The sequence below is a fragment of the Calothrix sp. FACHB-168 genome, assembly GCF_963889195.1.
GTDB lineage: Bacteria > Cyanobacteriota > Cyanobacteriia > Cyanobacteriales > Nostocaceae > Aulosira > Aulosira anomala_A.
The window spans coordinates 115,344-173,014 of record NZ_CAWPNJ010000010.1; the positions used below are offsets into that span (position 1 = coordinate 115,344).

Here is a 57,671-nt window from a genome sequence, read left to right on the forward strand (position 1 = left end):
CATTTAGAAGTAGAATTTGACTGGATTATTACCGCAGAGCAGGTAAAAAGCTATAAACCATCGCTGAATAATTTTACAGTGGCGATGGAGAGAATTAATCTACCTCAAGAACAAATATTACATGTAGCTGGCAGTATTTATCATGATATTGTGCCAGCAAAATCTTTAGGAATATCAACAGTTTGGGTAAATCGCAGAGCAGGGAAAGAAGGCGCTGGTGCTAGTTTACCAGTAGTTGCTCAGGCTGATTTAGAAGTCCCAGATTTGCAGACTCTCGCCATTTTAAGTACAGGTTCTGAGGATTAATTACTACTGTGGTTAAAATCTTCATGTCTGATTGGGAATACTCAATCAAGGCGTGTGAGGATGAAAAATGGCAGAAGAACGGGCGTATTGGTTAGCTTGGGCGGAAATTTCCGGGATTGGCCCTGTATTGCTCAGGCGCTTGCAACAGCATTTTGGTACGCTGGCGACAGCTTGGAAAGCTACTGCTGCGGAATTGGCTCAGGTAGAGGGTTTTGGGGCGCAGACATTAGAAAAGGTAGTAAAACAGCGATCGCGTCTCAATCCAGAGCAATTACTCCTCAAGCACCAAGCAGAAAACCCCCATTTTTGGACACCAGCAGACGCAGATTATCCCCGCTTGCTGTTAGAAACACCCAGTCCCCCTGCAAGTTTGTACTATCGCGGGGAAGTAGAATTACAAGAAAATCTGGGAAACACACCTTTAGTCGGAATTGTCGGGACTCGTCAACCTTCAGATTATGGTATCCGTTGGACTCGCCAAATTAGCACAGCTTTAGCCAAAAACGGCTTCACAGTAGTTTCGGGAATGGCTGAGGGAATTGACACCGAAAGTCACCTAGCGACGATGAAAGCAGGTGGAAGAACGATCGCAGTTTTAGGTACAGGTGTCGATATCATCTATCCACCGAAAAATCGAGATTTGTACAAACAGATTTTGACTTCAGGATTAGTAGTGAGTGAATATCCCGCCAAAACTCCACCAGATCGCAGTCATTTTCCTCGCCGCAATCGCATTATTGCAGGTTTGAGTCGGGCGATTTTAGTCATAGAAGCACCTTTAAAATCAGGCGCGCTAATTACTGCTACCTACGCTAATGATTTTGGTAGAGATGTTTATGCATTACCTGGGAGATTAGACGATTTACCATCTCAAGGCTGTTTAAAATTAATTAATCAAGGCGCTTCCATAATTCTTAAAGAACTTGATGAACTGTTAAAAATGCTGGGAGCAATACCAAAATTAGATGCAGTTACAGAATCATCAGCACCTCAACAATTAACTTTGCCAAATTTAGCGCCAGAATTGCAACAGGTAATAGATACTTTAGCCTGTGATGCCTTACCTTTTGATTTTATTGTGCAAAAAACTGGCTTGAATACAGGCTCAGTTTCTAGCGCTTTACTACAGTTAGAATTAATGGGTTTAGTTACCCAGCTTCCAGGAATGCGATATCAAAAAACATAATATCTCCCTGAACAAGCGATCGCTTTTATTGTAGAGTAGGGAATCTTTCTTGAAGCGAGAGATGCGATCGCGTTGCAGTACAATAGAGTTACTATGCCTGCTAAAGATATCTATCACGATACAGTCAAAAATGCTTTGATAAAAGATGGCTGGACAATTACCCACGATCCATTACGAATTCGTCTAGCACGCGGTAAAAATCTCTTTGTTGATTTAGGTGCAAAACGATTACTAGCCGCAGAAAGAGGATTTGAAAGGATAGCGGTTGAAGTAAAAAGTTTCAGCCGTCCTTCAGATATGAAAGATTTGGAAGAAGCGGTTAGTCAATTTGTTCTTTACTCTCGTTTGTTAACACGCTACTATCCCGAATATATCCTCTATCTGGCAGTCAGTGAAGATACCCGCAAGAGAGTTTTTGAAGAAGAAGCAGGTCAAACTTTAATAGAAGATGGCATTATACGTTTAGTTACCTTCGATACATTAAAGGAGGAAATTATCCGATGGATTCACTAAAAGCTCAGTACAGAAATATTATTGAAAAAGTTCTGCAAGATTATGCTGATTTTTTAGGTAGTGATGAGGATGTTGAAATAGAATTAGTTTTCGATAGAGAGCGCGATCGCTATCTTTTAGTAGAAGCTGGCTGGCAAAATGGTTATCGTATATACGGAAATTTGCTACACATCAACATGGTTGATTGTAAACTTTGGATTCAGCATGATGGTACAGAAGATGGTGTTGCTGTAGATTTAGTGGCGGCGGGAATTCCTAAAGAGCAGATTGTGTTAGGTTTTAGAAACCTGGAACAAAGGAAACTTACAGAGTTTGCAGTTTCGTAAGTCAAATAAATATTAATTCGTAATTCATCATTAACAATTCAATAATTAATCCTGAATGATGCATCAATTAATTTTAGGTACAAGCCCCTTAATTTATGATTCACTCCTGGGGATTTATCTCTGGGGTGATAATTACGAATTACGAATTATTGTGACAAGTGTCTGCTAATAGCGTTTGAGTTTGATTATGCGATCGCAATTTAACTACAAAATTTAACGTTCGCCATACTCCATTCCATTAGCGTCAGCATAGCGATACATAAATCGCATAAATCTTTCCCAACTATCGTCTTGCTCAATTTCAAATTTACATTCAACTTTCTTGAGTTCATCGCCTTCATCACCACCAAAAATGAAGCGTGTAGAAGAAGGTGTCACATTAATTTCGCCTTCTTCATCAGTTAATCGTAAGGAATTTAAAGACGGTTTAGTAAAGCTATTCAACCCTTCTAACGCTTGCAACTTTTCAAAGAACATCACAACAATGCGTTTCCCGGTGCGGACTTCCCGCCGCAAACTGACATTACTTAGTTCTTCACTAAGTCCAGCAAAAAATTCGATTGTGGGTGTAGTTGGTTCCATGTTAAATGAAGGATGAAAGGTAAGGTATTGAAAATAAAATGGAAAATCAAGCTTTCCATTCTCATTTTCAACCTTGAGGGTAATTACTTATCCTTTTTTTCATACTTCATTATCTTGTTGGTCAATGGTCAATGGTCAACAGTCAATGGTCAACAGTCAATAGTCAACAGTCAATAGTCAACAGTCAATAGTCAACAGTCAATAGTCAACATTACCTGGGTGGATAATATGTGGGGTTCATCATTGGCGATGATGGGTAAACAGTGTTAGGCATAGGGTTAACCATACCGTTAGGATAAGGAGTCATCACTGGGGGTGGGTAACTATTCATGGGTACAGTCGGAGCCATCATCGGTGACTGATAACCTGTTACCGGCATAGTATTTACCGGCATAGTATTTGTGGGTATATTGTTTGCAGGTATGGGTGCTGTGTTATTTGGTACTGCGCTATTGGGTGCGAGATTATTTTGGCTAAATTGTTGATAAGCTGTGCGAGAAATTGCACTAATTAATTTTTGCGCACGGGAGTCGTTGTTAGGTCTTTGGATCATCACTGCGGCTATGTAGCGTTTGCCTGTTGGGATATCAACTAAACCCGCATCTGCTAGCATTGTGCCGATGTCGCCTGTTTTGTGAGCAATGGTAGCACCTGCTCCTAAACCCGATGGTAATAACTCATCTCTTTGGGTTTGGCGCATAATATCCAGCAAGCGATCGCGCGATCGCATACTCACCAAATTCCCTTGATGTACCATCGCCATTAATGTGGCTAATTCCTTGGGACTAGTTGTATTTGTCCCTTGTAAATCTGGAAGTGGATTGCGAATAGCTGTAGTTATCAAACCCCAACTGCGGAACCGTTGATTCAGCGATTCTATACCTCCCAGTCGCGCAATCAGTATATTTGTAGCTGTATTGTCGCTGATGGTAATCATCTTGCTGACGACTTCTAAAGCATTAAATTTAGTTCCGGCTGGCTTGTATTGCATATTACCAGAACCACCTGCGATCATTTGTTGCTGCATGGTCAGCATTTCATCAAGGCGGATTTTTCCTGCATCCAAATCTTGGAAAAAAGCTACTAAAATGGGAATTTTAATGGTACTAGCTGCGGGAAAGCTAGCATTACTATTGATATCTACATAAATACCTGTATCCAAGTCTACTAACATCACTCCCGGTGTGAGATTTGGATTGGCTACTATAAGATTTTGTACGGCGCTTTTTAACTGGAAATTTTCCTGAGATAAATTTAATCCTGCTGGCGTTCCCCCATTGGGATTATTTTGGTTTTGGGATTGTCCGACATTGGTATTAGCTGGTGCTGATGGATTAGGAGCCATGCGCGTAGCGGGGTCTAACACCGATAGCAGCGTCCCCATAATTGCGCCGATACCAACTCCCACAATTAACAAGCGCATGGTGTACAACAAAGTTCTGGCCATTGGCTTTAAACGTGTTTTACGCGATCGCACTGTAGTTCTACTACCTCTAGGCGATCGCGGATCTACCCGTACTGTCTTCATCTTCACAGTACCAGATTGTACTTGAGGAGCTGCTACCCTTGTTCTCGGTATGGGTTTGACCGCCGCCGGCATTACCAGTCCAGTTTTTGACGCATTTTTTGACCTGGATACCCCAGTCGCCATTGAGGAAGAATTAACAGGCTTGGTTATATATGTAATTTGCGCTTCTTTCGCAACGCCACGCTTTTGATTAGGCGCTTTGGCTTTCTTTGCTTCCTCTTTTTGCACTTTACGCCTTGGACGTTGGCTGCGGTTTCCGGTTGGACGCCGCGAGAAAGCTCTGAGTTTGTCACTTGATTCTGACACCGCTACTCCTTGTGACCCACTTGATGGTTTTCCTGCTGACTCCCGACCCAAAACTCACTCCTCAAGTACTTTAATACTTTTATATTGAATTCACTTTTTGCCAGTAAGTAGCATTTTTGTGTTTAGTTTAAGCTATATTATCTATTTTGGGAGGGTGAATGGGTACATATTAACGTAAGTTCCTTTCCTTAATTGCGCAATATCAGGGACACAAGTAACAACAACTCAATTATTATTGCCCAATGCCCCATGCCCCATGCCCTATGCCCTATGCCCCATACCAATTATTGACGATTATTAAGAATCGCCCATTCTATCTGCCGCAAAATACCTCTTAACATTGCTACTTCAGTTGTTTGCAGCTGTGTACGGTTATATAATTGGCGAAATTTTTCCATCCTGCTAGTTGCTGTATGCGGATAAAGATAACCAATTTTGAGCAGTAAAGATTCTAATTGTTGATAATAGGCTTCTAGCATCTCCCAAGATGCGAGTTCTGGGGATGTTGTAGACTCATTTACTGGTTGCGCTGTTAATTGTGCTAATTCATAACAGCAAATACCCACAGCCGTTGCTAAATTCAAAGATTGATAACTTTCATGGGTGGGAATCTGCACGAACTTCTGTGCATAATTTAATTCTTCGTTGCTTAATCCTCTGTCTTCTCTGCCAAAAATTAAGGCTACTGGTTTTTCTGGTTCTTCGAGCAACCAAGGTAAAGCTGTGCGCGGGTTTTCTAAAGGAATTTCCCAACTGCTAACTCTACCAGTGGTGGCTATGATCCTGACACATCCTTGCAAAGCCTCCGGTAATGTCTGCACAACTACCGCAGATTCTAAAATTTCCTTAGCATGAACCGCCATTTTCATCGCATCTGGCGACAGGCGATCGCATTGGGGATTGACGATAACTAGCTGATTCAGTCCAAAATTTTTCATTACCCGCGCGATCGCACCCAGGTTTAAGGGGCCAGCTGGCTCGACTAATACAATTCTTAATCCAGCTAATCCCATGTTTGTACCTCCCGCCATCTGCGCTGAATCTACTTGCACAATAGTTCAGAAGTTACCGCCAAGACAAGGGAAAGGCAAGACCTAGAGGAATAACACTTTTTTACAACATACCCGACTTTTCAAACATACTCTAACATTGTGGGATAACGCAGTAATTCTGCGGATTCATTTACAATTAAAGAATATAAACCCAAAAATCATTATGAATTCCTTCTTATCTTCAACATCGCAAACTAGCCAAGATGCTAACGAAGTCCTGGTCAATGTTATTGTTAAACAACAAGCTGATGGTAGAACAGTGGCTAGCGTTCCAGGGTTACCAGAATTACAAGTAGAAGCAAGCGATCGCACGACAGCCCTATATGAACTTCAGCAACGCTTAGAAACTCATCTAGCTGGGGCAGAAATTGTATCTTTACCTGTCAAATTACCATCTAGCGCTCGGAAAAATCCCTGGTTAGCAATGGCTGGAGTTTTTAAAGACGATCCACAATTTGAGCAGGTGCTAACAGCTATAGAAAACTATCGTCAGGAACTAGATCAATCTACAGATGATAATTTTCCGCAAGCATAAAAGCATATTTTTTTAGGTAAAAGTCAGATGGCAAAATGGGTACTTGATACCGATCATGTTTCGCTACTCCAAAGAGGTCATCCAGTAGTAGTGAATAAAGTATCTACCGTCAATCCTGCGGAAATCGCAGTTACAATAATAACTATTGTTGAGCAAATGTACGGTCGTTTAGATGTAATTAACCGAGCAAAATCAAAACAAGAATTAGTTACAGCTTATACTTTATTAAAAGAAACATTTAATTTGCTAAGTCAAGCTAATATTCTTGATTTTAATGAAGCCGCATTTGATATCTATAACGATTTATTAAAGCAAAAAATTCGTGTAGGTACACAAGATTTAAGAATTGCGTCTATTGCACTTGCTTTTAACTGTACATTGGTAACGCGCAATCTTAAAGATTTTCAGAAAATTCCTAATTTACAAATTGTCAATTGGTCGATTATATAAGGCAATTAAATTAATGTTCTGGCTCAAAAGCACGCCTCAAGGAGTACAATATCCGAGATTTGATTAACAATGCTGCACCCCATGCCGATCAGAAGAACCAGAAAGTTACGGTTGCTGAAAGTAATCAAAAATTTCGTAATTTTACTATTAGTCTTGGTACTATTATTACTAGGATTTATTACTTATAATGTACGTCAATCCTTTCCTGTAGAAAATGGCGCGATCGCACTTACGGGACTAAAAGCGGAGGTAACTGTCCAGCGCGATCGCTGGGGTGTTCCCCACATTTACGCAGCCAATTCTCACGATCTATTTATGGCGCAAGGATACATCCACGCCCAAGACCGATTTTGGCAAATGGATTTTTGGCGACATATAGGTTCCGGGCGGCTTGCAGAAATGTTTGGTTCTTCCCAAATCGCCACAGATAAGTATTTGCGGACAATGGGTTGGGCGAGGATTGCGCAGCAAGAAATCACACAAGTTAATGCAGAGATGAAGGGATATCTGCAAGCCTATGCAGATGGGGTTAACGCTTATTTAGCAGACCATCAAGGCAGCAAACTCAGTCTCGAATATGCAGTGTTGAAATTCCTGAATCCTGGGTATAAACCAGAACCTTGGCAAATGCTCCATTCTCTCACTTGGGGTAAAGTCATGGCTTACGATTTGGGGAGAAATTTTGAGCGGGAAATTGAACGCACTATTTTGCTGAAAACCTTAAATTTGGCGCAAGTAGAAGAACTTTTCCCACCATATCCCCAAGATTTACCCGTGATTTTACCTGAGGAGCAAAAAAAGCAAACAGGAGAGGAGAACAATTTTGACGAGACAGAATTGATAGCCTCAAGTATTGCCCAAGTAACAGCAGAAATTACCCCAGCTTTGCAATCCCTGACTCAGCCAATGTTAGCTGTAGAGGAATTAATCGGTTCGCGGGGAATTGGCATAGGTTCAAATAATTGGGTAATCTCAGGAAAACTGACAGCTACAGGTAAGCCCATTTTAGCCAATGACCCGCACCTAGCAGTGCAAATGCCTTCGATTTGGTATGAGGTGGGGTTGCATTGTACAACCAAGACTGCGGAATGTCCTTATAACGTCACCGGCTTTTCTTTTGCGGGGATGCTAGGAATAATTATCGGTCATAGCGATCGCATTGCTTGGGGTGTCACCAATGTTGAACCAGATGTAATGGATTTATACATTGAGAAAATCAACCCCAATAACCCCAACCAATATGAGGTAAATGGTAAATGGGTAGATATGCAACTAGTCAAAGAGACAATTAAAGTTGCCGGAAGTCAGCCAATCGAGCAAACAGTACGCTACACCAGACATGGCCCCATTCTCTCGGATGTTTCACCCAAGTTACAGCAATTACCAGGAAATCAGTCCATAGAAATTCCGCAACAATATGCTGTAGCTTTGCGCTGGACAGGTTTAGAACCATCAACATTAGGATCTGCGATTCCCTTGCTCAATCGGGCGCAAAATTGGCAAGATTTCCGCACAGCCGCGAAAAACTATGATGTACCTGCCCAGAATCTAGTTTATGCTGATATTGATGGCAATATAGGCTATCAAATGCCGGGTAAATTCCCCATCCGCGCTAAGGGTAACGGGCGTTATCCCGTTCCTGGGTGGACAGATGAATATGAATGGCTAGGCTATATTGATTTTGAGCAGTTACCTAAAAGTTTTAACCCGCCTCAAGGTTACATTGCTAGCGCTAACAATTTAGTCCAAACTAAATATCCTTATTTAATTACTACTGACTGGGTTTATGGCTATCGCGCCCAGCGAATTGTGGAAATGATTACTCAGGCGAGTCAACCTTTATCGCTGTTAGATGTAGAGTTAATTCAGGGCGATAACCGCAATTTGAATGCCCAAAATTTAGTCCCACTACTGAAAAATATTTCTCTAAATCAACCACATTTAGAAACAGCAAGACAATTACTCGTTAATTGGGATCTGCAATTAGAAATGTCATCCCCTGCGGCTGCTTTGTTTGAGGTATTCTGGAAACATTTACTAGCAGATACCTTTCACGATCAGTTACCTCAAGATTATTTTCCCGATGGAGGCGATCGCTGGTATGAAGTCATCAAAAATATAATTAAACAGCCAAATAGTAACTGGTGGGACAATCGCAACACCCCACAAGTAGAAAATCGCGACAACATTCTGCAACAAGCGTTTACCGCAGCTGTATATGAATTAGAACAAATTCAAGGTAAAGATCCCAAGTCTTGGAATTGGGGAAATTTACATAGCATTACATTTCGTAACGCGACTTTAGGTAAATCTGGAGTAGCGATGATAGAGGCTTTATTTAATCGTGGTGCGTTTGCGACTGCGGGGAATGGGGAAACAGTAAATGCTAATCGCTGGAAAGCGAACAAATCTTTTGAAGTCACAGATATTCCTTCCCTGCGGATGATTGTAGATTTAAAAAATCTTGATAATTCCCTAGCTATTCATGCTCCCGGACAATCAGGACATGCCTTCCATAAACATTATATTGATATGGTTGATCCTTGGCGCAAAATTGAATATCATCCCATGCTTTGGGAACAGGAAAATGTAAATGCGAATACTGCTGCAAAGCTCAAATTAATTCCTAAACTTGCAACTTGATATTAATTTAAATCATGTTGCACAATCTATCATGACGGCTGTTGATGATTGACAGTCAACTGTCAACCTTCAACAGTTAAAAATCTTTGTTAAGAGTTATACAATTTAGACACGCATTAGCTGATAATTTTCATACTTGCGTAGTAAATTATTCATAACAATATTTTTATGTAATTAGTTGCTTATTTATGATAATGAGAGCAAATTGCAGCTATGACTGATACTGGTGAGTTAGATATTTGCTCAATGCTATAGTAATTTTTTATATTGAGAAATTTGGAAATTTTTCAGTATATATTGCCTTAAGCTTTAAAATAACACTGTTTTCATCCACAAAGATTTAGAGCATCAGCAGATTAAATAGGCTAATCAACAATGTTGTTTAGCTGCATTTTCCTGCGTCTGAAATTTGGGGATAATTGTGATTGTGTCTGGATTTAGAGCATATCTGAGGTGTAATTATCAATTATGGCAAATAATCACATTTCCCATCAATCTATTCCATTGATTATTGATGATGATGGTAGCCAAGATGGGATGACTGCTTTAGCATTTATGCTAGAGAATCCCAAGTTTGACATTAAAGCTATTACAATCGCTCAAGGAATTGCCAAGCCAGAGATTTTTGTCAACAATCTCGCCAAAATGCTGACTAGACTTGGGAATACAGATATTCCCGTGGGGATTGGTAGATCGACGCCTTTAGAAGGTAATAATGCATTTCCCGATTTTATCCGCGATGGTTCAAATACATTTTGGGCACCGTTTGTTACCTTACCAGATGAAGCTGCACCGATTCAAAAGCAAGATGCAGTTGATTTGATAATTGAAACTATCAAAAACTCCCCAGAACCAGTTGCGATTTTAGCAACTGGCACACTTACCAATATTGCCGAAGCCCTGCGGCGCGATCCCTCAATTATTGACAATATTAAAGTTGTAGAAATTCTTGGTGGAGCAGTTTTCGTACCTGGGAATCTTCCCGTTCTACCATTTCCACCCTTTTCTACTAACAAGGTTGCTGAATTTAATATTTGGGTTGATCCGGTTGCTGCACAAGAAGTTTTTGAAGCGGGAAAAAAAGGGTTAAAAATTCAATTAACTCCATTAGATGCTACAGGTAAGATTGAATTCAATCGTGACGATTATGAAGCATGGTTGTTAACTGGTACAGCTGAAAGCAAGATTGCTGCTGAGTTCTTAGACTTTGCCTTAACTGTAATTCAAAGCGGTAACGATCCCAACCCGGTGTGGGATTTAGTGGCGGCAATTAATCTCAGCGAAGCGAATTTTTCACCGGAAACCCCACTACATATTAAAGTAGATACAAAATCAGATCCAGGTACTACCCAAGGACAAACTAAACCGATCGCGGGTTTGTCTCCTAATGCTTTGGTTGCTTTAGATCCATCATTCGATAATCTCCCTTTTAGTACCAGCAGTTTATTTAAATACATCGATGCTCTGAATACCCTACCTAAAAATCGAGTTAAATCTGGAACCTCAAGAAGTGACACCTTAGTAGGTAATAAAAAAGATGAACTCATTAGCGGTTTGAATGGAAATGATACTATCTACGGCAATGGTGGTAACGATATCCTCTTAGCTGGGGGTGGTAAGGATACGATTGTAGGTGGTTTTGGCAATGATTTTATTGATGGAGGTAGTGGCAGCGATCGCATCTATGGTAACGGTGGTAAAGATACTCTCATCGGTGGAACTGGTGATGACTCAATTTTTGGCGGTGCGCAAGCTGATATAATTCTCGGTGGTACTGGCAACGATCGCATCTATGGTAATGGTGGCAAAGATATCATCAATAGCGGCACTGGCTTTGATACTATCTGGTTAGGTAGAGGTGCAGCAACAGTTGTACTCGCTCAAGATGATGGTTATGACAGTATCAAGAATTTTCGCCTGGGTGCGACAAAGTTTCAAGTTAGCAGCCTCAGCAATCTTAGCTTTGCAGATAGTTCTGATGGGGTGAAGATTTTGCAAAATCAAGAACTCATTGCTGTTGTTTCTGGGGAATCTGCTCACAACTTCAGCACAAATATTAGTCGCATTTTTGTGGTATCTAACTAAGTCAGCTGTACTCACTATTGTATATTTTGCACTCCGGTTGTCAAAAGTCCAAAGTCCAGAGTCAATCAATTTTGGATTTTGGATTTACGATTTTGGATTGACTACACCCATAAAGGGATGCAGCTTGGCGATTTTAAATTGACGATTTTGGATTTGTTCCACCCACAAGGAGAGAAGTCAGAGCGCCGGCTTCCGGCGCTCTGAACTTCGGAGGCGGGGCATGAACCGAAATAATCTAAAATCTAAAATCTAAAATCTAAAATTGGCGCGGTCAAAAGCTTGCTTGGACTTTGGAATTTTTCATACCATATCTGGTGCCTAATCGCTGGTGCTAATTTTCAATATAGGTAGCACTTTTTGCTTTAACAATTTAATTAAAGCTGGTTCCATATATTCATATTCATCGGGAATATTTAAACAAATTACGCGCTTATCTTTGAGAAAAGGCTGAAAATTTTGGGCTAATTTTTGTTTATGGGATTTTTCCATAACAAAAATTATATCAGCCCATTCAATTGCTTCTGTCGATACGGGTACTTCTGCATAACGATCTAAACCGGCTGAATCTGTTTCTAATCCTGCATATTCCGAAAATACCACTTCTGCCGTCGGACTCCGCAGTCGATTCTGGCTACATAAAAATAAAAGTTTTTTCATAAATTAATATTGACAATTATTTTAAATTGTAAACATGAGATTTGTGAAAAAAGCGATCGCACTCACTTCTCAAATCACATATTAAGTAAATCAATGAAAATCAACATCATTAAGAAATATAAATTTTCTGTAAACCCTGGCCAATGACAAATGACTAATGACAAATGACTAAACCTTATTTGACAAGAAATGACAAACAATTGACAGATGGTAGCAATACACGATACATCATGAGTCAATCGTTCAATTGTTTAAGATGCCGAATTTCTTTTATTTTCAGTTTTATCAGCATCAGGAGGGATGACGGTGGATAGTAGTTTAATTCTATCTAACATCCTGAATCCGCCCATCCTGTTTTTCTTTTTGGGAATGGCTGCGGTTTTTGTCAAATCCGATTTAGAAATACCCGCACCTATACCCAAATTATTCTCGCTTTATTTACTGTTTGCGATCGGCTTTAAAGGCGGAGTAGAATTGATCAAAAGTGGCATTACACAAGAAGTTGTGTTGACGCTTTTCGCAGCAATGATGATGGCTTGTGTTGTGCCGATTTACACATTTTTTATCCTCAAACTCAAGCTGGATACTTATGATGCTGCGGCAATCGCTGCAACTTATGGTTCTATTAGTGCAGTCACTTTTATCACGGCTAGCGCATTTTTAACTGAGCTTGGTATTAGTTTTGATGGCTTCATGGTAGCAGCACTGGCTCTGATGGAATCCCCAGCCATCATAGTTGGACTCATCCTGGTGAATATATTTGCAGTAGATGAAAAGCGGGAATTTTCTTGGTCAGAAGTATTACAAGAAGCATTTCTAAATAGTTCCGTTTTTCTTCTTGTTGGTAGTTTGATAATTGGTGTATTAACAGGAGAGCATGGTTGGCATGTTTTAGAACCTTTCACTCAAGGTTTATTTTATGGCGTTCTTACCTTCTTTTTATTAGATATGGGATTAGTAGCCGCCAGAAGAATTAAGGACTTGCAAAAAACCGGGCTATTCCTGATTTTATTTGCCATACTAATTCCCATAGTTAATGCCTGTATTGCCTTAACTATATCCAAATTAATTGGTATGTCTCAGGGAGATGCGTTACTGTTTGCTGTACTTTGTGCCAGTGCCTCTTACATCGCTGTTCCTGCGGCTATGCGGATGACTGTTCCGGAAGCGAATCCTAGTTTGTACGTTTCCACAGCCTTAGCAGTCACATTTCCGTTCAACATTATTATCGGAATTCCGCTCTATCTATACGGAATTAACCTATTTTGGAGGTAATAATATGCATTTAGTTAAAAAGATAGAAATTATTGCCAACTCTTTTGAACTGTCCAAAATATTAGATAGTTTAGATAAGTCAGGCGTACATGGTCATGCAGTGATTCGCGATGTTGCCGGTAAAGGATTACGCGGGACAGCAGAAGATTTAGATATGACCATGCTGGATAATGTCTACATCATCGCCTTTTGTATGCCAGAACAACTCAAGCCTGTGGTGGAAAATATTCGCCCATTGCTCAATAAATTTGGCGGAACTTGTTACATTTCCGATGTCATGGAGATTCGCTCCATGAAATGTGTAGCGTCATTATAACAGACTAATAACACAGTTTATGGAACGTCGTGACTTTTTAAAATGGGGAGCTACGGGGGTATTTAGTTTAACGCTGAGTACCAGCGATTTAATTTGGCACTTAAAACAAGCTCAAGCCGCCGAATTACACCCAGAAAGTCCCCAATCTCTGACTCCCGATGCTGCATTGCAAAAGCTGCTAGAGGGAAATCAGCGATTTGTGCAGCATCAACCCCAATACCCGGATCAATCAGCAGCGCGGTTGCTAGAAGTAGCACAAGCGCAACATCCATTTGCAACCATTCTCAGCTGTGCAGATTCGCGGGTTGCGCCAGAAATTCTGTTCGATCAAGGTATTGGCGATATCTTTGATGTCAGGATTGCGGGAAATATTGCCACACCAGAAGCACGTGGAAGTATTGAATATGCAGTTAGCTTACTAGGCTCGCCCTTACTCATGGTACTAGGCCACGAGCGCTGCGGAGCCGTTACCGCCGCCGTGGAAAATGAAACCTTACTTGGCGATATTAGTACCTTTGTCAAAGCAATTAAGCCAGCTGTCGCCAAAGTCAAAGATAAGCCAGGTGACGCCGTGGATAACGCTGTCGTGGCGAATGTACAATATCAAATCGAACGGTTAAAGCGATCGCCACTTTTAAGCGATCGCCTCAACTCCGGTAAACTCAAAATAGTCGGCGGTCGTTACGATTTGGATACAGGAAAGGTAACTATCATCACTTAGCAAATTAAGTTACTACTTAACCACATTAGTTATGAGGCTTGGTGATTGCTTAAATCCCCGACTTTTTGACAAAGTTGGGGATTTTGCTTCTAGTCACCAAAAAACGTGCCAATTATAGATATTTATGATGCAATAGTTGTATGATTTTCTGATGCCTCTGACAAATTAGGTATTGATCAAATGTAAATTTCTCATTTTAGAGGAATTTACTGGAATTGGGTAAAAAATTGCTGACACATCAAACATCATTATAGGCTATACCATCTTTACAGCCTATAATAACAACTTGAAAAATTAAAAAAAGAGATGAATTTTGCACCCAAAGATAGAAATACATAAAAAATTAAAGCAATACAATAATTACTAATTCTTAATTTGTAATTCAAATTTTTAGGAGAAATTACTATGCTTAATTTACACAAAATCAAGGATAATACCTCAAAACTTTGAGCTAAATCAAAGCTTTAATTAAGAATTAACCTCGTCCATTTTGAAACCAGGAGTAGTGCGGGCAGCGTTCGACTGAGCGCTCACGCCGAAGTCTTGCCCGCTACTACCACCAGGGAGCAAGATGCTCCCACTACTTTTAATACTATGGTTCTCAAAATAGATGTGGTTTAAAGTTAATTTTCTAAATCAGCAGAACAAATAAAGGGGTATCAGCTTGAATATTTGGGAAAAACCAGTCAGTTATAATTTAGAGATTGAAAATTTTGCTACTAGACAAGATTCTGTTTACGGTTTGGTAATAGCTCTGTTAATTATTAGTCTGTGGCTAGGGAGTTTAGTTTGGTTACTCAGCATCAACTATCACCAAATGCCTCTTTGGTTGATACCAATTGCATTAATTTGGCAAACATTCCTCAGTACAGGACTATTTATTACTGCCCATGATGCCATGCATGGCTCAGTTTGTCGCCAAAATCCGCGAATTAATCATTTAATTGGGAAGATAGCTGTAACACTTTATGCTTTATTTCCCTATCAACAGCTTTTACAAAAGCATTGGTTACATCATAAACATCCCGCCAGCGCACTTGACCCAGATTTTCACGACCAAAACAGAAAAAGCGGCTTTTTTTGGTATCTTCACTTTATGATGGGATACTCAAGTTGGCAACAATTACTCGGTTTTACAATCATCTTTAATTTTGCCAGATTTGCTTTCAACATGTCCCTCACAAATCTCATCATTTTTTGGTGTATTCCACCAATTTTAAGTTCAATTCAATTATTTTATTTTGGGACATATTTACCCCATCGCGAACCTAAATCAGGATACATTTATCCCCATTGCACCCAAACAATAGAATTACCAACTTTTTGGTCATTTCTTGCTTGTTATCACTTCGGTTACCACCAAGAACATCACGAATATCCCCATGTAGCTTGGTGGCAGCTTCCTGAAGTTTATCAAAGAAAGAAGGCAGATGGCAGAAGGCAGATGGCAGAAGGAGGATAAGGAGGATAAGGGGGACAAATGACTCTTGTACAGACGCGATTCATCGCGTCTCTAACAAATGACTATTGCCTGCATCAAATATTGTGTCAAAGTAAAAGCATCTACACCTAACTCTGTACGCTCTTGGGCTGCTATAATTCCTGCTTGAGAATGCCACCAAGAAGCAGTGGCTACAACTTCTTCAATGGCAATTTGTTTTTTCATCGCTTGTGCTAATAATCCGCCAATTATTCCTGTTAAGACATCGCCGCTACCACCACGTGCTAAAGCTGGGGTACTGTTGGGATTTAGCCACAATAAACCGTGAGCATTAGCAATTAAAGTTCTCGCACCTTTTAACAAAACTATCGCGCCGCTTTGTAAAGCTGCATCGCGCACGGCTTTGACTTTATCTTGTTGTATATCCGGAATATTGGGAAATAAACGCTTAAATTCACCTTCGTGGGGTGTCAGTATGGTGGGTGCTTGGCGTTTTTGTAAGGTGGAAATGGTTCCTATTTGTGCCAAGATATTTAAAGCATCAGCATCCAAAACTAAAGGACGTTTGCTTTCCATTACTTGTTGCACAATAGGTGTGGCATCAATTGTTAAACCAGGGCCAATTGCGATCGCATCAAAGTCACTTAAATCGGTTTTCTCTGGTAATTGTAATTGAGCAATGGCTCCTGTTTCTGTCTCCGGACAGCCAATTATCAACGCTTCTGGTAAATGTGACACCAAAATCGGCTTGATATATTCTGGTACAGCAATTGATAACATCCCCACACCACTAGCACGCGCACCCAAAGCCGTTAAAATTGCTCCCCCAGCGTAGCGATGAGAACCGCAAACTAGCAGTAAATGTCCTTCTTTGTATTTGTGGGTAACTGGACGACGGGGTAGGGGAAGATTTGCGATCGCTTTTGCAGTAGTAATGCGAGTAAATTTTGCTACATCTTTGAGTACAGCTTCTACATCCGCGATGGGGATATCAAAATCAATTAACTCTGCATTACCAAGATAATCTAAAGCACGATCCTGTAAAAAAGCTAGCTTCCATAAACCTAAGCAAAATGTATGGGTAGCGCGAATTGCTGTCCCTAAAGCCTCCCCTGTATCTGTATGTAAGCCGGAAGGTAAATCTATACTAAAAATTGGCTGTTTCCAGGTATTTAATTCATTAATAGCAACTACAATCTTATCTTTGAGCTTTCTTTCTAAACCAAAGCCAAACAAGCCATCAACCAAGACATCACAGTCTCGTAACTGCTCAATTGCTTGATAGCAGGGTATCCCCAAACTTTGAGCATATTGCAAATGCTTTCCAGTTAATTCTTTGAGCTTATTAAAAGGATTGTAAATCCAAACCTCATATCCGCGAAAATGTAATTCCCGCGCTACAACTAAAGCATCGCCGCCATTATGTCCCGGCCCCACTAACACCCCAACACGAGATTTACCAGGGGGAATCATCGCTTCTAGACGACGGGAAATTAATCCGGCTACCTTTTCCATTAAAGCTACTACAGGCATTCCGGCGGCAAATATCCTCTCTTCAATCTCCCGCATCTGTGCTGCGGTAACTACAAATTGGGAAATTTCTGCTTCTCGATTTTGAAGATTAGTCATAGTCGCAAGTCCTGAATGTGAAATGCTCAATTTTTAGCTGAGAGATGATGAATCAAAGTCCGGGACGATCCACACATGATATAATTCTTCATATTAATTCTGAAAATTTTAAGTACCTTAGTAGTTAAAAATGACGTAAATATACCGAAGGCATATCAGTATACCATTAGGTATGGTTTACTTGAAAAGATGCAGGACTATCGTTTCAAGAGCAGCCCATAGCGGAAAAATTTTACAAACTAAAGTTCAATGATTACCAATATCCCAATTCCAGAGCCAGTCTCGAACCAAACAGAACCGGCTCGCCTACCTGTTGTCACCGTAGCCGCCTTAGTTAAAGACTCGAATTCAGATCGAGTTCTCATTGCCAAAACTACTAAATGGAGAGGCTTGTGGGGTATTCCAGGGGGTAAAGTCGAATGGGGCGAATCTTTAGAAGCTGCTCTCATCCGTGAATTCCGCGAGGAAGTTGGCTTAGATATTACCAATATTCGCTGGGCGTTATTGCAAGAATCACGGCTAGACCCGCAATTTTGCAAAGAAGCTCACTTTGTGATGCTAAATTACTACGCTGAATCGGCGGTAGTTAACATTACACCCAACGAAGAAATAGTTGAGTGGGAATGGGTCAGCCCACAAGCAGCATTAAACTATCCTTTAAATAGCTATACTCAGATCCTCATAGAAAATTATTTACAGCAGATCAATGGTGAGCCTTAAAAAAGCTTTGGTAACTGGTGCAGCTAAAGGTATTGGACGCGCCATTGTGCTGGATTTAGCCAGTCAAGGTTTTGATGTTGTAGTACATTATAACCGCAGTGTAGAAGCGGCAAACGAAGTCACCCAGGCCGCCGCCGCCTATGGGGTAAAAGCTGTTAGCGTACAAGCAGATATCACCAAGCCAGAAGAAGTACGTAATTTAGTAGATAGCGCCGCCGAAAGCTTGGGAGGACTCTCTGTAGTAGTCAATAATGTTGGCAACTACTTGAAAAAATCAATTGAAGACATTACACCCGAAGAGTGGCAAGAAATTTTAGATAGCAACTTAAATGCGACATTTTATGTCAGTCAAGTTGCAATACCTCATTTAAAAGCAATGGGTTGGGGTCGTATAATCAACTTAGGTTTTGCTGGCGCGCAAAATTTAATTGCTCGTCCGATGTCAACTCCTTATGTAATTGCCAAAACGGGAATTATTCTCTACAGTAAAGCCCTGGCAAAAGAGTTAATTAAACATAAAATTACCGTCAACGTTGTTTCGCCAGGAGTGGTAGAAAACTCTGTAAGTCAACCTTTAAATGAAATCCCTTGCGGGCGACTGGCGACTTTTGAGGATATGGTAAGAGTTGTCAATTTTTTTGTCGATAAAGATGCTGATTATATCACCGGACAAATTGTGGAAGTTTCTGGTGGTTGGAATCTGTAATTTGATTAATTAGACGAATTGAGCGATCGCGCTTTTTAATTGCACAATTAAATTGCCTAAAATAACTCTAAGGAACGAATTATATCAACCTTGTAGGGGCGGGGTAACCCATACGTGTCAACTTAAGCTTAAAATAGCCTCTGTCTTAGCTTTGTCGCCCGCCTGAGAATGAATTCTCAGGCTAATAGCGCAAGTCTACTAAAGTAGACTGAAGATTTTGAGGATATTTAGTCATCTTGAGATGACTTTGGCTATTAGCAAGGAACTGAAGTTCCTTGCGGTAAGCGGGTTTCACGCTAAGTTGACACCAATGGGGGTAACCCCGTCCCTACGAATTACGGGCAATGGTATAAGCACAACTTTTTCACTTACTTACCGTAGTAAACTCTGGCGTTACCATATCCCAATTTTTTTAGATAGTCATTCCAGCGTTCTGCATCTTCGCGCTTTCCAAAAGGCCCTACAGCGATATGGGGCCCCAATGGTTGCTGCCTTTCAATTACAATGTCATAGCGTCCAGAACTTTGACGAATGCGGCTAGCAATAGCAGATAAATCTTGTGTCCTAGCAGGAATAGTTACATAGTAATAACTAGTTCTAACTCTCTGTGGTTGGGAATTTCTATAATCAGGCCCACCATAACCATAGCCTACTTGTTGTCCGCTAGAAGCTCTGACAATTTGGGCACCATAAATACCATTTAACTCTAATTCTCTAACTCTTTGTTCGGCGTTGGCTGGTTTACTAAATGAGCCTGATTGAATTACAGGCCGCCCATTTAAATGTCTAATATAAGCACTACGTTCTAACTGGCGTACACGTTGCAACTGTTGGGAATCACCACCATCGACGTAAACAATATAGCGTTCAGCACTCCAAGTATAGGAGTTAGCTTGGACTGTTTGGTAAGGTGTTTGGGAAGGTCTAAAATTTTGATTAACCCTAACTTGAGGCGGAGACTGAAAATTTGGATTATATGATTTCCAAATTACTGTTTGTGGCGGTTGACTGGCTGTATTTAATTGCTGCTGATTAGAAGGAATTGGCGGCAAACTGGGTGGTGGTGGTAAGCTATTCACTACCGTGCGTTGTGCTAACAGAAAGCCACCCTTGGTAACTTGTGCTTGGACTGGGGTAGAGTTGGGTAACAATGCCAAGCATCCTCCCATAAACAAGGGAACTATGGGTAGGGTAAATAATTGGTCTGGTATTGATCTGGACATAGTAGTAACAGTATTTCTCAACAATTTCCTCAGGGAACTAATAAGGGAACTAATAGAGCAGTCTGTTGTAGCACCTATATAAGTGTTAACTTAGAATGTGTTTATTGGGCTGAGTGGCATTGCATAGGTATGGCGAAAATTTTTGATTTTTGTCAGTTGTCAGTGGTCAGTTGTCCGTTGCCAAAAAGGAAATAGGCAATAGTGATTTTACCCTTGTCTCTATTATCCTTTGTGGAGGGTTGAGGGTGAGAATTTGGTGATTGAGAATGGTTGGCGATCGCAATTCCAAATCTAAAATTGAGTTATTACTACTTATATACCTGAAGTGCTTATATAGCAAGGCTTTGAAGATATATATGCTACAATCGTCACAATGGGGCTGCATGGCATATATTTTCATACTGCAAAACTTGCGTTTGGTGTTTAGCATTAGCGTTATCAGCAGCCACTAGCCTAATAATATTTTAAGGATATGAAAAAAGTCGTCGTTGGTCTTTCCGGTGGCGTTGACAGTTCCACCGCCGCCGCTATACTCCACAATCAAGGCTATGAAGTCGTTGGTTTGACCCTTTGGCTAATGAAAGGTAAAGGTCAATGCTGTTCTGAAGGAATGATCGACGCGGCAAATATCTGCGAACAATTGGGTATCCCCCATCAAGTTGTTGATATTCGCGATGTCTTTCAGACAAATATTGTCGATTATTTAGTAGCTGGTTACAGTGTGGGGATCACACCTTTGCCTTGCTCGCAATGTAATAAAACGGTGAAATTCGGGCCGATGGTGCAATATGCGCGTCAGGAATTGGGATGCGATCGCATTGCTACCGGTCACTATGCCAAAATTAACTATGATGAAGCTACTGGGCGCTATCAATTGTTAAGGGCAGTTGACCGCAATAAAGACCAGTCTTATTTTCTCTACGATTTGTCGCAGGATTTACTAGCGGCTACCGTATTTCCACTGGGAGATATGCAAAAAGCTGACACCCGCCGCATCGCTGCCGAATATGGACTGGCTACCGCCGATAAGCCAGAAAGCCAAGATTTATGCTTGGTAGAAAGCAACGGTTCTATGCGGGCGTTTCTCGATAAGTATCTTGCGCCGAAAAAAGGCGATATTGTGGATACTTCCGGTAAAATTTTGGGACAGCATGATGGTGTCCATCATTACACGATTGGGCAACGTAAAGGCTTAGGAGTTGCGGCGGCAGAACCTTTGTATGTGATTGAATTAGATGCGGTAAATAATAGAGTGATTGTAGGCGATCGCACTAAAGCCACTCAACCAGAATGCACCGTCAATCGCGTCAATTGGGTTTCGATTGCTGAACCATCCACCCCAATTCATGCAGAAGTGCAAATTCGCTATCGTTCTCATCCCACACCAGTCACAGTGATTCCTCTGGAAAACTCCCGCGTGCGCTTGGTGTTTGATGAACCCCAGTTTAGCATCACCCCCGGACAAGCGGCGGTATGGTACGAAGGGGATAAAGTTTTAGGTGGCGGAATTATCGAACAGTTTAGTTAATCAACATCAGATCTCCGACTTTTTTGATAAGTCGGGGATCTAGTTTTTCTGATGGCTAACTTGAGGAATCATCTTCAGGATTGCGAGAATTACTTCTAAAAAAATTGGCTTAAGTTGCGATCGCTTTACTAATTTGCATCCTTGCCAAGCATTTGCGTTTAACATGTGCCAAACAAATTGAAATGTAAAAATAAACCTTATCTAAAAGAAAGGTAAAAATCATGACACAATCTCTACAAAAACTAGTTACATTCGATGAATTTGTAGAATTTTTAAAAACACAACTAGAAAATATTCGCTACGAATTATACGATGGGGATATTATTCAAATGCCACAACCCAAAGGAAAACATGAAGAAATTATTGCTTTTTTAGCAGCGATTTTAGGATACGAATTTGTAAGACTTAAGCTCAAATACGGTATATCGAATAAGGCACTAGTACAATCAGAAAATAAACAGTCTGGATACTTCCCAGATGTTCTTGTAATGAATCTTGCCAATTTAGTAAATGAACCACGCTGGCAAGAAGAGTCTATCTTAATTCAACCAGAATCAATCCCATTGGTGATTGAGGTAGTTAGTACTAACTGGCGTGATGATTATCACAAAAAGTTTGCCGATTATGAAGAAATGGGTATTAAAGAATATTGGATAGTGGATTATTTAGCTTTGGGTAGCAAGCTATTAATAGGCGATCCCAAACAGCCAACAATCACAATTTACTCTTTAAATAATGAGGGCGAATATCAAGGTAAACAATTTAGAGGTACAGACCGCATAGAGTCGCCAACATTTCCCGAATTAAATCTGACTGCTCAACAGATTTTTCAAGCAAATAATAGCTAACAGCAGACAATGGTAATTTTTTTACACGAATTATCTGAGATTGCTGTATGACAGATGCAATTTAAAATAAGCAAGATTTAATTTGTAAAAACATTTTGCAACTATTATCACAGTTAAATAATGTTTATCAAAATGCACGTAGCGAAAGACAAGAAATTATAATTAAGTTCCCTCCAGAAGATGAAAAGTTTTCGCTACTAGAAGAAATTGAACTTTTAACAGTCAATCTCAGAGGTTACGCCAGTCAAATCCTGTCTACAGGACAATACAGATGTAGGTTGGGTTGAGGAACGAAACCCAACATCCCAAAACCTTGTATCTGTTGAGTTTCACGACCTTCAACCCAACCTAAGTATCTGTCGCATTCTTTTTTTCAATTAGTATAACGAGCCAGAATTTCCTAATAATTATGTATATGCTTGACTATTTTTACTTATAATCTTTTGTTCTGAATTTTTGTAAAGTAATTGTTACAGTTTTAAGAAGTTCAGTATCTTTAATTTTACTTTTTACCCAAAAATTTCATACCTTTTTCCTATCTTTTTAAGAAGCGCGTACCTCATTTACCTGAAATATGCTGTATATGTTTTCAAACATGAGTACCTATACTTCTAAGGGGTTGATAGTTTGGGTATTTATTCTTGAATTCTCTGATAATCTCTAATATCTCATTTTGCAGTTTTTTTGTTTGGTTACGGTATAACCAAGGTAGCCAATACAGGCTTTTATATACACACAAGGGAGCAATATCTATATGAGATTTGATAATCTCAAGTACTCGTCTATAACCCAAACCAGGTAAAACAGCTTTTATCCACCATTCCACTGAACTTGCATCACCGTAAACAAGACCTTTTTCAAGAATCACTTCTAAAAAAATAGGCTTGAGTTGCGATCGCTTGACTAATTTGCATCCTTGCCAATCATTTGCGTTTAAAACGCGCCAAACAAAGGTAAATTTCTGCTCATCATCAAGTTGACGAACCCACTTAAGTAACTCATTTTCCTGTTGTGAGTCTAATTTTTCATCAGCGTACTCTAAAGGGTCAAACATATCAAAAATAATTTGAGTTTATTTCTTGCTCAAACTCTTCTAAAGCCTGCACAATTCCTACTTGCCAAGCTCGTTCTATTGTAGCGGGAATCATCTGATTTAAAAGTATATTCGGAAAGGTGGGACTATTATCAGATTGAATATAACGCCCATCTGTGAGCAGATAAATAGAGAGCTTTTTGCCATTGTAAATCCATAATTGAGGAACAGCGATCGCTTCGTAAGCATCAAGAGTTGTTTTTGAGGTGACATCTGTCTCAATTGCTAAATCGGGAGGCGGATCGTTTGGTTCTAGTCTGCGCTTACCAATCATACGTTGGTAATTCTCAATATAGAAGCAAGCATCTGGTTCTACTCCAGCTGAATTTTCCCGCTTAAATGTAGTTGAACCAAAAGGTTCATATCTTTTTCCTAGCTTCTTAAGTAAAAGTTTGACAATATCAGAAATTAAGTCTTTTGGCTTTTCGTGTTCAGGTAGAGGAACCATAATTTCTAAAGTAGAATTGCTGTAAGCAACGCGGAGCGATCGCTTTTGTCCCAGTTCTTGTAAGATGGACTCAAATTCTTCCCAAGTCACATCATCAATAGTCACAACGCTACCAGGCGCTAGCCGCATCAAGCTAACAGGTTTAACTACAGGAGATACCGCAGTCATAATTCCAGGCTGTAGAGTGCATTAGCTTCAGGGTAACTTAATTCTTGGCATTGCTGAATCCAGATATGAAAATCAAAAATTCCCTTTCTTAAACTCTTACTCTCTGCGCCTCTGTCTTGAAAAGTTCTGATCGGAGGAAGCCTCCGCTCAGACTTTTCGCTGCGCCTCTGCGTGACACAAATTCATATTTTCACTCAGCAACGCCTAATTCTTCATCCACAAATTCTCAAAACTCTTTTTCTCTGTGTATCAACATTTTGATAAGTTAGTACATAGTTTGAAACAATTACCTTAACTCGAAGAGGGGATTACGTTGAGTTACCATCCAGATGCTATTGCGCCGCACGGTGGACAGTTAGTTAATCGCATCGCCACACCAGAACAAAGAGAGGAATTTCTCTCTAAGGCTGAGTATTTACCCAGAGTGCAACTTGACGATCGCGCCGTTTCCGATTTAGAAATGATTGCGATCGGTGGGTTTAGTCCACTCACAGGTTTTATGAACCAGGAAGATTACGATCGCGTAGTTAGCGAAATGCGTCTAGCTAACGGTGTTGTGTGGTCAATCCCAATTACACTGTCAGTAACCGAAGAAGTCGCTTCCCCTCTCACTGAAGGCGGCTATGTTCGTCTGGATAATCCCAACGGCGAATATATTGGCGTTTTACACCTCACACAAAAATATCGCTACGACAAAACCCGCGAAGCTGTTAATGTCTATCGCACTGATGATGCTAAACATCCGGGAGTACAGGTAGTCTATAACCAAGGGCCAATTAATCTCGCAGGTGATATCTGGCTATTACAACGCAATCCCCATCCGCAATTTCCCGCCTATCAAATCGATCCTGCCGCATCTCGGCAAATGTTCAAAGATAAAGGCTGGAAAACTATCGTTGGGTTTCAAACTCGCAACCCCATCCACCGCGCCCATGAATATATTCAAAAGTGCGCTTTAGAAACTGTTGATGGTTTATTTTTGCACCCATTAGTCGGGGCGACAAAAGAAGATGACATCGCGGCTGATGTGCGGATGCGTTGCTATGAGATTTTGCTGGAACATTACTATCCTTTAGATAGAGTGATTTTGGCTATTAATCCAGCAGCTATGCGTTATGCTGGCCCTAGAGAAGCAATTTTCCATGCTTTAGTGCGGAAAAACTACGGTTGTACTCATTTTATTGTCGGGCGCGATCATGCGGGTGTGGGTGACTATTACGGCACTTATGACGCGCAATATATCTTTGATGAGTTTGAACCGCAGGAATTGGGAATTGTCCCCATGAAGTTTGAACATGCGTTTTACTGTACGCGCACCAAACAAATGGCGACAACTAAAACTAGCCCCAGCAAGCCAGAAGAAAGAGTTCACCTGTCGGGAACCAAAGTGAGAGAAATGCTGCGTCGGGGTGAATTACCTCCTCCAGAATTTTCTCGTCCAGAGGTAGCGGCGGAATTAGCAAGGGCTATGAAGGTACAGTTGCCAGTTTAAGGCTAATAAAGCGAAATTGTACCCACTTTACTTTACACTACAGGCTTCAGCCCTTTAAGCTGTTATGCTGATGGGCTGAGGGCTGATAGCAAATTTATGAAACGTCGGAGTTTTTTACAACGAATTGGTTCAATACTCGCAGTTTTGGGTATAACTGAGGCTGAGTGGTTTTCTTGGGGAAATCGCTATCACCAAGCTTTAGCACAACCCAGTCTGCGTAAATTTGCTCTATTAATAGGAATTAATCAATACGCGCAAAATCCTAAACTGAGCGGTTGCTTAACTGATGTGGAACTGCAAAAAGAATTGTTAATCCACCGCTTTGGTTTCCCATCGGCTAATATTTTGACGTTGACGGAAGAACAAGCTAGCCGAGAATTTATCGAAGCCGCTTTTTTAGAACATCTCAGCGAGCAAGTTAAAGCTGGGGATGTTGTAGTCTTTCACTTTAGCGGTTATGGGACGCGCATTCAATCAGCAGCCGAAACTGTACAAAATGCCTTGATAGCTTCAGATGCACAAGATAATAAAAATGTCAATTATTTACTAGAAGAAACGCTGTTATTATTATTGCGATCGCTGCCTACAGATCGTGTCACCGCCGTATTAGATACTAGTTACCATGCTCCCACAATTGGGACAGGGTTGGGAATTCGCGCCCGTCCCGAAGTTGAGGATGGGAAGTTAGCCACAGCCGAATTAGAATTTCTCCAACAACTGAAGGCGAAAAACACCGGGAGTAAGGAGGAACTTACCCCACCCCTGCTATTAACAGCAACGGTAGATCCTCAGCAATCAGCTAGGGAATTGCTGTTATCTGGTTTTAGTGCGGGGTTATTTACCTACGCCTTAACTCAATATTTATGGGAAGTCACCCCCAGCAAGACAATTCAAGTTAGCCTTGGGCAAGTGGAAAGTTCTATAGGTAAGTTGGGAAGCAAGCAGCAGCCAGGGTTAATTACCAGCAAGAAAAATCCTGTTATCGGTGATAATTTGCTGCCTGATAGCCCTATTGGCGGCGAAGGAGCAATAATCGCCAAAGAAGACGACGGTAAAAGCGTGAGTTTATGGTTAGGGGGAATCCCACCGCAAGTATTGGAACATTACGGCGTTAATTCTCGGTTTAGCTTGGTGAGTGGAGAACAGCTAATATTGCGATCGCGGACTGGGTTAACAGCCAAAGCACAATTTTCCACTATTAATAATACTACTGAGGTGAAAGTTGGACAACTAGTCCAAGAAGCAGTGAGAATTTTACCCCGCAACATTAATTTAATCGTTGCCCTAGATACAGCATTAGAAAGAATTGAACGAGTAGACGCAACTAGCGCCTTTGCCACAATTTCCCATGTTTCCACGGTGGTAGGGGGAGAACAATCGGCTGATTATTTGTTTAGTAAACTCTTACCTATTCCCACGCGCTACAGTTTATTTTCTCTAGGTGGTGAGGCAATTTTCAACAATCCTGGGGACATGGGGGAAGCGGTAAAAGTTGCAGTCCAAAGATTAGCGCCAAAATTACCGACTTTGTTAGCCGCTAAGTTATGGCGACTTACGGAAAATGAAGGTTCTTCTCGCTTGGCAATCAAAGCCAGCCTAGAGATTATTAACAGCTTATCACCGCGCTTAGTGATGCAACGAGAAACTATGCGTAGCTTGGCTGGAGAAACATCGACAAACAAAACAATTAGCACGGCAATTGTGCCGATTGGGAGTAAAATGCAGTATCGCCTGCAAAATTTAGGCGATCGCCCATTGTATTTTATACTTGTGGGATTAAAAAATAACCGAAATGCGATCGCCTTTTATCCTTGGCAAACTCCCCCAGAAGCCAACAATGTAACCACAAAACCCCTAGTTAAACAAATAGTCATCGCTCCCGGCGAAACAATTATACTTCCACAAAGCGCTACTAATTCTGGTTGGGTGATTCCTGGCCCAGCTTATGAAGCTGAACACCAACTCATTTTTAGCACCCATCCCTTCAGCGAAACCCTGACTACCTTAGAAACTGCTAAAAATAGCACCACAGATCAACAACCAATCGGCCCCTTATTAAACCCCTTAGAAGTAGCCAAAGCCATCTTACAGGATTTACATAACGCTAGTCCCGTCAAAACTGAAATCAACGGTACAGCAGCTGATTCCTACGTATTAGATGTTAATCATTGGGCTACTCTCAGCTTTAATTTTCAAGTTGCTTAAGGTAATAATTATGCATTTTATTTCAAAAATAGTAGGACAAGTAAATCTAAGTTATTTTGTCCAAATCTATTTTTTATGACTAAGCTGGAAATAAATTTCTTCTGTAAATATGTTACCGTGATTGCTCCCAGAACGACTAATAAAAAGTCTATATTAAAGCGATTCATAAATTCAGGTAAATTTTTAGACAATAAATTTTGCCAGTAGTAAACGAAGAATATATGCCATAAGTATATCCATAAAGAAGATGAACTGATAAAAACAATAGTCTTAAAAAAGCAATTATTTGTTGTTAATAACTTATACTTAACAACCAATTTATCAACCAACAAAAAACCTAATAATGACATAATAATTCCATAGGATATATAGTAGAGTCTTGCCGGATACTTAAACTCGCTAGTCGAAACAAAATGCCCTTTTTGGTAATAATAATAAACAGCTAAACCTAAAAATATTCCCAAAAAAATGCCTATAGTCACTAATATTATTCTTTTTTTCAGTTTTGGTAAAGTCATACCTAAGCCAAATAGACAACCATAAGGCAGGAGATAAAATAGGTAATCATTAATAAAGCCCGCAATAAATTGACTATGTAAATTAACACGAGAGACTAATTTAAGTAAAATCTCATAAAGTATGTAAGTTAAAGATAAGCCAGCCAGAAATATAAATTCCGTCCGACAATATATGTAGATATTCATAAGTAAACTAGAAAAAATCGCCACTAATATAAATACGCGAATTATCCATACATAACCAATGCCAACAGATAAAATAAATGTCTCAAATATTTTCTCTTGGGCGAAGGGATATGGTTGGGAAAGTAAGGTGAAAATTCCATAAGCGGAAACAAAGAAAAAAGTCAAAAATAACCATACTGGAGCTATCAGGCGCGGTAACCTTTTTTCTAAATAACTCCGAAAAGATATTTGTTTTTTACTAGCTGAATAGTAATACAATGCACCTGATACAATGACCATGAGCGGAACATCAAAACGTCTGATATGAAAGAAAATATTATTTTCTGAACCTATATGAGCATAAATAATGCATATTAGACCAATACTTTTCAAAATATCAAATCTAATATCCCGTTGATTATCTGATTTATTTTCTATTTTATTTTCCATATTTTTTCTATATTTACAGTAAATTTAGATGGAGAAAATGGTACGATACTTAATCTGTATTACAAACGCAATTCAAACTCATTGGTAGAAATTAAGCGTTTTGTCCTCAGATTATCAAAGCTACTGCTTTTCCCTCTCAGAGCAGAGGGACATGAATATAGAACTTGTCTAACTCATGTTTAATTGATTATTCCCATATTTCATGTAGAAAATTTATTCATATATCAAGTAGTCGCACACAGATGTGCGCGACTAGCTACAATCGCTGTTACATAATTTATAAAATGGATATATATCCTGTAAATATACGGAAGTATCTTGTTTCTTAAGCCACTTATGTTGGGTTGAGGAACGTAGACGCGGAGCGGCTTCCCGTAGGGTAACCCAACATTTCCAGGTGTTTGTTGGGTTTATACACGGTAAGCCCAACAAACAATTATTCTTAACTAAACTATATTGATATATAGTTATCTAAAAATATTTTTGCAGTAACAAACTCAACTTTTCCTTTGTCGCTGCGGGTGCTTTATCCAACTGTGTGAGAATTGCATATTTCAAAGCTGAATGTGCATCGCTAGCAGGAGGATTTTCGCTCAAGCGGCGCACAGTTTCTTGAATTACCTTTTGTGCATTCACCGCATTACGCTGCAAATTACCAATGACCATTTCTACGGTGACGCTATCATGATCTGGATGCCAACAATCATAATCGGTTACCAACGCTAAAGTTGCATAGGCAATTTCTGCTTCCCTGGCTAACTTGGCTTCTGGTAAATTTGTCATACCGATGATCGTTGCACCCCAACTGCGATAAAGATTTGACTCTGCTTTCGTAGAAAATGCAGGCCCTTCCATACATACATAAGTACCGCCGCGATGGAGAGTAACTTCTGGTAAATTTAAAGATGCGATCGCATCTGCAACTACACCAGCCAAATTTTGACAAATTGGATCGCCAAAGGCAATATGAGCGACAATTCCTTCACCAAAAAACGTGGATACGCGATTTTTGGTTCTATCAATAAATTGATCCGGTACCACCATATCTAAGGGTTTGGCTTCGGCTTTCAACGAACCCACCGCGCTAGCAGAAATTAAATACTCTACACCTAATTTCTTCATTGCATAGATATTGGCGCGAAATGGCAATTCTGAAGGTAACAAAGTATGATTGCGACCGTGACGGGCTAGAAATGCTACTCTAGTATTATTTAATGTACCCAGAATTAAAGCATCGGAAGGCAAACCAAAAGGCGTATCTATATGCACTTCCTCGATATCTTTGAGTGCATCCATCTTGTATAAACCACTGCCACCTATAATGCCAATTTTCACTTCTGCCATAATTCCTCACTCCTTCCAAGGGTGCCAAGTTATTTTAGCGGAATCTCCAGAGAGTTCAGGGAGTTCCAACTAAAAAAATATGGCGAAATTGTACAGAGCGGTTGTCAAATCTTAGCTAAAACAAAAAGAAGCCTCTCGCTCCTGCTGTCGCAGTGAGCGATGAGATGAATTTTTGGGTGACGACGAACTGACCCCTAACCAATTCAAGCCGAAGGTTTGACAGGACAAGGGGTCGGTGAGGAGTCACCATGATCTCTTGTTTCTCTGGTATAATTATTTTGGCTAACTTCGCCCGTATTGGTGTCTGATAAGCCTCTGCCCAGTGGCACTGCGATCATTGGTAAGCGACTCCGTTGCACAGCATAAAAGTAAGTAGGCACATCTTGATTAATACGAATCGCCTGAGGGTTTGTCCGATAGTGCGAAAAAGCCAGCATCTCATCCAGGACAGTAAAATTCGTAGGGTACAAGGTAAGTCTTCGGCTTCGCTCAGACTTACACCGAGCGAAGCCGAGGTGTAAGAAATTGCATAGTCTGCGGAGGGGCTTCTCGTGGACTTAAAACAAAGCTCAGTTAATGTCCGGGGGATACCGGGAGTCGCTGAGAAGCCTACACTGTATTGCTTGCAATCAGTGTAGGAGTATGTCACACAGTTTACTAGAGTAAAATGGGGCTGCTACTTCTTGTGTAGTGGCTTAAGCTGGTTGCTAAACGCTCATGCCTAGAGTCCTGAAAATTGGAAGTATTCGGCATCTGCCTAGATGGAGAATGTGGCTTGATGTTGCTTTGCCTGCGAATTGAAAATTTTGCCTTAATTGACCAATTAGAATTAGAATTTGGTACTGGACTGAATGTCTTAACAGGTGAAACTGGTGCGGGAAAATCGATTATCTTGGATGCGATTGATGCCGCCCTTGGTGGTAAGGTATCTAGTAGGGTAATTCGCACTGGAACCAGTCGGGCGATGGTGGAAGCTACCTTTAAATCTAATGGGACTTTAGCTAGTTGGTTAAGCGAACAAGAAATTGATTCGATAGACGAAAACTCTGTAGTAATTAGCCGGGAAATTTCGGCGACGACTAGTAATGTCCGCAGTCGATCGCGAGTCAATGGGGTATTGGTAAATCGTCAGATGATGGGGGGACTGCGCGATCGCTTGGTGGAAATTACCGCCCAAGGACAAACTGTGCAAGTCGGACAAGCTTCTCAAGTCCGGGATTGGTTAGATTTACATGGTGGTGATGCTTTAATGCAGCAGCGTCAGGCGATCGCTGTTGTTTATAGTGCGTATCAACAAGCACATCTGGCATTAGAAAAACGCCGGACATCAGAACGAGAACGTTTACAACAGTTAGATTTACTTACCTATCAAGTGCAGGAATTGGGAGCAGTTAACCTCAACGATCCCAACGAATTAGAACAGCTATTACAAGAACGAGAACGGCTAAATCACGTTGTCGATTTACAACAGATGAGCTACAAAGTCTATCAGGCTTTGTATCAAAACGACAGCGAAGCCCCAGCCGCAGCCGATTTATTGGGAGATAGCGAAGCCACCTTAATTGATATGGTGGAATACGATACCCAACTGCAACCTCTGTTAGATTTGGTGCGGGATGCGCAAGCTACGTTAATGGAAGTCGCCAGACAAATTAATGCTTATGGCGAAGATTTAGAAGCAGATCCTCAAAGATTAGAGGAAGTAGAAGAAAGAATCAGGGAATTAAAGCAGATTTGCCGAAAATACGGGCCGACATTACAAGAAGCGATCGCCTATTATCAAAAAATTCAAGGCGAATTAGCTGAACTGAACGATAGCGAACAATCTATAGAAAGTTTAGAACAGCAAGAACAAGCAACTTTAGCCAAACTCACCCAAGCTTGCCATAAATTAACTCAATTGCGCCGCACAGCCGCTAACAGTCTAGAATCGCGGTTAATCGCGGAACTCAAACCCCTAGCGATGGAAAAGGTGCAATTTAAAGTAGATATTGTCCCGACTACCCCAACCGCCACCGGTGCAGACAAGATTACCTTTATGTTTAGTCCCAACCCTGGGGAACCCCTCCAACCTTTAAGCGAGATTGCTTCCGGTGGGGAAATGAGCCGCTTTTTACTGGCGTTGAAAGCTTGTGTATCCCAAGCCGATGCTGCGGGGACAATGGTATTTGATGAAATTGATGTAGGTGTTTCTGGCAGGGTAGCACAAGCGATCGCGGAAAAATTACACCAACTCAGCCAGCGTTCTCAGGTATTGTGTGTTACCCACCAACCCTTAGTAGCAGCAATGGCAGATAGGCATTTTCGCGTTGATAAACAAATTATCAATCAAGGTAAAGGTAACAAAACTAACAACGGTAGCGGCGAACAGCGTACTGTGGTGCGAGTGACAGCCTTGGATAATTTAACCACTCGCCGGGAGGAATTAGCGCAATTAGCTGGCGGAAAATCAGCCACAGATGCGATCGCTTTTGCCGAATCGTTGTTATTACAAGCTGCTAATCATCGACGGGAAAAATCTTAATTAACAATTCAAAATTCAAAATTCAAAATTCAAAAATAAAAAAACATCCCAATCATTAACTTACCAAGCAACCTCGTAGGGGCTGGGTGACCCAGCCCCTACAATTTGGGATAATTTAATTTGGCTTCGATCAAACTAAGTTTGACGTTGAGCATTTCAACTAATGCTAATATCAAACTTAATTAGACTTAAACAAAACTTATGAATGGGTTGAGCTTTTTTAGAAAGATATTCAGGAATTGACAAGTAACAGTATGATTAAACTCGATCAGTTTTTAAAGTTGGTAGGGATAGCACCAACTGGAGGACAAGCAAAATGGCTCATTCTTGATGGTGCTGTCAAAGTTAATGGTGTCTTGGAAACGCGACGAGGGAGAAAATTAGTATCAGGCGATCGCGTAACTGTAGAAGGTAAAACTTATGATGTAGAACAAATAATTGATAATGCGTAATTTGTCATTTGTCATTTGTCATTTGTCATTTGTAGAGTGGGTAATAAAGGATTGATAATTTTCGATTTTATTGGCTAGGCGTGAAGCTAAAAAATTACTTGCATCTTTTAAAGCGTCGTGAATTTGAATCGCTTCTTCTCGATATTTGGTAATCTTTTCTCTAGTCCAATAATAAGGTGGTGGTTGCAGATTACTAATTCTATCTGCCAATTTCACCATCCAAATTTCTTGTGGTTGTTGTTGGATTCTTTGCAAACTATCCGCCATTTGCAGGTGTTTATCTAGATTATTATCTTTAGTTAAGGCGAGGACACCGTTAGCAACTGCTGTACCAAATTCGCTGGTTATTTGCTCATAAGTTGTGTTTGTATCTTCGATGGTATCATGCAAAATTGCACATTGAATTGCTAAATCACCATTATATTCTTGATTTTCATTTAGGGCAGCAATTACTTCCATACTTACAAAACTTAAATGCATGATGTAAGGAATTTCGGAACCAGGAATTTTCTGCCCTTGGTGTGCTTGTGCAGCAAATTTATAAGCTTTAATATAGGTTTCTTGCGACCAATTTTGTATCATATCTAAAAACTCTGTGATTTAATCATCGGGAAATTGCCAAGATGAAATAGTTTCAACATTTTGGCTATGACATTGAGTACAAGTAGCATCAAATGTAGAATCCATCCATTCATAACCACAGTTACGACAATGACAAAAAATATTATTGCGGTTAGCATCTTTGATTCCCTGATGCCATTGTTGTAGTTCTTGAAAATTAGAGAAGGGAAAATTCTCAGACATGAAAATTAAGCCTGATCAAAAAATGTGGCTGATTGAACTGTTGCTTATGAATTATACTTGAGTTCGTTAAAATCTGCGATCGCGCTCATCCGTTCCCATGATCAACACCTGAATCAACCCATAGTCAGATTGTACTTTTCTCTGCACAAATTAGCATGAAGAACTAGGGCTGATTTTTTGTGTTTCTCTATGCTCTACAATAGTAGGAAGTTCGATAAAATGCAGATTTTTCAATTTTTTCATCAATTCAGCAAAGGACTATTTACTAAATTAATCGGACAGACAATAGCTTTAGGTGTCGGGGCTAGTGTTTTATTCTTCAGTCCTAATGCTGATGCGGCTGAACAGGTGATTTTAAAATACGGTAATTTTCAAGGCGCTATTTCTGTCACCGAATTAAATCAATTTGTCGAAACTGGTAAAACTACGCCTACACTGAGAGCTTATTTACAAGCTTCTCAACAAAATCCTGCAATAGCCCGTCAAGCTTTAACAGCAGGAATAAAAGCCGATCGCGCTTTTTTAAATAACTTACTTTCTAGCTGGGCTGGGCCAGTTTTAGTTAACGAAATTGGTGATGTAGTTCATCCTCCAGAACAGGAATTAAATGCACAAGCACTGCAAACTGCTTTAAGCACATCTATTAACCAAAATGGTGAAGTAACTTTGCTGGGGGCTATTCGTCATTATCCCACCTCTACTGTAGAAATAGAAGGCGATCGCTTAATTCCAGTTTACGAACGCTTAAGTAGTTTGGCGAAAATCTTTAGCTAAGGCTGATTCTAGGCTGGTAATGTCACTCCTAGCAAAACTGGGGGTGACATTGCATAATTTGTATCTGTCAAACCTAAATTCTATTGCGAACCTACACAGCAATAGATGATGAAATTTATAATTAGACTTATTGGATTAGTTTTAATGCTTTTTGGCATTAAGGTTTTGGCAAGTAGTGTAATTTTTTCTGGATACTTTATTCCTAGCTTGCCTGTGATGTTGTTGATCACTGCCGGGTTATTGACTTTAAAATATGGCGGACAGAATCGTCAATATGCTTGGCTGATGATTGCTGCTAGCTTGGCTTATGCAATTATGAGTAGTGTAATTTTTATTGCGCCAATCTCGCTTATTTCCTTTGCTTTATCATTAATGGCAGTGAGCATTGGCTACACTATGCTGACTACGGGAAAAGTGAAATTGCAATTATTACCTTAGTTGTTATCTAATTACATCATAGAGTTTTCTTTACTATTAAGATTCACCTTTTGTATTGAATTAGTCGAAATGCTTGTTTTCTAACTGGATAAGCGGATTTAGGCATTTTCAAGATGCGATCGCATTTCCGTGAATGAGGTATGATTGCCATTGGTTATCATACCTGCTGAATATTGACCTGATCTCCTAATCAGCGCTAAATTGAACAATTGAGCATCTTGTGTTTAAAGTTACTTGCAAACTTGGAGTAAATGCGGTATCTGTATTATCTCTAACAATATGTAGCAAAAGGTTGACCTTTATCAGTAGATTAGGCTATTGAGGAGTGGAGCTAAATCTCTAAAGCTCTAACTGCTATTGGTTTACAAGATTGTTCTAAAATCAGCCTAGCTAGACTTGGTGTATTAAGTCTACTTAACTGCTGGGATGACTTGTCATTTAGGTGGCGATTTAATAGACCAAGCCGTAGTTAACGCTACATTAAAGTCAGGAGCTTAATACGTATAAACTACCAACTAAATCAAGGATAAACAGTTGAAACAGCAGCAAATTATCATGGGAAGCATCTCCGCCACAGTATCTGCGATCGCCGTCGGATATTTGGGCGTACAATACTTAAATCAGAATGCAATGTACACAGTTGCTGGTGCAATGATGGGACTGGGTGCGACAACACAAATTACCCAAACTAAGTTGAAATCCCCAGGTAAAAAGTCAAAGCAATCACCATCACCACAACCCGCTTCACCTGTTGTTGCTGTAGTTGAACAAGCACCACAGCCGATACAACCAATTTATCAGCCAATTGAAAAAAAGATTGAGCCAAAAATTGAGCCAAAAATTGAACAACCTATTGAAGTTGTAGAATCAGATTCAAGTAAAGAATTAAAATCAGAAACAGATCCCGTAATTGAACGATTTCTTACATTGGGTTTGGAAGATTTTTAAATACCGTAGGGGTGGGGTTTCCCCACCCTCTATATTTTGGGCATGGGGCATGGGGCATTGGGCATTGGGCATTTGATTTAGCTTTATCATAAATTACAATAAAGCAGCAAAGTAGTTTAAAGTTGCTGGATGGGTATTGATTAATTGTTGAGCTTTGGATTCTGATTCAGATAAATTATTGCTCGGAGTTTGAGGAATTTCTAAATTTTCTTCCCAACTCAAATTTTCAATACCTAATAATTTAGCTAACGCATTAGTTGTTGCTGGCGAATTAAACAGAAATTCTCTGATTTTTAACTCACTTTCGCTGAGTGTGGGTGCAGCCTCAACTAGCTGAACCTGCTTTTGCATCTCAGGTTGCGGCTTCGACCATGCGGGAATCCAGTTATTAAAGCCAGCTAAACTCTTCGGGAAATTACTTGAGGCTTCTTTAATTAATCCTTGGAGAATTTGCGCATGGGGTCGCAGTTTCAGAATCAGGCTGGGTAACCAAGGTAATAAAATTTTATCGGGAACTGTGGCGAATAATTTACTCAACAGTTCGACAACAAATTTACTAATTCTCGGTGCAAAGGTTAAAGATAAAATAAACCCGTTCAGGTATTCTGGGAAAGATTTAATTAACATTTCGTTGTTAATCACATCATTGAAAAATTCCCGAATTTCTTCTAGTTTTATTAATGTTAGTAACCATTCTGTTGTCCACAATAAACCGATTTTGGCGGGGTCGTCTAAACCTTGGCTGGATTGTTTGACACCGATTAATAATTGACTGCGGTTACAACCTAGAGATAACGCTAAACTTTCCAAGGTAAAGATAAAATTCAACATCCCGGCGATTTGTTCGGGTGTGGTTCCTCTATCAGCAAAGGCTTGGGGTAGTAAGGTTGCGTAATGTCCGTAGCCTGTGGTAACAAAACGTTCTATCCATTGCGGTAAGCCTGAAGGTGTGGCGCGGTAATAATGGACTAGCCTGCGGACTCGTTCAAATACTTGGGGTGCGTCGCTGACACCTGTTTCTTGTTTGAGGAGAGAAATCGCGTGTTCTCCAAGTTCTTGCGTTAGTCGGAGGCTGCGCGCGTATAAAATGCTATCTTCTGTGGCTTTGAGAACATCGCTAGTTTTGGCTTGGGGAGAGAAAGCTGTTTGTTTGAGGCGCTGTTCTAAAACTTGCTCGATGCTGACACCTTCATAACCGAGCATAATTAGATGGCGCTGGTATTTACCGATGCGAATTTCCCAAGATTCTTGAATCGGCTTTGAACCAAGACTGCGATCGCCTATAATTGGCTTGACAATCGTATCACCCAACAAATAATGCAATCGCCAGAGCACATCAGAACATGGTAAAAGTTCCGGTTGCTGTTTGAAATCCATTAAGGCGCGTTGGTTGGTTTGTGCAAGTAGGTTGACTCCTAAAGGTTGAAGTCTGTCATATACATCTTGCGCTAGGGGAGGTAAAGAAGCGTAACCAACCGTACCAATGCGATCGCCTCCGAGTAAAATTTGGCAAAGTTGGTAAATATTGCGTTTTTTGGGAGTGCGGTCTTTTTCAAGACAAGTTATGGCTGCATCTTGGAAATCGTAGGGTGTGGGGTGCATTCGGTTCCGCATCCCAGCTAGCAGCATTGAGGTTTGATAAATGGCGATAGAGTCTGCTGTACTCGCTAAATAGGCATTTTTCCGCGCTAATCCGACAATATCCGCGCACCATTGCAATAATTGTTCTGTGTCTGCGGCGGCTAGTTCTGGGGGACGAGTTAAGAAGGCTGCGAGGGTGGAATTTGTAGCTGTAACAGGACTTGCTTTAGTTTTAGTCGCTTTCTCTTCTTTATTGAGCGAAAATCCTTTTAACCCCGTAACCTTGAGATTCTTTTTCCAAGTTGCTTCTGCTAGCGATACCGTACCTGCTGGGTGATGAAATTGGTATTCAATAGCCGCAAAACTGGAAGGAATTAAACCATATAACCATTTGGTTTGAGTGCGTTCTGGAATTTCCCAGAGATTATTATTAGTAACGCTGTATTCTTCTACATCGCTAGCAGAGTGCGCTGCACCACATATATAGATAGCTTCCGATGGTGCAATATTATGCGCCGCCATGTGTTTTTTCATGGTAGTCCACATATAGCGTTCGCGCTGACGGTCGATTTCGATATCTTTGTTGCGAGTTCCTAAACGACGCATTAAACTACCGATAAGGAACATTACTTGGCGGTAAGTATCGTAATCTGCACCGATAATTGCGGTTTCTACATATTCATCCCACCATTCTGAAAAGTGGCGAGTATTGGAATTGCGGAGTAAAAAGCTTAAAAATTGGTCAAAAGTGGGGATGAGGCTACCGACTTCTACACCTACCGCCGAACCATGCATTTTTGCTTCATCGCTGGCGGGTTCTTCTGATTCTTCAGCAAGTTTAGTATCAGGGGGTTCCCATTGAAAGACAAAATCCACCGCCCTATCAACAAATACTAGCTGAGTTTCGGGATTTTGCAGCGCAAATGCGATCGCTTGATATTCTGCAGAAGCTTCGGTAATGGGTGCAACCACACTCAACGGCATGATTTTGGGCGAAAAATGCTCAGATTCAGCAGCGAAGGCTTGTAAAGCAACGGGTAATTTACAATCGCGGAGATTTTCAACGGTGTTTTGTAAGTCTTCGCATAGTTCCAAGTAGATGACTTTCGGCGGTTTTTCCCGTAAACGTCGCACCATCTGTAAGGCGGAGGAGGGGGAGTGGTGACAGACGGGGAAAATTTCTAGAGGTTCGCTGCTAGCTTTTTCTACGTCTTGTATTAAAGCCGTTAGCATTTCGCTTAATGGTTGTGCATCGGTAGCGAATTTTTCCGCCGCGTTGAGGAGTTGTTCTTGGAGTGCGTTGAATGCAGTGGGTAGACTCATAGTTTAGGAAGTTTCCAAATATTTGGAGTTCTTCTTTGCGCCTTTGCGTGAGAGAAAGATAGAAACGAACCGCAAAGACGCAAAGGACACGAAGGAAGAAAGTTATAGAGAGATATTGCTTAAAATAACCCCATCGCTTGTTTTCCACCTTCGAGAAAGGCTTCCCATTCACCTTTTTGTTCTTGACTACGCTTCTCTACAACGGCGTGCCAAAATTGATTCATTACGGAAATATCTTCTGGTTGACGACGTACTAAAGTACCAACTAATGACTTGGCTAATGCACCGGCTTCTAAATTAGTCGCGCCAAAATATCGGCTGTGTAAAATCGCATCTTCTAACACACCTATTTGTTCAGCTGTGGAAAGCGCCGATTCTAAACGCTGGTCGTCAGAACTAGCTGCGGCGCTGGTTTCGCGTAAGTCGGCAAAGGTCTGCAATAATACATCTAATAATGTTGGCGGTACATCGACTTCAAAGCCGTGACGGTTCATTAATTCCTTGGTGCGGAAGAGGATAATTTCTTTTTCCTGCTTCTTATTCGTCACCACCGGCATATGTACGAAATTAAACCGCCGTTTCAATGCTGAGGAAAGTTCATTCACACCCCTGTCGCGACTGTTGGCTGTGGCGATGACATTAAATCCGGGTTGCGCGAAAGCTACGTTATCCGTCTTTAATTCGGGAATCGAAATATACTTTTCACTCAGTATAGATATCAGTGCATCTTGGACATCGGAAGTACAGCGCGTCAATTCCTCAAATCTGCCCATTGCACCGCTATGCATGGCTGTCATAATGGGTGAAGGAATCAAAGAATCGCGGGATTGACCAGCCGCAATTACCATCGCCACGTTCCAAGAATATTTAATTTGGTCTTCTGTTGTTCCCGCAGTTCCTTGAACTACATAGGTGGAATTACCAGAAATTGCGGCTGCGAGTAATTCTGCTAGCCAGCTTTTACCTGTACCGGGGTCGCCAATTAAGAGTAAACCACGGTCAGAAGCTAAAGTGACAATAGCACGTTCTGCGATCGCACTATCGCCATACCATTTCTGCTCAATTTGCCTATCTAACTTTTGCGATGGCGTACTTCCTAATACAAAGGTGCGTACCATTTGCGGCGATAGTCGCCAAGAAAAGGGTTTTGTACCTTTATCGATTGAGGCTAAATATTCTAATTCTTCTGCATATTTTAGTTCCGCCGGTTGGCGCAGCATGACAGTATTATCTTTAGTCTCGCTACTTGTATTATTACTCTTAGTCCTTGCCATTTTTATCTCCTAATAATTAATGTAAAATCTCTCTTAAACTCTCTTCACTTCGCGTACTTCGTGCCTTCGCGGTTTATTTCTTTTAACGAACCGCAAAGGCGCAAAGGACACAAAGGAAGAAATTGCTGAAGGGAATAGGTTAAGTATATTCAAGTTACAATCACCTTTTTTAACTCCTGAATTAACTTCTTCGGACTACCCGTTAAAATCGGCATACCTAACTCCTTCAACTTATCCCTGAACCATTGATTCACACTGAAATATCCCGAACTTGTCACCGCACCCACCGGAATAAAATGCAATCCCGACTCCTTCAACGATTTAATATAGTCAAATAAAACTTGGTCGCTACCACCTTCATAAAAATCAGAAATTAACACCATCGCCGTATTTTGTGGCTCTAAAATCTTTTGTGCAGCTTCCACTAACGCCGCATAAATATGCGTCCCTCCACCTAATTGAGTTCGTAATAAAACCTCAAAGGGGTCATGTACCCAAGCTGTTAAATCAATGACTCGCGTATCAAACGCCAATAAATGCACATCCACATTCGGAAGTCCAGCAAAAATTGACGCGAGAATTGTACATTGCACCATCGCATCTACCATTGAACCTGATTGGTCAACTACTACAATCATGCGAGTTGGTGTTTTTTTCTTGGCTGTATGGTGGTAGTACAACCTATCAACAAATAACCTCTGTTCTTGTGGATTCCAATTAGTTAAATTCTTCCAAATTGTCCGCTTTAAATCTAAGTTGCGAAATATCCTTTTTGGTGGAACCGAATAATCGATTTTTCCCGCGACAGCTTGCGCGACTTGTAACCGTAACACTTGCGCTAGTTCGTCTACATACTCCTGAATTAACCGTTTAGCATTTTTCAGCGCATTTCCTGATAAATTCGCTTTTTCTCGTAATAGCTGTTCCACCAAAGCCATTGATGGCGTAAGTTGACTGGCTAACCTGTCATCTTTGAGGACTTCGTGTAAAGCCATGCGGTGAATTAATTCGCCTTCTAACGCTTTGAGGGTAGCGCGGAGTTGTTCTTCAGTAACGGTGAAACCGCCACCAGTACCTAAACCCGCACCCATACCGCCACTTTGACTGCTACCTTGTCCTTGATTTTGCTGTCCGGGATTTTTCCCCATTCCCGGCCCATGTCCGCGTAAACTTCCCGGTTGACATCCCAAGGCTTTTTCTAAAAATCCCACATCTTTTAACCATTGCGCGTATTGTTGTGCGGTGACAACTCCGGTTTGGGTGTTGGGGCCGAAAGCATTCAGGAGTAATTTAGAGAAAACTAAGCCTCGGCGTAGGGTAGCGGTTTCTGCTTCGTTTGTGTCGTCTTGGGGAATTATGGGATTATTAAAATCAGCTTCTAATTCTGGGTAGCGGTGGAGTAAGTTTTCAATACTAATATTGGGGTCGAGGATTAATTGGGGTAAATTTAACTCGCTGACAACTTCCGTCGCCATTTGTTCAAAATTTGCACCCTGTTCGCTAAAGCCAAACATACTAGTTAGCAAGCGCCAGTATACAACTTGACGGCGTTGAGCAATTTGTTCTGTATCCATGATTTTTCCTCAACTCTTACGCAGTAGTCTGCTAGAACGTTCTTGTAAGATTCCCACCACACTATTTTTGATGGAATCTTTTTTCGCAATGACTGACGCTGCGGTTTGTCCGGTAGATGTGATTTTGTTTTTCACTGCTACTGCTAAAGGTTGGACTGACCATTTACCAGCATCGAACCGTAATAAGCCGAAGATTTGCTGAGATTTGGCTATTATGTCTAAATTTAATTCTGATAAACTGCTGATACGTTCATTAGCAATGCTGAGTTCACCCGCATCACCCCAACTTAAAACAATATTCTCGTCATTTTTTACAACTTGATAATTACTGAGATATATCGGTTCCGCGATTTGGATGGGATGGCGATCGCACGCTGCCACTGTAGAATAAATCAAGCTATTACCTGTATTCTCAGCAAAAAATTCCGCCGCCCGCTTCATCAAGTTATAATTTTCACCAAGTTCGCCTTGACCTTGCCACAATAAATCTCCATTAGGTAGCAAGGGTACATCTTTGATTTTCAAGACGCGATTTTGGGCGAAAGCATCTAATAAAATAGCCGCATTGGCAAATAACAACCAAATTTGCTCGTTATTAATTGCATCTACCTTGTAAGCTGATTGGGTAACTCGCACCAATTGAGTTTGATTGTTTGCATCTAGTAAACCATAGGCTGTAAAACTAACTAAATTGGCGTGTTGGCGTAAATCTAAACCTAAAATTTCTAAATTACCCGATATTGGTTGCGATTTTGGTAAAATAGCTGGGCGGACAGTGCCTAACATCGCCTGAGTCCACAAATCAACCCAACGATATTTAGGTATTGCTGCACTATCAGCGACGGGAAGATTGCGCATCAATTCATTAAAATAGCCAGTCAGTAAAGCAGCTTGTCTAACTAATAAAGGTTCCGCTTGAATTTGTTCCAGTGTCCCTAAAAACGGAACTAAAGTTGCGATATCTAAACGTGCATAACCGATTAAAGCAATTTCCATTAACCAGTGACGTACACTAGCTAACAGCACTTTGACATTACTCGGCGGTTCTTCGGCTTCATGTTTCAGTTCTGCTTCAGCTATGGCTGCGCGTCCTAACAAACTCCTGACTTGAGCTTGCAAGGTATCAAATAACGCTCCTTGAATTGCCGCGCGGACAGTCGCCAATACAGCAAAATGCTTATCTACAAACTCATTTGTGCTAATCGCCTGAGTAGATTCCGCTAAAGATGATTGTAAAGGCGTGCCAGTAAATACACGCTCTATAGCTTGTAAAGTTTGTAAATGTTGCTCATCTAAATTCGCAAAACCAGTAATAAAACACTCATCTAAACTTGCAATCAACTCGAATATTTCTTGATTGCTTTCGCTGATTTGATGCAATGCGCCGGGGAAAGCCATGATATTAATTCGTAATTCGTAATTCGTAATTCGTAATTCAGTTTCTGTATTTCTGTCTTCAACAACTGACAATTGTACAGACGCGATTCATCGCGTCTCTGCCCAATGCCCAATGCCCAATGCCCCATGCCCTATAATTAAACAAACCAACTCATTTCGGGGATGGGAGAGTTGGCGGTTTGTAATTCTAGGTAGCGGAGGTAGTTTAAAAAACGGCTGAAGACTTCGCTGGCTGGTTCTTTTTTTACCGTACCGCGACGGTTGATGATGTCGTTCAGGGAAGTAATTTGACTGGGGTCGCCGGGAACTTTAAGATAATTTATTACTTGGTCAATACCGTAAGTTGCGATCGCTTCTTTCATCACAGCTTGCAAATGTTTGCAGGGATAGCCGCTTAAACCTCCACAAGGGCGATTATTATTGGTACTGCAATAATAATCTAGGGTTCCCGCTTCAAAAAAGGATACATACACTCGTTCAATATCAGAACCGCTAGAAACTACTCCCTGTACGCGATGATTGAATAACTCCACAAACGGAACCTGCTTCACATCCCGCTTGGTTGCAGCATTTTTCTGGTTGGAAGCTATAAACGATGAATTAGGCATAATATCAATCATCCCCAGTTGGCGAAATGGTGAAATCGTCAAATCATCATCGACAAATTTAGCAAACTCGAACATTCAACATGGTTTTAGCCCACTTACCATGCTCATCTATAAATTTTACATATAACAACCATAAAAACACTTAAATTAGTGGCTCTTTGCAAAAGTTATTACAGTAGGGAGTAGGGGTTAGGGACTAGGGGCTAGGGACTAGGGGTAGAAACAGGTAACATTAAGTCAAAGTATGATAATTTTCATGCAAAAGTCGTCACAATCAGGCAATATCACTTAACATTAAGTCTTATAGTTGTTCCATTAAGTCTTACTGTTGTTCCATTAAGTCTTATAGTTGTTTCATTAAGTCTTACTGTTGTTCCATTAAGTCTTATAGTTGTTTCATTAAGGCTTCCAGTTGTCTGATTTAAGTATAGGAATCCTAAATCATTTGTAAAATTTACTAATTCTCATTTTTTCCTCTTGTCCTTGGCGTACTTGGCGTCTTGGCGGTTCATTAAAAAAAGATTTTCACAACTCAGATGAGATTGCTATAGTTTGCAAAAATGCAATCTACCACAGAGATGATTTTAGAATTCGCATTTTCAGGCAGTCTAATAAAGGTAGACTCTAGGCATAGAAGCATTTAAGAAGCTTTCTTTTGCTTCCTATACAAATAAAATGACACGTTCCCCGGATTCTCATCGACGGTTATGGCTGCTGATCTTAACCCGTACCAGCATTAGTTTAGTACTGGCGTTAATTGCTGGAATTGTCGGGGGTATTTGGTGGGCGAATATTTTTATACATGAAAGGCTAGCACCATTAATTGAAAGCAATTTGTTAGAATTGCTAGGAAGACCTGTAAAGTTAGGTGCTGTTGAAGCTTTTTCGCCTAATAGTCTGCGTTTTGGTTCTACGTCAGTTCCCGCAACCACTACAGATCCCGATAAATTAGTAGCACAAGCAGTAAATGTCGGCTTCAATCCTTGGGAATTAGTTTTTAACCGGACTTTAAAGCTCAATGTTACCTTAGTTCGTCCAGATATCTATATTGAACAAGATAAACAAGGGCGTTGGGTATCTACAAGAATTAATACAGCTACTCAAGAAAATGCTGGTTTCATTAAAACTGAATTAGAAACCCTGAGTCTGCAAAATGGCGTCTTAGTCTTATCGCCATTGCTACAACCAGGTAAACAGCGAGTTAGCGTTGGCTTCCATCAATTAAATGGCATTGCGCGTTTTTTAGAACAAAATCAACGGATCAATTTTGATATTAGCACTCAAGCTCTATCTGGGGGTAGTTTACAAATTTCTGGAGAAACGCTCCCGAAAACTGTACAAACAACTTTAAATATTCGCGCTGCTAATTTATTGGCGACTAATTTATCACAGTTAGTGCAGACACCTGTTAACTTACAAGCGGGAACTATTAATAGTGATTTAAAGGTTAATATCCCCCGCAATCAGTCGCAAACTACAGTATTTGGAACAGTTGATGTTAACCAAGTAGTTGCACAAGTAAATAATCTTCCCACGAAAATAACCAACACTACAGGTAAATTACAGTTTGAGAATCAGCAGGTTGCACTAGACAATTTTAGCGCTAACTTGGGTAACATTCCCGTACAAGTCAACGGGGGAATCAATGCCCAAACTGGTTATAATCTGACAGCTAATGTCAAAGCTGTCACTACCCAGAATCTTTTACAAACCTTGAATGCTAAATTACCCATCACATCAACTGGGGATTGGACAGCAAATATCAAGTTGCAAGGTGCAATCAGAAAACCTGTAATTACAGGTGCGGTGAGTACGATTAAACCTGCTGTAATTGACCGTGTCAGCTTTGAGAATATTACCACGCAATTTCAAGGAACACCCCAGGAAATTGTGATTTCGCAGATTCAAGCTACTCCAACCCAAGGGGGAAAAATTACTGGTAAGGGAAGAGTTAGCTTAGGAAAGCAGGGAAGAGTCGCGGTAAATGTACAAGCTACTAATTTACCAGGAGATGCGATCGCCCAAACGTACAATGTTAATTTACCTAATATTCGCATTGGTACAGTCTCCGCCAATACTCAAGTTTCGGGAACTCTCGCTAATTTGCAAACTCTGGTGCAAATCCAAGCACCAATGGCGACTTATCCCGGTAAAGTCGAATTAGCGATTAATAAAGGAATCGTCCAAATTCAGAATACAGCTTTGCGGGTAGCTGGGGGTACAGTTGCAGCTACAGGACAACTAAAAGGCGATCGCTGGCAAGCTGTAGTTGATGCGTCGCAAGTTCCCCTCCAGAATCTAGCCCAAGCTACCAGCAATCCCGACAACCCGAATGCAACTTTACCGCCACAATTTCAAGGTACGTTAAACGGTGAATTTAACTTAGCAGGAACGACAAAATCCTTCCAACTTCCTAACATTCAAGCTTCAGGACAAGCTAACTTAAATTTAGCTGGCGGTACGGTTAACGTTAATAATATTCGCCTGAATAATGGTAATTGGCAAGCTGTAGCTAATGCCAATAAAATTCAACTCAATCAATTTGCAGAAAATATTCCCGGACAGATTATTAATAGTAACCTGCTGCTTGCAGGTAACGTTCAGTCCTTTGATTTAGCTAACATTCAAGCTGCTGGAAAAGTTAATTTAAATGTCGCTGGTGGTAGAGTTAACGTTAATAATATTCGCCTGAATAATGGTAATTGGCAAGCTGTCGCCAATGCCACCAAAATTCAACTCAATCAATTTGCCAAGAATATTCCAGGGCAAATTGTTAATAGTAATTTACAAATTTCCGGTAATACCAATTCCTTTGCCTTAGCAAATATTCAAGCTGCTGGCGCAGCGCGGTTAAGTTTAGCGCAGGGAAGCGTTAACGTCAGAAATATTCAGTTGAATAATGGTGACTGGGGAGCTACAGCCACTATTTCCCAGCTTCAATTGAATAATTTATCACAAAATTTGCGCGGGCGGTTAAATGGTGACGTTCAAGCTGTGGGAACAACCGCTTCCTTTCAACCGCAAAACATTGCAGTTGCGGGTACTGTCAGGCTTTCCCAAGGTTTAGCCGCACTCACCCAACCTTTAACTGCTCAATTTCAATGGAATGGCAGCAACCTGCAAATTCTCCAAGCCACCGCACCCGGTTTAAGGGCAAGTGGTAATATTGCTGTGGCATTGCAACCCACTACCCAAATTACCGGCTTAAATCTCAATGTCCAAGCACAGGATTATAATTTACAAACTCTACCGTTTAAGCTTCCGGGAAATGTGGCTTTAGCGGGAAGGGTAGATTTTAACGGACAAGTTTCCGGTACACCTACCCAGCCAATTGCTAATGGAAATATTCGCTTAGAAAATTTAGCGGTAAATGGGTTAGCATTTGACCCAGTATTAACAGGAAATGTCCGCTATCAACCAGGACAAGGAACGCAATTTCAAGTTACTGGAAACCAAGACCAAATCGCTGTTTCTTTAAACGCAGATAATCGTCCCACCGCATTTAATATTCGCCGTGATTCCACCATCGCCACAGGACGCACCGTTGGCGATAATCTTGCAGTCAACGTCCAAAATTTCCCCATATCTCTAGCTAAAACATTCATTCCTGCCAATAATAATTTAGGCACAATTGGCGGACAACTATCAGGAAATTTAACAGTTAACTTAAATGATTATAGTTTGGTAGGCGACATAGCAGTTGCCCAACCCCAAATTGGCAGAATTACAGCAGATGAATTTCGCGGTAACATTAGTTATGGCAATGGGACTTTTAATTTAACTAATGGCGAAATCATTCAAGGCGAAAATCGTTATACTCTCAGTGGAAACTTACCCACAACAGGTAATAACCCATTGCAAATTGCATTGAGTTTTGACAAAGCTAGAATTCAAAATATCTTCCAAACATTAAGTATTTACAATTTTACAGATGCGCTAACTGGTTTACAGCCACCAAACCTAGCTGGCGCTGAAGTATTACAAACTCAACCCAGAAGTTTACCAGATACAGATTTATTAACTCAAATAGATTACGTAGCCAAAATTCGCCAACAAGTTGCACAGCAAAGAAGACAGGAACAAGCATCTCGGCGGATACCTTCTTTAGCAGAATTACAAGGTATAATTAGCGGTAAATTAGGCGTTACAGGTTCTTTGCAATCTGGGTTAAATATCGACTTTAACTTTGTTGGTGATAACTGGGTTTGGGGTAATTATAAAATTAATCAACTCATTGCTAGCGGTAATTATGAAAACGGAAATTTAACTCTCCAACCTCTGCAAGTCAATTTTAATAATTCCCTCCTCGCCTTTACCGGACAATTAAGCCAGCAATCTCTCTCAGGACAGGCGCAAGTCCAAAATTTAGCCCTAGCAGATATTAAACCTTTCTTTCCCCAATTACCTGTAGATATTGCTGGAAATATCAATGCTAATGCAACCCTTAATGGGAGTTTAAATAATCCCCAAGCCGTGGGAGAATTAGCGTTAGTAGATGGTAGTTTAAATAATCAATCTATCCAATCAGCCCAAGTTGCTTATAACTATAATAATGCGCGGCTAAATTTTGGCAGTAATGTTTTAGTTACGGGTACAGAACCCATTCAAATTAACGGGAGTATTCCGGCTCCATTACCATTTGCTTCTACTGAGCCAGATAATAGTATTAGCATTCAAGCTAACGTGCAAAATCAAGGCTTGGCATTGTTAAACTTATTAAATAATCAAGTCAAATGGGTAGATGGACAAGGACAAGTCAACGTCCAAATTCAGGGAACCTTCAAGCAACCAAGCACTACAGGCATTGCCACAATTAATAATGCCACACTCAACGTCCAAAGCCTGACAGAACCCCTAACTAATGTTACAGGCACAGCGCAATTTGCAGGCGATCGCTTAATCGTCGATAATCTCCAAGCAGACTACAGTCGCGGACAATTAACAGCCACAGGAATTCTCCCCATTGTCGCCACGCAAAACGCCCAACAACAAGCAGCCAGTAACCCCCTCACCGTGGCGATAAATAACTTACAATTGAACTTTCAAAACTTATATCAAGGCGGAGTTAGCGGTAACGCAGTCATCACAGGCACAGCCTTGGCACCTCGACTCGGCGGTACAATTGAGCTAAATAATGGTGAAGTCTTACTCGGAAACGCAACTGCTACAACTAATACCACCACACCAACAGCCAATTCTCCCGAAATCACCATAACATCCCTGCAAACAGCCACTAATACGAATCCTTCCACAACAGCCACACCCGTAAATACACCGAGAATACCTGTAGAATTTGCTAACTTACAGCTAATCCTAGCCAACGATATCCGCGTTACCCGTCAACCCCTATTTAGCTTTGTCGCCCAAGGAGACATCACACTCAACGGAACCTTAGCCAAACCCCGTCCCCAAGGAACAGTAAGTCTGCGAAGAGGTCAAATCAACTTATTCACCACCCAATTTACCTTAGCCCGTGGTTACGACCAAACCGCAACATTTACCCCCAGTCGAGGATTTGACCCCACCTTAGATGTGCGCCTAGTCGCCATTGTCCCCGAAGCAACGCGCACCTTAGGACGAACCTCACGCATATCTAGCGAAATTCAAGATGTTTCCGCCATTGATTTTGGTACCTTAAATACTGTCCGCATTCAAGCCATAGCCAAAGGCCCAGCAAGCCAATTATCAAGTAACCTCGTACTAACTAGCGAACCTCGCCGTAGTCGCGGTGAAATCGTCGCTTTATTAGGCGGATCGTTTCTTAATACTTTACAACAAGGCGATACAGGTTTAGGACTGATTAACATTGCCGGTTCAGCAATATTCTCCAACTTACAAGGAACTGTCAGCCAAATCGGTGAAACCATCGGCTTAAGTGAATTGCGTTTATTTCCCACACTGGTGACTAATAGAAATACCAATGTTTCTGTTCTTGGTTTAGCTGCAGAAGGTGTATTTGATATCTCCAAAAATTTCTCTTTATCTTTATCGCGAGTCTTTGCGAGTAATGAACCCTTACTTTACAACGTAATTTATCGTTTAAATGACGAAGTGCGTGTCCGTGCAGCTACTAATTTAGGCGATGAAGGACGCGCTGTAGTTGAGTATGAAAGCAGATTTTAATTTATAATTCGTAATTTATAATTCTTGCTAAAATATTATTCATTTACACATATATAAATGTGTTATGACTAGCGCTATTCCCAAATCAGAAATTTTTTATCCCAGCAGCGATGGAGAACCTGTGGCTGAAACTTACGACCATTTGTATGCACTTTTAACCACTCTAGAAGTACTTAGACAATATCTGCAAGGTCGTCGCGCCACAGTTTTAGGTAATCAATTCTTATATTACGCCCAAGGTTTTCCCAAATTAAGAGTAGCACCCGATGTCATGGTAATTTATGACGTGGAACCAGGAGGAAGAGATAACTTTAAAATTTGGGAAGAAAAACAAGTACCAAAGGTAATTTTTGAAATCACCTCAAAAGAAACTCAAGAAGAAGATAAAACCACTAAGAAAAATCTCTATGAAAGCTTAGAAGTAGAAGAATATTGGTTATTCGATCCCAAAGGCGAATGGATTGAAGAACAGTTACAAGGATATCGCTTACGCGGAGATATTTATGAACCAATCACCGATAATTGCAGCCAAATCTTACAACTCCGCCTCGCTGTAGAAGGAAAACTAATTGGCTTTTATCGCTTAGATAATGGCGAAAAATTATTAGTAAATGATGAATTAATTGCAGCACTCAAACAAGAAACTGATAAACGTATCCAGGCTGAAATACAAGTAGAACAAGAACGCCAACGCGCCGCCGAACTCGAATCCCTACTCTCTCGCTATCGAGAACAGTTTGGCGAACTTCCATAACAATTAAAAATTAAAGACATTTTCAGTCGGGGATTTAAACATCAACCGAAAACCTTTTAATGTAGGATAAAATTTCAAATATTAAGAGGACACTTGCATCGTTGAAATCTCAACTTCAGCCAAGTGTCCCAAATCATCATCCTTTGCGTTTCTCTGCGCTGACTTAGCGTACCTTTGCGTTTAAAACTCCCCCTTAATGATGATGATGGTGATGATGATGTCCATCCAAGTGAGCATTAACTGTCACACCTTCCTCAGCCCGCAACGCGCTAATATGCTCATCAGCCCATTGTGCAACCATCGCTAAAAACTCTGGACAGTCATTCACACAAGCCATTTGCACAAAATCCACACCGGAATGCTTCTTCTCCACAGCATGAATAATGTGGTGAACATCCAATAAAGTTTCGTGATTCTCAGTCGCAAAACCAATTGGCATAAATATTACCACTTTTGCACCCAATTGAATCAAGTTATTAGCAGCTTGCTCCGCATTAGGTAGCGTCCATTCAATTAGAGGAGTATCATGGTTCAGCCAACCAACAGAAATTAAAGGATAGCGATTAATCAACTTCTCCCTTACCAACTCATACAGCGCTTCACTTTCGCTAATCCCAGAAGTGAAGCCCTTCGCCTTGTGGGGACAACCGTGATTCATCAATACAATCCCGATTTGCGAAGGTAGATAAGTAGCTGCTAAATCAGCATTAATCTTTTCCTCTACCAAATGCGCCATCAAATCAATGTAAGCTGGCTCATTATAAAAAGAAGGAATATAACGCATTCCTTTTACCCAATGTTCATCACCATCAGCCAACTCAGCTAAGGCATTATTCACCTGCTCGATCGCAATCCCGCTAGTAAAGATAGAATCAACTACTAGCAGGGGATAAATTAAGATTTTGTCAAAGCCTTGATTTTTAATCTCTGCTAAAACTTGTTTCGGTAAAAAAGGCGCACAGAAGTTAAAAGCCTTAAAAACTTGAACCCCCTCACCCCACTTGGCTTGTAAATTCTTCTCAATCCCAGCGCGTTGCTGTTCAAAGATAGCGTTATGGGGAGAGATAAAATCATGATGGGTATGTCCCCACTCATGACGGTCAAATAACGCCAAAAGCTTGGCTAAAGGTGGGTAAATCCAAGTCGGGACTGGTGCAAATTTTGCTGTCAGTAGATTTAAAGCCTGTTCGTTATAGTTAGCGAAATCCTCGTAGCTTTCGACTTCGCCGTAGCCCATCAATAATACGGCTACTCGGTCTTGACGTGATGATTGCTCATGGGTATGTTGTACTTTTTCCGGCGTCGCTACCACAGTGAGTTCCTCAATATAACCAGAATGGAGAGAAGTATCAAAGAAATAACTTGATTATTTCCCAGCTGAGTAAAATAAAATCCCATCCCAGGGGATAGGATAGCTACAAATATCATAACGGGGCATTGATTTTCATACCTCTATCGTGAGGATCTAGACAGAAAAATTTACCTAAATATACTTAAATAAATTAATTAGTACAGATATCTGAGAAGTTAAAAGTTAACTGGAAAATGGGCATGGGGCATGGGGCATAGGAAAGAGAGATTTTCTCGTGATTAGCTGTCTTGAAAATAGTCGTGGGAATAAGGGGTAAGAGCATTTCCTTAATTACTAACCAATCCTCCGCGCACCTTTGCGTTTACCATTGCGCGCTTCTACATTAAAAACGATTTTATGCAAAGCTGTAATCAGCTGAATTTGTCTAACGACGTTGTAATTGCTTAAAATATTAATGTTGCATTGATAACCAGTAAAAGTTTAGCAATGCTCAACCCTAGCTCTGAACCAGAGATTGAAGATAGATGAACATCATCATTTGCCCTGGAATGCATGAGCGAGAATTAACAGAGAGTTTTATTTCAGGGTGCTTAAATTTAAATTCTGATAGTTCAACTACAAACAAATCAGTAAATATACTAGTTTACCCACAGCAGGGTGTACTGACAATATCACCATTGCATATTTTACAATTTTTACACAATTGCTTGGGTGATAAGTTAGAATCGCCCGTAATCTTCATCAGCTTTAGCGCAGGTGTAGTTGGAGCGATGCTGTCTGCCCATTCTTGGCAACTTTTAGGGGGAAAAGTCACAGCTTTTATTGCTATAGATGGATGGGGTGTGCCACTATGGGGTGATTTTCCCATTCACCGGATGAGCCATGATTATTTCACCCATTGGAGTTCGTCTTTATTGGGTAGTGGGAAACATAACTTTTACGCTCAACCAGCAGTTGAACATTTATCTATTTGGCGATCGCCCCAAACTATCCAAGGTTTTGCGGTAAACCCTACTGAGGAATTTTATCCCAAAAGCGATCGCATCACTGCTGCTGAATTCATACACCTGTTGCTGAGGCAGTATGAAAGCAAATAGTCCGGAAAATAAAGTTGTCCAGCAGGAGTGAGAATATAGGGAAATTTTGCCCACAGAGCGATAAAAATAAGGAGATAAGGGAAAGGAGGACAAGGGAGACAAGGAGGAAAAGGAAGACAAGGAAGATTTAAACATTATTTTTTCTCCCTGCTCCCTGCCCCCTGCCCCCTACCCTCTGCCCTATACCCCTGCCCCATCTACCCCAGTACCTCTTACTTAGTATCAAATGTTTCCTACAGAACCTGCTGCTGTTAATAACGGGTTTGGCGCACTGCTCAAAAACCGTAATTTTATGCTCCTGTGGATTGGGCAACTGGTTTCCCAGTTAGCAGATAAGGTATTCTTCGTATTGATGATTGCCCTGCTAGAAAACTACCCGCCCCTTCCCGGCTTGGCAGAAAGCTCAATGCACTCCACGCTCATGGTAGTGTTTACCATACCGGCGATTCTTTTCGGTTCGGCCGGAGGTATCTTTGTTGACCTATGGCCGAAAAAGCTAATTATGGTTGGCTCAGATGTAGTACGTGGCTTATTGACTTTAGCTATTCCGTTTTTACCACGAGAATTTTTGTTTTTATTAATACTGGTATTTGCAATATCTACGGTAACGCAATTTTTTGCCCCAGCCGAGCAAGCTGCTATTCCCCTATTAGTGCGCCCAGAAAATTTAATGGCAGCCAATGCCCTATTTAGTAGCACCATGATGGGTGCTTTAATAGTGGGCTTTGCTGTGGGAGAGCCAATTTTGAGTTTGTCAAAAGAGTTTCTCGGAGAACAGTACGGTCAAGAAATTATCGTTACTGGACTATATCTATTATCAGCAGCCATGATGCAGCCGATTACCATGAGCGAGGATAAAGCCCCAGGAACGCAGCAGGATAAAGGTAAGCCTTGGGCAGAATTAACAGAGAGTTTGCGCTATCTTAAGAAAAATCGTTTAGTAGTCAATGCTATGCTGCAATTGGTCACCTTGTATTGTGTATTTGCAGCTTTAACAGTCCTGACAATTAGATTAGCTGAAGACTTTGGTTTAAAAGAAAAACAATTTGGCTTTTTCTTAGCAGCTGCTGGCGTAGGTATGGTCTTGGGTGCCGGAATTTTAGGTCACTGGAGTGTAAAATTGCATGGCAAGCCCTTACCCTTAATCGGATTTTTGCTGATGGCACTGGTGTTAGGAGTGTTTACCTTCACTCACAACTTATTACTCGCGCTAGGACTTTGTGCATTATTAGGTGTCGGTGCGGCTTTTATTGGCGTACCCATGCAAACTCTGATTCAACAACAAGCACCTCCCAACATGCACGGTAAAGTGTTTGGTTTTCAAAATCATGCCGTAAATATTGCCCTGTCTTTACCTTTAGCAATTACCGGGCCATTAACCGACTTTTTAGGTTTGCGGACTGTACTTGTAGCCATGAGTCTCATAGTTGCGACTGTCGGTGTTTGGGCTTGGAAAAATACCCGCCGAGTATTACAAGATGTCATTTAATTGATGCAGTAATTGACTATTGGCTATTAACTGTTGACTGTTGACTGTTGACTGTTGACCGTTGACTGTTGGCGAAAAAAACTCGGAAAGCTGAATAAATCAACAATTAAGTCTTGTTGGCAAAAATCAAATTCTAGTTGTATAGTCTTAGCTGATATAAAAAATAGATATTGATGTACAGATTTTATTAAAGTTTTACATTAAAATGAATTCTTAATTACAGAATACAAGCATTAACTTAGCTATTGTCAGAGGTTTGACAGTGCGATCGCCAACCCGAATCAGTCCCCCCCAGACCGAGAATCCTGCCCAGTCTAATACCAGCATTCCAGCCGTCTCGGTAACCCCTACCAGGGCATCCGGCGGTTTTGCTCTCCTAGACAGCCTCCAGCGCCACGGTGTTGAGTATATTTTTGGTTATCCCGGCGGAGCCATTCTGCCGATTTACGATGACCTTTACAAAGTGGAAGCAACTGGTACTATTAAGCACATTCTCGTGCGTCATGAACAAGGTGCTTCCCATGCAGCCGATGGCTATGCCCGCGCTACAGGTAAGGTAGGAGTTTGCTTTGGGACTTCCGGCCCAGGGGCGACTAACTTGGTAACAGGTATCGCCACCGCCTACATGGACTCAATCCCCATGATTGTGGTTACAGGACAAGTACCACGGGCGGCAATTGGTACGGATGCATTCCAAGAAACTGATATATATGGGATTACCCTACCAGTAGTTAAACACTCTTATGTAGTGCGCGACCCGAAAGATATGGCGCGGATTGTCGCCGAAGCTTTCCATATCGCCAGCACCGGACGCCCCGGCCCGGTTTTAATTGATGTGCCTAAAGATGTAGCTTTAGAAGAATTTGACTATGTACCTGTAGAACCAGGTTCTGTAAAATTACGCGGCTATCGTCCCACAGTAAAGGGTAACCCCCGGCAAGTTAACGCCGCTATTCAATTAATTCGCGAAAGTAACCGACCATTATTGTATGTTGGTGGCGGAGCGATCGCGGCTAGTGCCCACGAAGAAATTAAAGAACTCGCAGAATTATTTAGCATTCCCGTCACCACCACCCTCATGGGGATTGGTGCTTTTGACGAACATCATCCCCTCGCCTTGGGTATGTTGGGGATGCATGGTACAGCCTACGCTAACTTTGCGGTGACAGATTGCGACTTGTTAATCTGTGTCGGCGCGAGATTTGACGACCGGGTAACTGGCAAATTAGATGAATTTGCTTCCAAAGCCAAAGTCATTCACATCGATATTGACCCCGCCGAAGTTGGTAAAAACCGCGTCCCAGAGGTGCCTATAGTCGGTGATGTCCGCAATGTTGTAGTTGACTTGTTACGTCGCTGCAAGCAAGCAGGTATCAAGGCGAAACCCAACCAAAACCAAGAATGGTTAACCTTAATTAACCGTTGGCGAGACGAATACCCCTTAATCGTGCCACAACACCCTGACAGTATCTCACCCCAAGAGGTAATTGTCGAAATCGGTCGCCAAGCACCCAACGCTTTTTACACCACAGATGTCGGTCAGCATCAAATGTGGGCAGCACAATTCCTCAAAAATGGCCCCCGTCGCTGGATTTCTAGCGCTGGTTTAGGCACTATGGGTTTTGGCGTCCCCGCCGCTATGGGTGCAAAAGCAGCCTTCCCCGATGAAGAAGTTATCTGTATAAGTGGCGACGCTAGTTTCCAAATGTGTTTGCAAGAATTGGGAACATTAGCACAATATGGCTTAAATGTCAAGACTGTCATTCTCAACAACGGCTGGCAGGGAATGGTACGCCAGTGGCAGCAAGCCTTTTATGGCGAGCGTTATTCCTGTTCCAACATGGAAGTAGGGATGCCGGATATTGAGTATTTGACTAAAGCCTATGGTATTAAAGGCATGGTGATTAGCAAGCGCGAAGAACTCGCTGATGCGATCGCCGAAATGCTAGCACACAATGGCCCGGTAGTTGTCGATGTGCGCGTTACCAGAGATGAAAATTGCTATCCAATGGTAGCGCCTGGTAAGAGCAACGCTCAAATGATTGGCTTACCCAAGCAAGCGCCAAAAACTGCTGTAGAACCATTGTATTGCAACCACTGCGGCACTAAAAACCAGCCCACTCACAACTTCTGTTCTGAATGTGGCAATAAACTTTAGGATGGTCAATTGTTAGAGACGCGATGAATCGCCTCTATCCAATGGTCATTAGTGAATAAAAATATTTTTCCGCAGGGGATTGTATCCTCTGCGTTTTTTATGGGAATTAGTATAAGGATTTACTAAGTATCATCACAAATGACAAAAAAATCCGAGGTGATGTGCATTTAGCGATTTTTTTGGGAATCCTAAAACTCAGGACAAAAGATAGCTATTCCCAACGATCGCAAAACTTTTAAAGGATAATTATGTTTCAACGTAAATTTCCCAATAGAGGAAGCAACAGTTCCGTTGTCTTAGAACCAGAAGTAGCCATCGCCGTTATTGGATTATTTTCTGCTGCTTCGGATGATGAAGGTGTCAGCAGAACCGAAGAATTTGCTTTGAGTGAAATGCTAGCTGGGATTTCCCAGTTTGAAGACTTTTCAGACAAAGACTTTGATCAATTAACAGAAAAAGTTTATGATTTGTTAGAAGAAGAAAATCCAGAAGAAGTAATTGAACTGGCGATCGCTTCCTTACCCGATGAAGAATATCGAGAAGCCGCTTATATTACCGCCCTTTTAGTAGTAGGGATTGAT

At 41.0% G+C, this 57,671-nt stretch carries 50 protein-coding genes (2 of these 50 cut by a window edge); 30 read left to right on the forward strand and 20 right to left on the reverse strand.

All coding sequences use genetic code 11. The features are described 5' to 3' along the window. The 4 genes from AACW45_RS04350 to AACW45_RS04365 all read left to right on the forward strand — a co-directional run. A protein-coding gene (locus tag AACW45_RS04350; protein ID WP_190631452.1) for a haloacid dehalogenase type II crosses the window boundary here: on the forward strand, positions 1–306 show its final stretch. It extends 399 nt beyond the left edge of the window; only the last 306 of its 705 coding nucleotides appear in the window; its start codon lies beyond the left edge, outside the window; it ends in the stop codon at positions 304–306. 67 nt (positions 307–373) lie between these two features. After that, positions 374–1,492, forward strand: a complete 1,119-nt coding sequence (gene dprA / locus AACW45_RS04355) for a DNA-processing protein DprA (protein WP_190631454.1) — start codon at positions 374–376, stop codon at positions 1,490–1,492. Positions 1,493–1,585: 93 nt separating this feature from the next. Beyond that, positions 1,586–2,005 (forward strand): XisH family protein, encoded by a 420-nt coding sequence (locus AACW45_RS04360; RefSeq protein WP_190631456.1) that lies wholly within the window; start codon positions 1,586–1,588, stop codon positions 2,003–2,005. Beyond that, positions 1,993–2,331, forward strand: a complete 339-nt coding sequence (locus AACW45_RS04365; RefSeq protein ID WP_190631458.1) for a XisI protein — start codon at positions 1,993–1,995, stop codon at positions 2,329–2,331. The genes AACW45_RS04360 and AACW45_RS04365 overlap by 13 nt, the downstream gene beginning before the upstream one ends. Positions 2,332–2,544: 213 nt before the next feature. Here AACW45_RS04365 and psb28 read toward each other — a convergent pair whose 3' ends face one another. The 3 genes from psb28 to AACW45_RS04380 form a co-directional block, all read right to left on the reverse strand. After that, positions 2,545–2,913, reverse strand: a complete 369-nt coding sequence (gene psb28 / locus AACW45_RS04370) for a photosystem II reaction center protein Psb28 (RefSeq protein WP_190631459.1) — start codon at positions 2,911–2,913, stop codon at positions 2,545–2,547. 211 nt (positions 2,914–3,124) lie between these two features. Continuing rightward, entirely contained in the window at positions 3,125–4,747 is a 1,623-nt protein-coding gene (locus AACW45_RS04375) for a serine hydrolase (RefSeq protein WP_190631462.1), read from the reverse strand. Between the two features lie 284 nt (positions 4,748–5,031). Further along, positions 5,032–5,760, reverse strand: a complete 729-nt coding sequence (locus AACW45_RS04380; RefSeq protein WP_190631600.1) for an RNA methyltransferase — start codon at positions 5,758–5,760, stop codon at positions 5,032–5,034. Between the two features lie 202 nt (positions 5,761–5,962). Between AACW45_RS04380 and AACW45_RS04385 the strand changes: the two genes are divergently transcribed. The 4 genes from AACW45_RS04385 (at position 5,963) to AACW45_RS04400 (ending at position 11,512) form a co-directional block, all read left to right on the forward strand. Next, complete coding sequence (locus tag AACW45_RS04385; protein WP_190631464.1) at positions 5,963–6,334, forward strand: hypothetical protein; 372 nt, start codon at positions 5,963–5,965, stop codon at positions 6,332–6,334. A 27-nt stretch (positions 6,335–6,361) separates the two neighbouring features. After that, complete coding sequence (locus tag AACW45_RS04390) at positions 6,362–6,784, forward strand: type II toxin-antitoxin system VapC family toxin (protein WP_190631466.1); 423 nt, start codon at positions 6,362–6,364, stop codon at positions 6,782–6,784. Between the two features lie 81 nt (positions 6,785–6,865). Then, entirely contained in the window at positions 6,866–9,427 is a 2,562-nt protein-coding gene (locus AACW45_RS04395) for a penicillin acylase family protein (protein WP_242045662.1), read from the forward strand. 468 nt (positions 9,428–9,895) lie between these two features. Further along, positions 9,896–11,512, forward strand: a complete 1,617-nt coding sequence (locus AACW45_RS04400; RefSeq protein WP_190631470.1) for a nucleoside hydrolase — start codon at positions 9,896–9,898, stop codon at positions 11,510–11,512. A 318-nt stretch (positions 11,513–11,830) separates the two neighbouring features. On the opposite strand, the gene AACW45_RS04405 is transcribed toward AACW45_RS04400, so the two are convergent. Further along, positions 11,831–12,169 carry a low molecular weight protein tyrosine phosphatase family protein gene (locus AACW45_RS04405; protein WP_190631472.1) on the reverse strand — a complete coding sequence of 113 codons (339 nt, stop codon included), beginning with the start codon at positions 12,167–12,169 and terminating at the stop codon, positions 11,831–11,833. A 306-nt stretch (positions 12,170–12,475) separates the two neighbouring features. On the opposite strand from AACW45_RS04405, the gene AACW45_RS04410 reads away from it, so the two are divergent. The 4 genes from AACW45_RS04410 to crtW all read left to right on the forward strand — a co-directional run bounded on the left by AACW45_RS04410 (position 12,476) and on the right by crtW (position 15,943). Next, the gene (locus tag AACW45_RS04410; protein ID WP_190631474.1) at positions 12,476–13,444 is read left to right on the forward strand and encodes a sodium-dependent bicarbonate transport family permease; all 969 of its coding nucleotides are present in this window, start codon (positions 12,476–12,478) and stop codon (positions 13,442–13,444) included. Positions 13,445–13,448: 4 nt separating this feature from the next. Then, on the forward strand, positions 13,449–13,760 hold the full coding sequence (locus AACW45_RS04415; RefSeq protein WP_190631476.1) for a P-II family nitrogen regulator: 312 nt from the start codon (positions 13,449–13,451) through the stop codon (positions 13,758–13,760). Between the two features lie 19 nt (positions 13,761–13,779). Beyond that, a complete protein-coding gene (locus tag AACW45_RS04420; protein WP_190631478.1) occupies positions 13,780–14,481 on the forward strand; it encodes a carbonic anhydrase in 702 nt (233 codons plus the stop codon). A 664-nt stretch (positions 14,482–15,145) separates the two neighbouring features. Then, positions 15,146–15,943 carry a beta-carotene ketolase CrtW gene (gene crtW, locus AACW45_RS04425; protein ID WP_190631480.1) on the forward strand — a complete coding sequence of 266 codons (798 nt, stop codon included), beginning with the start codon at positions 15,146–15,148 and terminating at the stop codon, positions 15,941–15,943. Between the two features lie 51 nt (positions 15,944–15,994). Here crtW and AACW45_RS04430 read toward each other — a convergent pair whose 3' ends face one another. Next, complete coding sequence (locus AACW45_RS04430; RefSeq protein WP_190631482.1) at positions 15,995–17,551, reverse strand: NAD(P)H-hydrate dehydratase; 1,557 nt, start codon at positions 17,549–17,551, stop codon at positions 15,995–15,997. A gap of 249 nt (positions 17,552–17,800) precedes the next feature. On the opposite strand from AACW45_RS04430, the gene AACW45_RS04435 reads away from it, so the two are divergent. Beyond that, a complete protein-coding gene (locus tag AACW45_RS04435; RefSeq protein WP_190631484.1) occupies positions 17,801–18,271 on the forward strand; it encodes an NUDIX domain-containing protein in 471 nt (156 codons plus the stop codon). Then, entirely contained in the window at positions 18,258–18,977 is a 720-nt protein-coding gene (gene tmpR / locus AACW45_RS04440) for a bifunctional dihydropteridine reductase/dihydrofolate reductase TmpR (protein ID WP_190631486.1), read from the forward strand. The genes AACW45_RS04435 and tmpR overlap by 14 nt, the downstream gene beginning before the upstream one ends. 368 nt (positions 18,978–19,345) lie before the next feature. Here the strand turns inward: tmpR and AACW45_RS04445 are convergent, their stop codons facing one another. After that, complete coding sequence (locus tag AACW45_RS04445) at positions 19,346–20,200, reverse strand: hypothetical protein (RefSeq protein WP_190631487.1); 855 nt, start codon at positions 20,198–20,200, stop codon at positions 19,346–19,348. Between the two features lie 472 nt (positions 20,201–20,672). Between AACW45_RS04445 and mnmA the strand changes: the two genes are divergently transcribed. Beyond that, complete coding sequence (mnmA, locus tag AACW45_RS04450; RefSeq protein ID WP_190631489.1) at positions 20,673–21,728, forward strand: tRNA 2-thiouridine(34) synthase MnmA; 1,056 nt, start codon at positions 20,673–20,675, stop codon at positions 21,726–21,728. Positions 21,729–21,767: 39 nt separating this feature from the next. Here the strand turns inward: mnmA and AACW45_RS04455 are convergent, their stop codons facing one another. Further along, complete coding sequence (locus AACW45_RS04455; protein WP_277880284.1) at positions 21,768–21,893, reverse strand: hypothetical protein; 126 nt, start codon at positions 21,891–21,893, stop codon at positions 21,768–21,770. A gap of 56 nt (positions 21,894–21,949) precedes the next feature. On the opposite strand from AACW45_RS04455, the gene AACW45_RS04460 reads away from it, so the two are divergent. Both AACW45_RS04460 and AACW45_RS04465 read left to right on the forward strand, forming a co-directional pair. Next, positions 21,950–22,576, forward strand: a complete 627-nt coding sequence (locus tag AACW45_RS04460; protein WP_190631491.1) for a Uma2 family endonuclease — start codon at positions 21,950–21,952, stop codon at positions 22,574–22,576. A 95-nt stretch (positions 22,577–22,671) separates the two neighbouring features. Then, entirely contained in the window at positions 22,672–22,863 is a 192-nt protein-coding gene (locus tag AACW45_RS04465) for a hypothetical protein (protein WP_242045663.1), read from the forward strand. 302 nt (positions 22,864–23,165) lie between these two features. Here the strand turns inward: AACW45_RS04465 and AACW45_RS04470 are convergent, their stop codons facing one another. Beyond that, positions 23,166–23,630 carry a hypothetical protein gene (locus AACW45_RS04470; protein WP_190631493.1) on the reverse strand — a complete coding sequence of 155 codons (465 nt, stop codon included), beginning with the start codon at positions 23,628–23,630 and terminating at the stop codon, positions 23,166–23,168. 1 nt (position 23,631) lies between these two features. Next, on the reverse strand, positions 23,632–24,285 hold the full coding sequence (locus tag AACW45_RS04475) for a Uma2 family endonuclease (protein ID WP_190631495.1): 654 nt from the start codon (positions 24,283–24,285) through the stop codon (positions 23,632–23,634). A gap of 313 nt (positions 24,286–24,598) precedes the next feature. Here AACW45_RS04475 and sat point away from each other — a divergent pair, with 313 nt between their 5' ends. Beyond that, positions 24,599–25,777 (forward strand): sulfate adenylyltransferase, encoded by a 1,179-nt coding sequence (sat, locus tag AACW45_RS04480; RefSeq protein WP_096643935.1) that lies wholly within the window; start codon positions 24,599–24,601, stop codon positions 25,775–25,777. Between the two features lie 96 nt (positions 25,778–25,873). After that, the gene (locus tag AACW45_RS04485) at positions 25,874–27,982 is read left to right on the forward strand and encodes a caspase family protein (RefSeq protein ID WP_190631497.1); all 2,109 of its coding nucleotides are present in this window, start codon (positions 25,874–25,876) and stop codon (positions 27,980–27,982) included. Between the two features lie 17 nt (positions 27,983–27,999). Here the strand turns inward: AACW45_RS04485 and AACW45_RS04490 are convergent, their stop codons facing one another. From AACW45_RS04490 to AACW45_RS04500, 3 genes are all read right to left on the reverse strand, one after another. Continuing rightward, entirely contained in the window at positions 28,000–29,115 is a 1,116-nt protein-coding gene (locus AACW45_RS04490) for an acyltransferase family protein (RefSeq protein WP_190631498.1), read from the reverse strand. A gap of 471 nt (positions 29,116–29,586) precedes the next feature. After that, a complete protein-coding gene (locus AACW45_RS04495) occupies positions 29,587–30,459 on the reverse strand; it encodes an S-methyl-5'-thioadenosine phosphorylase (protein ID WP_190631501.1) in 873 nt (290 codons plus the stop codon). Between the two features lie 203 nt (positions 30,460–30,662). After that, a complete protein-coding gene (locus tag AACW45_RS04500; RefSeq protein WP_242045664.1) occupies positions 30,663–30,929 on the reverse strand; it encodes a hypothetical protein in 267 nt (88 codons plus the stop codon). Between the two features lie 308 nt (positions 30,930–31,237). Here AACW45_RS04500 and recN point away from each other — a divergent pair, with 308 nt between their 5' ends. Continuing rightward, complete coding sequence (recN, locus tag AACW45_RS04505) at positions 31,238–32,983, forward strand: DNA repair protein RecN (RefSeq protein ID WP_190631503.1); 1,746 nt, start codon at positions 31,238–31,240, stop codon at positions 32,981–32,983. Between the two features lie 254 nt (positions 32,984–33,237). Further along, entirely contained in the window at positions 33,238–33,435 is a 198-nt protein-coding gene (locus tag AACW45_RS04510; protein WP_190631504.1) for an RNA-binding S4 domain-containing protein, read from the forward strand. A gap of 18 nt (positions 33,436–33,453) precedes the next feature. On the opposite strand, the gene AACW45_RS04515 is transcribed toward AACW45_RS04510, so the two are convergent. Beyond that, complete coding sequence (locus AACW45_RS04515) at positions 33,454–34,017, reverse strand: HD domain-containing protein (protein ID WP_190631506.1); 564 nt, start codon at positions 34,015–34,017, stop codon at positions 33,454–33,456. A gap of 18 nt (positions 34,018–34,035) precedes the next feature. After that, positions 34,036–34,239, reverse strand: a complete 204-nt coding sequence (locus tag AACW45_RS04520; protein ID WP_190631508.1) for a hypothetical protein — start codon at positions 34,237–34,239, stop codon at positions 34,036–34,038. A 219-nt stretch (positions 34,240–34,458) separates the two neighbouring features. Here AACW45_RS04520 and AACW45_RS04525 point away from each other — a divergent pair, with 219 nt between their 5' ends. The 3 genes from AACW45_RS04525 to AACW45_RS04535 all read left to right on the forward strand — a co-directional run bounded on the left by AACW45_RS04525 (position 34,459) and on the right by AACW45_RS04535 (position 36,399). Beyond that, positions 34,459–35,013 (forward strand): alpha/beta hydrolase, encoded by a 555-nt coding sequence (locus AACW45_RS04525; RefSeq protein ID WP_190631510.1) that lies wholly within the window; start codon positions 34,459–34,461, stop codon positions 35,011–35,013. Positions 35,014–35,157: 144 nt separating this feature from the next. Further along, positions 35,158–35,451, forward strand: a complete 294-nt coding sequence (locus tag AACW45_RS04530) for a hypothetical protein (protein WP_190631511.1) — start codon at positions 35,158–35,160, stop codon at positions 35,449–35,451. A gap of 534 nt (positions 35,452–35,985) precedes the next feature. Next, a complete protein-coding gene (locus AACW45_RS04535) occupies positions 35,986–36,399 on the forward strand; it encodes a hypothetical protein (protein ID WP_190631513.1) in 414 nt (137 codons plus the stop codon). 93 nt (positions 36,400–36,492) lie between these two features. On the opposite strand, the gene AACW45_RS04540 is transcribed toward AACW45_RS04535, so the two are convergent. From AACW45_RS04540 to AACW45_RS04560, 5 genes are all read right to left on the reverse strand, one after another. Further along, positions 36,493–39,303: a DUF5682 family protein gene (locus tag AACW45_RS04540; protein WP_190631515.1), complete on the reverse strand. Its 2,811-nt coding sequence runs from the start codon at positions 39,301–39,303 to the stop codon at positions 36,493–36,495. Between the two features lie 119 nt (positions 39,304–39,422). Then, positions 39,423–40,577: an ATP-binding protein gene (locus AACW45_RS04545; protein WP_199331049.1), complete on the reverse strand. Its 1,155-nt coding sequence runs from the start codon at positions 40,575–40,577 to the stop codon at positions 39,423–39,425. A 149-nt stretch (positions 40,578–40,726) separates the two neighbouring features. Beyond that, positions 40,727–42,151, reverse strand: coding sequence for a VWA domain-containing protein (locus AACW45_RS04550; protein WP_190631517.1), 1,425 nt, complete (start codon positions 42,149–42,151; stop codon positions 40,727–40,729). 9 nt (positions 42,152–42,160) lie between these two features. Beyond that, entirely contained in the window at positions 42,161–43,621 is a 1,461-nt protein-coding gene (locus AACW45_RS04555; protein ID WP_190631518.1) for a hypothetical protein, read from the reverse strand. A 65-nt stretch (positions 43,622–43,686) separates the two neighbouring features. After that, a complete protein-coding gene (locus AACW45_RS04560; RefSeq protein WP_199331050.1) occupies positions 43,687–44,232 on the reverse strand; it encodes a hypothetical protein in 546 nt (181 codons plus the stop codon). 600 nt (positions 44,233–44,832) lie between these two features. Here AACW45_RS04560 and AACW45_RS04565 point away from each other — a divergent pair. Together AACW45_RS04565 and AACW45_RS04570 are read left to right on the forward strand one after the other, a co-directional pair. Beyond that, complete coding sequence (locus tag AACW45_RS04565; protein WP_190631520.1) at positions 44,833–50,280, forward strand: translocation/assembly module TamB domain-containing protein; 5,448 nt, start codon at positions 44,833–44,835, stop codon at positions 50,278–50,280. Between the two features lie 64 nt (positions 50,281–50,344). Further along, a complete protein-coding gene (locus AACW45_RS04570) occupies positions 50,345–51,034 on the forward strand; it encodes a Uma2 family endonuclease (RefSeq protein ID WP_190631522.1) in 690 nt (229 codons plus the stop codon). 193 nt (positions 51,035–51,227) lie between these two features. Here the strand turns inward: AACW45_RS04570 and AACW45_RS04575 are convergent, their stop codons facing one another. Further along, positions 51,228–52,346 (reverse strand): ferrochelatase, encoded by a 1,119-nt coding sequence (locus AACW45_RS04575; protein ID WP_190631524.1) that lies wholly within the window; start codon positions 52,344–52,346, stop codon positions 51,228–51,230. A 524-nt stretch (positions 52,347–52,870) separates the two neighbouring features. Here AACW45_RS04575 and AACW45_RS04580 point away from each other — a divergent pair. From AACW45_RS04580 to AACW45_RS04595, 4 genes are all read left to right on the forward strand, one after another. After that, positions 52,871–53,443: a hypothetical protein gene (locus tag AACW45_RS04580; RefSeq protein ID WP_190631526.1), complete on the forward strand. Its 573-nt coding sequence runs from the start codon at positions 52,871–52,873 to the stop codon at positions 53,441–53,443. 226 nt (positions 53,444–53,669) lie between these two features. Next, entirely contained in the window at positions 53,670–54,932 is a 1,263-nt protein-coding gene (locus AACW45_RS04585) for an MFS transporter (RefSeq protein ID WP_190631528.1), read from the forward strand. Positions 54,933–55,194: 262 nt separating this feature from the next. Next, positions 55,195–57,090: a biosynthetic-type acetolactate synthase large subunit gene (gene ilvB / locus AACW45_RS04590; protein ID WP_373462090.1), complete on the forward strand. Its 1,896-nt coding sequence runs from the start codon at positions 55,195–55,197 to the stop codon at positions 57,088–57,090. A 248-nt stretch (positions 57,091–57,338) separates the two neighbouring features. Next, positions 57,339–57,671, forward strand: the 5' portion of a protein-coding gene (locus AACW45_RS04595) for a tellurite resistance TerB family protein (protein WP_190631533.1). It continues 138 nt past the right edge of the window; only the first 333 of its 471 coding nucleotides appear in the window; the start codon lies at positions 57,339–57,341; the stop codon falls past the right edge of the window.

Excerpts from the sequence above, each read along its gene's own strand:
- dprA (WP_190631454.1), top strand. The coding sequence starts at position 374 with ATGGCAGAAGAACGGGCGTATTGGTTAGCTTGGGCGGAAATTTCCGGG.
- AACW45_RS04360 (WP_190631456.1), top strand. The coding sequence starts at position 1,586 with ATGCCTGCTAAAGATATCTATCACGATACAGTCAAAAATGCTTTGATA.
- AACW45_RS04365 (WP_190631458.1), top strand. The coding sequence starts at position 1,993 with ATGGATTCACTAAAAGCTCAGTACAGAAATATTATTGAAAAAGTTCTG.
- psb28 (WP_190631459.1), bottom strand. The coding sequence starts at position 2,913 with ATGGAACCAACTACACCCACAATCGAATTTTTTGCTGGACTTAGTGAA.
- AACW45_RS04380 (WP_190631600.1), bottom strand. The coding sequence starts at position 5,760 with ATGGGATTAGCTGGATTAAGAATTGTATTAGTCGAGCCAGCTGGCCCC.
- AACW45_RS04385 (WP_190631464.1), top strand. The coding sequence starts at position 5,963 with ATGAATTCCTTCTTATCTTCAACATCGCAAACTAGCCAAGATGCTAAC.
- AACW45_RS04390 (WP_190631466.1), top strand. The coding sequence starts at position 6,362 with ATGGCAAAATGGGTACTTGATACCGATCATGTTTCGCTACTCCAAAGA.
- AACW45_RS04395 (WP_242045662.1), top strand. The coding sequence starts at position 6,866 with ATGCCGATCAGAAGAACCAGAAAGTTACGGTTGCTGAAAGTAATCAAA.
- AACW45_RS04400 (WP_190631470.1), top strand. The coding sequence starts at position 9,896 with ATGGCAAATAATCACATTTCCCATCAATCTATTCCATTGATTATTGAT.
- AACW45_RS04405 (WP_190631472.1), bottom strand. The coding sequence starts at position 12,169 with ATGAAAAAACTTTTATTTTTATGTAGCCAGAATCGACTGCGGAGTCCG.
- AACW45_RS04415 (WP_190631476.1), top strand. The coding sequence starts at position 13,449 with ATGCATTTAGTTAAAAAGATAGAAATTATTGCCAACTCTTTTGAACTG.
- AACW45_RS04420 (WP_190631478.1), top strand. The coding sequence starts at position 13,780 with ATGGAACGTCGTGACTTTTTAAAATGGGGAGCTACGGGGGTATTTAGT.
- AACW45_RS04430 (WP_190631482.1), bottom strand. The coding sequence starts at position 17,551 with ATGACTAATCTTCAAAATCGAGAAGCAGAAATTTCCCAATTTGTAGTT.
- AACW45_RS04435 (WP_190631484.1), top strand. The coding sequence starts at position 17,801 with ATGATTACCAATATCCCAATTCCAGAGCCAGTCTCGAACCAAACAGAA.
- tmpR (WP_190631486.1), top strand. The coding sequence starts at position 18,258 with ATGGTGAGCCTTAAAAAAGCTTTGGTAACTGGTGCAGCTAAAGGTATT.
- AACW45_RS04445 (WP_190631487.1), bottom strand. The coding sequence starts at position 20,200 with ATGTCCAGATCAATACCAGACCAATTATTTACCCTACCCATAGTTCCC.
- mnmA (WP_190631489.1), top strand. The coding sequence starts at position 20,673 with ATGAAAAAAGTCGTCGTTGGTCTTTCCGGTGGCGTTGACAGTTCCACC.
- AACW45_RS04455 (WP_277880284.1), bottom strand. The coding sequence starts at position 21,893 with ATGTTAAACGCAAATGCTTGGCAAGGATGCAAATTAGTAAAGCGATCG.
- AACW45_RS04460 (WP_190631491.1), top strand. The coding sequence starts at position 21,950 with ATGACACAATCTCTACAAAAACTAGTTACATTCGATGAATTTGTAGAA.
- AACW45_RS04470 (WP_190631493.1), bottom strand. The coding sequence starts at position 23,630 with ATGTTTGACCCTTTAGAGTACGCTGATGAAAAATTAGACTCACAACAG.
- AACW45_RS04475 (WP_190631495.1), bottom strand. The coding sequence starts at position 24,285 with ATGACTGCGGTATCTCCTGTAGTTAAACCTGTTAGCTTGATGCGGCTA.
- AACW45_RS04485 (WP_190631497.1), top strand. The coding sequence starts at position 25,874 with ATGAAACGTCGGAGTTTTTTACAACGAATTGGTTCAATACTCGCAGTT.
- AACW45_RS04490 (WP_190631498.1), bottom strand. The coding sequence starts at position 29,115 with ATGGAAAATAAAATAGAAAATAAATCAGATAATCAACGGGATATTAGA.
- AACW45_RS04495 (WP_190631501.1), bottom strand. The coding sequence starts at position 30,459 with ATGGCAGAAGTGAAAATTGGCATTATAGGTGGCAGTGGTTTATACAAG.
- recN (WP_190631503.1), top strand. The coding sequence starts at position 31,238 with ATGTTGCTTTGCCTGCGAATTGAAAATTTTGCCTTAATTGACCAATTA.
- AACW45_RS04510 (WP_190631504.1), top strand. The coding sequence starts at position 33,238 with ATGATTAAACTCGATCAGTTTTTAAAGTTGGTAGGGATAGCACCAACT.
- AACW45_RS04515 (WP_190631506.1), bottom strand. The coding sequence starts at position 34,017 with ATGATACAAAATTGGTCGCAAGAAACCTATATTAAAGCTTATAAATTT.
- AACW45_RS04520 (WP_190631508.1), bottom strand. The coding sequence starts at position 34,239 with ATGTCTGAGAATTTTCCCTTCTCTAATTTTCAAGAACTACAACAATGG.
- AACW45_RS04525 (WP_190631510.1), top strand. The coding sequence starts at position 34,459 with ATGCAGATTTTTCAATTTTTTCATCAATTCAGCAAAGGACTATTTACT.
- AACW45_RS04530 (WP_190631511.1), top strand. The coding sequence starts at position 35,158 with ATGCTTTTTGGCATTAAGGTTTTGGCAAGTAGTGTAATTTTTTCTGGA.
- AACW45_RS04540 (WP_190631515.1), bottom strand. The coding sequence starts at position 39,303 with ATGAGTCTACCCACTGCATTCAACGCACTCCAAGAACAACTCCTCAAC.
- AACW45_RS04545 (WP_199331049.1), bottom strand. The coding sequence starts at position 40,577 with ATGGCAAGGACTAAGAGTAATAATACAAGTAGCGAGACTAAAGATAAT.
- AACW45_RS04550 (WP_190631517.1), bottom strand. The coding sequence starts at position 42,151 with ATGGATACAGAACAAATTGCTCAACGCCGTCAAGTTGTATACTGGCGC.
- AACW45_RS04560 (WP_199331050.1), bottom strand. The coding sequence starts at position 44,232 with ATGTTCGAGTTTGCTAAATTTGTCGATGATGATTTGACGATTTCACCA.
- AACW45_RS04565 (WP_190631520.1), top strand. The coding sequence starts at position 44,833 with ATGACACGTTCCCCGGATTCTCATCGACGGTTATGGCTGCTGATCTTA.
- AACW45_RS04570 (WP_190631522.1), top strand. The coding sequence starts at position 50,345 with ATGACTAGCGCTATTCCCAAATCAGAAATTTTTTATCCCAGCAGCGAT.
- AACW45_RS04580 (WP_190631526.1), top strand. The coding sequence starts at position 52,871 with ATGAACATCATCATTTGCCCTGGAATGCATGAGCGAGAATTAACAGAG.
- AACW45_RS04585 (WP_190631528.1), top strand. The coding sequence starts at position 53,670 with ATGTTTCCTACAGAACCTGCTGCTGTTAATAACGGGTTTGGCGCACTG.